This is a genomic window from Marinobacterium ramblicola (genome assembly GCF_019084545.1).
GTDB classification, from domain to species: domain Bacteria; phylum Pseudomonadota; class Gammaproteobacteria; order Pseudomonadales; family Balneatricaceae; genus Marinobacterium_D; species Marinobacterium_D ramblicola.
This window is the reverse complement of record NZ_JAHREP010000008.1, coordinates 1-57,671: the sequence shown is the minus strand read 5'-3', so window position 1 is coordinate 57,671 and position 57,671 is coordinate 1. Positions and strand designations below refer to the sequence as shown.

Genomic DNA, 57,671 nt, shown 5'->3' with positions numbered 1-57,671 from the left:
GATGACACCTGTGGACGTTATCCCGGCCTTCGACGAACCCGCGTTGCGCACCAAACTCGAGCCGCTAAGGAGCGAGCGCATAAACCACCTGAGGTTCACCACCCAATACCGCCACCGGGACGGCCATACACTGTCCGTCGACGTCAGCATTCAATATTTGCTGATGCGGTCCGGACGAACCCGCTTTATTACCCTTGCCCGCGATGTGACGGAACGGGAGCAAGCCCTTCATCAGCTGCAACAGACCTCCGACAAGCTGACTCAGGCCAACCTTGCGGTCGAGCGGGAGCGCGAACGGCTGGCCGAGCGGGTGGCCGAACGTACCACTGAATTACGCGAGGCCAATCAGGCCCTGGCCTTGGCCAAGGTTGAAGCCGAACAGGCAAATCGCGCCAAATCGGCATTTCTCGCGACCATGAGTCACGAAATTCGCACGCCGATGAACGGCGTTATCGGCATGGTGGAAGTGTTGTCCCGCAGCGATCTGAAAGGACAGCAACGGGACGCGGTCAATACAATAAGGGACTCGGCGTTTTCACTGCTGGGCATCATTGATGACATCCTGGATTTTTCGAAGATCGAAGCCGGGCAGCTGCATATCGAGCACATCGAGGTATCGATCGCGGACCTGCTCGAAGGTGTCATAGGCTCGCTCGCCGCCATGGCCGCCGGCAAGGACGTCGATCTGTCCCTGTATATCGATCCGGCGATGCCGGTGCTTCTAAAAACGGATCCGACCCGATTGCGTCAAATACTCGTGAACCTGGTAGGCAATGCCATCAAATTCAGCAGTGGGCGGGAAGCCATCCGCGGTCGGGTACAGTTGAGAGTCGAATTCTGCGAGGGAGACCCTCGGCGGCTGCGCTTTCAGGTCGTCGATAATGGCATCGGCATGAACGCTGCGACGCTGGGCAACCTGTTCAGATTCTTCAGCCAAGGGGAGGTTTCCACAACCCGCCGATTCGGGGGCTCGGGTCTGGGGCTGGCAATCTGCAAGCGCTTGCTTGACATGATGCAAGGTACGATCGATGTCGACAGCTCGCCCGGGACCGGGGCGTGTTTCACTGTGACGTTGCCGATCGAAGTGGTGGACGTAATTGAACCGGATCGGGAGGCCCCGTTCGAGGATCTCTCGGGTATGAATATTGTGCTGGTGGCCGATGACGGCCAGGATAGCGACATCGTTCGCTCCTATCTCGAGCAGGCCGGAGCCCAACTGACGATGGTGCAGGATCAATCGCAGGCTGCACGATTGTTACAGCAAGGGCAAAAGGCTGACGTGGTTGTACATTGTATCGGACGTGAACGGGTTGAGGCCGATCAGCTGCAACAGGTCTTTATCGCCACGCCGAATCTGCCGCAGTTGCTGATCACCCGTAATCCACATCGACCGGAAGCAACGGCGCCGCAGGCTATTATCTATCTGGATGCTGTTCCCTTGTCGCGTCGCAGGATGTTACGTGCGCTGGCGACGCTGGTCGGCAAGGCGTCTCCGGAAATCGAATACGCTGATGAAGAGCTGAACCGGATGAGTGCCCGGATTGAACCTTTATCGATTACCGAAGCTCGGGCAAAGGGGCAGCTAATCCTGATCGCCGAGGATGATCACATCAATCAGAAGGTCATACTGAAGCAGTTGGAACTCCTGGGGTATACCGGTGAGCTCGCCCATAACGGACGGGAGGCCCTTACGATGTGGCAGAAAGGGGCGTATGGCTTGGTGTTGACGGATCTGCATATGCCGGAGATGGATGGCTATCAATTGGCCGAGGCGATTCGTAGAGAAGAGGGAGAGTCGGCGCATATCCCCATATTGGCACTCACTGCCAATGCGTTGCGTGGGGAGGAGGTGCGATCCTTGAACGCCGGGATGGACGCCTATCTGACCAAGCCGATTCGATTGTCGGCGCTTCATGCCGCCTTGCGTGAATGGCTCCCGTCTGCTGTTGATACGAATGTAGCGCAGCCAAGTGACGACGCCTCTCCCGAGGCCGTCGATATCAGTGTCGTGACCGATTTGGTGGGGGGCGACATGCCTATGGTGCGAGAGCTGATGGTGGAATATCGAATGTCGGCACAGCATCTGTCCAGTGAGCTTAAAAAAGCATTGGAGCAGCCGAATATTGCGCAGGTGGCGGCGATATCGCATAAGCTGAAGTCATCGTCGCGATCGGTTGGTGCCATCACCTTGGGGGATATCTGTGCTGAACTTGAAAACGCTTGCCGGTCTCAGGACCACCAGGCGATTGGAGAGTGTGCAACTCGGTTCGACACGGCAATGGCAGCTGTCGAGTCCTGCATCGATACCTGGCTTTCAGGAAAATAGTTTAAAGGGAGCGTTCATGAACATTCTGGTTATCGACGATGATGCTTTTGTGCTCAAGCTGTTGAAGCTGCAACTGGCGAATCTCGGTCAGCCGGAGGTAATGACCTGCGAAAGCGCCAACGATGCACTGGAGGCGCTGGCAGACCGACAGCAGATGGAGATCGTCTTCTGCGATATTCAGATGCCCGGAATGGATGGCGTCGAGCTGGTACGGCATCTGGCACATATGGAGTTTCAGGGCGGTCTGGTGCTGATGAGTGGCGAGGACGAGCGTATTTTGTCGACCGTCCAGTATCTGGCACAGGCTCATAGACTGAAGGTGCTTGGCGCCCTGCAAAAACCCATTACGCCGGTTCAGTTGCGCGGGATTCTGCAGGGCCAGGCTTCGCCCGCTGCGAAACCCCGAAGGGCGGACAGAAAGATATATTCCGTCGAGGCGGTAGCGAGCGCGATCGAGAATGGCGAGCTGATCAATTATTATCAGCCCAAGGTGTCGATGTGCAGCCGCGAGGTGGTGGGGGTCGAGGCGCTGGTGCGCTGGCAGCATCCATATGATGGGCTGGTGTTTCCCGACCAGTTCATCTCTACGGCTGAGCAGAATGGTCTAATCGACGACCTGACCCGGCTGGTGCTGCTCAATGCGTTGCGACACTGCCGAGACTGGCAGGCCAGCCAGCTACGACTGAGTGTCGCGGTCAATATTTCGATGAGTAATCTGGTATCGCTGGATTTCCCGGATTTTATTGTCAAGGCGGCACAGGATCTGGATTTCGATCTGTCACTGCTGATCCTGGAAGTGACCGAATCGCAGTTGATGCAAAATCCGTTGACGGCGCTGGACATTCTGACCCGGCTTCGACTCAAGAACATTACGCTGTCGATCGACGACTTCGGCACCGGCCATTCAACCCTGACCCAGTTACGGGACATTCCCTTCAATGAACTGAAAGTCGACTCAGGCTTTGTGCACGATGCCGGCGATAACGCATCGTGTCGGGCGATCCTGGAGGCCAGTCTCGATTTGGCTCGCCGGTTGGGGATGAAATCGGTCGCCGAAGGCGTGGAGAACCTTGCCGACTGGCATTTCCTCTCCCGCCTGGCTTGTTGTGATGTGGCGCAAGGCTACTTTATCGCCAAGCCTATGCCGGCGCAGACGCTCCCGTCCTGGATACAGGAGTGGCAGGTCCGCCGGACCGGATTGACGGAGTGACGGGACGATGAGCAATAGAAGCATCCTGATTGCCGCCGAGGACGTGGATGATGCCGAGGTCATTTTCGAAATGCTGCGTCGGGAGTTCGACAATCTGGCGGTCTCCACCGACCCGGACAAGGCGGTCGAGGACTTCGAGGCGCATTGCCCCGCCGTTCTGGTACTGGCTTTTACCAGTTTGGCGAAGGCACAGGCGTACTACCTCGGGCTTTATCGATTAAGCACCCAGGTCCATACCATGGCTCACAGGACCGTCATCCTCTGCAGCAAAGGGGAATTGGAGCAGGTCTATGCGCTGTGTAAAAAGGGTTATTACTCAAATTATGTTCTGTTCTGGCCCTTGGGCTACGATTCGACACGGCTGGCCATGGAAGTTCATCATGCCCTGGAGCAGATGAGTACCGGTGAAGAGGGTAGCCCCACTCCTGCTGAATTTGCCGCCCAGGCCCGGCGAATTGCCGGCCTGGAAGCCCTGCTAAAGGAAAACATGGCCAAGGGCAGTGAGCATATCGACCTTGCCGGCCGGTCATTTGACCAGGCCGGCGAAAAAATCACCGTCGCACTGAATGGTTTTACCCAGCGCTTGGCTGAAGATCGAAGTGCCGGGGCGACCGGCAGTTGGGACCGCGCTACCTATGAAGCCGTGATCGACCGTCTGGCAAAGGATCTCGAGCAACTTAAACGGGAAAAAATTGGCCAGAGCCTCGACTCGGCCAAGGCCTCCATCCAGCCGATGCGACAGTGGGCTGAACAATTCAAGCAGGAGCTGGAGCCCCAGCTCGAGTCTGTCAGGGCGATACAGAAAATGTGCGAAGCCGTGCGGCCTCTGGTATTGGTGGTCGATGACGATGACTATCAGCAAAAGTTGCTGGGTCAGATACTGTCCGGGGCCGGTGTGGAACTGCTGTTCGCATCTTCCAGCAATGAGGCGCTCTCGCTGTTACATCGTCGCCGTCCCGACCTGGTGCTAATGGACGTCGGGCTGCCGGACGTCAACGGTATCGAGACGACGCGTCGGCTGAAATCCGTCAAACGTTTCGCAGCCATTCCCGTTGTGATGATTACCGGGCACCATGGCCAGAAAGAAGTTGTGATCCAAAGCCGTAGGGTGGGCGCCGCCGATTTTGTAGTCAAACCAATCGATAAAGCTGTGCTGCTTCGCAAAATCGACACTTATCTGAAAGCAAGCGACTCCGGTTGAATCATTGACCATCCGGCCCATGCCGTTTTTTGTGCGTTTGCTTCCGTTCACCAGGGACGATGGAGATGACACCCTTGCCAGGTCATCAAATTGTACACTCCCGGCAACCCAACGCGTTGCCCCGCACCCGCGGCTGGCAAATCCTGCTTCTGGCCGGCGTTTATCTGCTGTTGGCGCAATTGAGCCTCTGGCTGGCCCGCCCGCCGTCGCTGGCGGCGCCGTTCTGGCCGGCCGCCGGAGTGGCCGTGGCCGCGATCATGTTCTGGGGGCGGGGCTGCTGGCCCGGCATCTGGCTCGGAGCCTTCCTGTCATCGATGCTGAGCCGGGGCTCGCCTGAGTTGGGCGATCCAAGTACGTCAGTGCTGTTGTCTGCGACCTTTGCCGTTGGCGCCAGTTCACAGGCTCTCGTTGGCAGTCAGCTGCTGCGACCCGCGGGACAAGTCCTTACCACGACGGCCGGCAAAACACCGCTGGTGACGCTGTTGACGATAGGTGGCCCCGTTGTCTGTATCCTGTCCGCGACCGTCGGAACGGCGGGACTGTACTGGATTCAGGGCCTGCCAGCCGAAGCGCTGCTGGCCATTTGGATAACCTGGTGGGCGGGGGACAGTCTCGGGGTGCTGCTGGTGGTGCCGGTTCTGGCAAGCTGGCGTCTGCTCCGGCTGCGCGAATCGCGAAAGATGCTGCAGTTCATGCTGCTTCCGGTGCTGACCGCGGCGCTGGTGATGACCGGTTACTACTGGCTGGCACGAGCTGAACAGATCGGCTATCAACAAGAAATAGCGGCAGGTAGTGAATATCTGCGTGATCAGATCAACAGCCGAGTCAGGCAACAAAATCAAGCCGTCGAAGCCATTGCCGATCTGTTCGCCACCGACACCGTCGTGACGGCGGAGGCATTCAGGCGCTTCACGCACCGGGCGCTCAATCAAGACAGTATCGCTTGGCTGGCCTGGGCTGCTCTGGAAGCGCCTGGTACCGGGCTGAATTCAGAACCGACCGTATCGGCGGCATCCGGGCAGCTGCCCGCTGTCAGCCTCCGTCTCCTGGCCAAGAAACCCGACCGACAGGTGACACCCGGGCTGGATATTGCAGCGGATCCGGTTTATCACGACGCAGTCAGGCGTGCACTGGTTACCGGTGGACCGGTACAGTCGCTCGTCAGACAATCCACGACGGGGGCGCTCGAGCGATTGCTGCTGGTACCGCTGTTCCGGGCTGAGTTCGATCCGTCTCAGGCCAACATGACAGCGCGGCAAGCTGCGCTGCGTGGATTTGCCGTCGGCAGTCTGTCCATTGACGGGCTAACCTCATCGATTCCCGGCCATTTACGACAGCACCAGCTGGCCGCCCGCCTGATTCAGCAGGCGACATCGGGCCGCGCACCGGTTTCATTGTTCCAGCAGGCGGTTCCGGTGCGAGAGCCGGACTGGGTGGGGCAACTGGATGACCCTTTGGGGCCGGTTATGCAACTGCAGACCTGGTCGCTGATGCCCTGGGAACCGGGTCAGTCCGTGCCCATGCGGGTTTACCTGGTGGCCGCTGTGCTGGTGTTGCTGTTTGCGACCCTGCTGGTGCTGATTGCAGCCAGTCAGCATGTCAGAGTCCGTCGCGATGTCGAACGCCGAACGGCCGAGCTGACGGCGGCGCAGACCCGTTTGCGATCCATTCTGGACAATATGGCGGTTATGGTTGCGGAGCTCAGTCCTGCTGGCAACATCGTTGAAATCAATCGTACGGCGCTGAATGCCATCGGCCTGCCCCGTGACGCCGTGATCGGACAACCGTTCGATCAGCTTGATGGGTTCGCTTGCACGCCGGACGTACAGGCGCGGATTCGAGAGGACCTATGCCGTGCCGGCAACGGCGAGAACATTCGGCATGATCTTGATTTTCGTCTCGCTGATGGTACCAGTATCACGCTGGATTTCCGCCTCGTACCGGTTACCGATGAGCAGGGCGAGGTCGTCAAGCTCATTCCATCTGCGGCCGATATCAGAGAACGACAGCGCAGCGAGCGGGCACTGGCCGAGAGTCGGGCGCAGTTGCAGCGGGTGATCGAGGGTAGCAGACTGGGCTTCTGGGACTGGGATCTGGTCCGCAATGTCGTAACGTTCAGCGGGACCTGGGCTACCATGTTGGGTTATCACCCGGACGAGTTGTCACCGGCCTACGAAACCTGGCGCGAGTTGATCCATCCGGACGACAAATCGCGGACATTGCGCGCATTCGATGACATGCTGTACGGCCGTAGCGATCATTACGAGGCCGAGCATCGCCTGCGCACCAAATCCGGAGACTGGCGATGGGTACTCTCGAGAGGCAACATCATCAGTCGAGACCGTGACGGCTCGCCTCTGTTCGTTTCGGGTATCCATACCGATATCCACGGCAAGAAAGAGCTTGAGCTTGCGCTGAAGGATCGCGAGACGCAACTGCAGGATATCAATGCCAATCTCGAGCAACTTGTCGCCGAGCGCACAGCACAGCTTTATGAAAGCGATCGCTTCATGCGTGCCTTGCTTGATGCCCTCAGCGCCCATATTGCCGTCCTGGATGAGTGGGGAGTAATTGTTGCGACCAACGAGTCATGGCGTAAGTTCGCTGCCGCCAATGCGGAGTCGCCGGAGCGGGTTAGTGAGGGAATCAACTATCTCGAGGTTTGCGATCGCTCCGGTTGCGAGGGCGCCGAGGTCGCAGATCTGGTGCGGCAGGTTATCCACGGAGAATGCAGCGAAGGCAGTTTCGAATATCCTTGTCATGCCCCCGATGAGCCGCGTTGGTTCATGTGCCGGGTCACCCGGTTCCAGGGAGATGGGCCTGTCCGCGTGGTGCTCGCACATCAGAATATCACTAAGCGTAAATTGGCCGAGCAGACGACCCGCCAACTGGCGGACGAGTTGCAGGCGACACTTCAGGCGGTTCCCGATCTGTTGTTCGATCTGGACGAGCAGGGCAGGTATCACCAGGTCTGGAGCAGTGATGATTCGCTGCTGGCAACACAGAAACCGACATTGCTGGGACGGCAGGTAAACGATGTCTTGCCGCCCGAGGCTGCACAAACCGTGATGCAGGCGATACAAGCCGCGATCGAGACCGGACACGCCCAAGGCCATCAGATCCGTCTCGACCTGCCACAGGGACCCTGCTGGTTCGAATTGTCGGCGGCTGCCAAACGCAGTCAGACCGAAGGGCCAAAAAGGGTGATGATGTTGTCACGGGATATCACCAGCCGCCGCCAGGCCGAAGACTCTTTGCGCCAGTTGAATGATGAACTGGAGCAGCGAGTACAGAGTCGGACCGAGCAGTTGCGCCAGGCGCAGACGGAGGCCGAACAGGCCAACCAAGCCAAGTCGGCCTTCCTGGCTACCATGAGTCACGAAATACGCACGCCCTTGAACGGCGTGATAGGCATGGTTGATGTTCTGGAGCAGACCAATCTCGAGCGGCACCAATTGGATATGGTCGAGTTGATTCGGGTTTCGGCCCTGTCCTTGCTCGACATCATCGACGACATTCTCGACCTTTCCAAGATCGAGGCGGGTAGCCTCGAAATGGAGCGGGCACCCTTCCCGGTGGCGGCTGTGGTCGAGAAGACCTGTGCCATGCTGGATACACTGGCGGCCAAAAAGGGAGTGGAACTGACCCTGTTCACCGATCCAAATCTCCCTGACGAGGTGCTGGGCGATGAGTTGCGTGTCCGCCAGATACTGCTCAACCTGACCAGCAACGCCATCAAGTTTTCCAGTGAACGCGACCCCGGCCGCGTTTCGGTGCGGGCACAGGCAATCGCAGACAACGCCATCCGGGTCAAGGTGGCCTTTCAGGTGGCGGACAACGGCATCGGTATGGATACGGAAACCCGGTCCGGGCTGTTCACGGCCTTCAGGCAGGCGGACGCCTCCACCACTCGACGATTCGGTGGATCCGGACTTGGACTGGCCATCACTCACCACCTGGTCACGATGATGGATGGAGAGATTCAAGTCGAAAGCGAATCTGGGGAGGGCTCCGTCTTTACCGTGACGCTGCCGTTCGACCTTGCCTCCGAAGCAGATGAAAACGCATCGTCTCCCTCCTTGGTCGGCGGGCTGGAATGCCTGGTTGTCGGTTCGGACAGCAGCATGGCGGACGACTTGATCGTCTATCTGACGTACGCCGGTGCAAGTGCAACGAGGATAGCGGATATACAGACGGCGCTCGACAGCCTGGGCGAATCAGTAGCGTCGCGACCACCGGTACTGGTGATCGATGCCGAAGGCCCATCGGCACGGATCTTGGCTCGTTTGCACCAGTTATCGGGTGCCGATGAGGTCCACTGCGTGGTCATCGAGCGCGGACAACGACGTCGCCCTCGCTTGAATGATTCCAGTTGGATCATGGTGGATGGCAACGTCCTGACCCGGCAGACGTTACTGTCGGCCGTCTCCTTGGCCAGTGGCCGCTTGCCGATCGAGCAACAGTGGCAACAGCCGGGCCATCTCCGGGTCAAGGTCCGCCCCCCGACCCGTGAAGAAGCCTTGCAGCAGGGCCGGCTCTTGCTGGTCGCCGAAGACAACGAGGCCAACCAGAAAGTGCTTGCACATCAACTCGCCCTGCTGGGGTATGCGGCCGATATCGCCGAAAATGGACATCGGGCTTTGGCGTTGTGGCGCAACGGTGACTATGCGCTGTTGCTGACCGACCTGCATATGCCGGAAATGGACGGCTATCAATTGTCGACCGCCATCCGTTCAGAGGAACGAAACGATGACCATAAGCCGATCATTGCCTTGACCGCCAATGCGCTGAAAGGGGAGGCCAAGCGCTGCTTCGATGTTGGTATGGATGATTACCTGACAAAGCCGGCACGGCTGGAGGAGCTTCATTCGGTGCTGGAACGCTGGATGCCGGGAGGCGCCCCGGAGCCGATTGATACCTCAATGGAGCGCGATAGGGCGTTGAGTTCGTCATTGCATGCCGCAGTCGATACGTCCGTGCTCGAAGGGTTGGTGGGGGATGATCCTGAGGTGGTGCACGAATTCCTGCAGGAGTTCTACCGATACGGGATAAAGGCCGCCTATGAACTGAATCGAGCCTTTGAAAGTGGCCAGGTGCAGGAAGTTGGTGCGCTGGCACACAAATTGAAATCATCTGCCCATTCCATCGGTGCCCTCCGGTTGGCCGAGTGCTGCGATGAGCTGGAGAAGATAGCGAACGCAAAGGGCACAACCCGGCTTGTCGAGCTCATGGATAGATTCAACACCGAGATGGCGGACGTCAAAGCATTTCTGGAGAGGCGATGATCCAGCTAAACTTTTGCTAGTTTCTGTCTCTTGGGCAGGGCTTTGCTACCGCAGGACACACTTTTGCCCCTGAAACGGACATGCAATTACCGAGAATGACATCTGGCACCTCTGGCCTTGTGCAGCTTCTGATAGCTCTCGATCAGCTTCTGGTGCCGATCCAGCCCCTCCAGTTTCATGCTGGTTTTGGTCAGGCCGTAAAACCTGACATCACCGGTAAGTGATCCGACCACGTTGTCCATCCGTTCCTCGCCGAACATCCTGACCAGATTCGGCAGATAGTCTTCGAGCTCCAGTTCGTCATCCAGTGCGATATCGAGTACCACGTTGACCGCCTGATAGAACAAGCCGCGGTCGACGGTGTTGTCGTTGAACTGCAGGTAGTCAGAGACCAGATCCTTGGCCTCTTCATACATCTGCAGCGCCAGATAGATCAGGATCTTCAACTCGCCGACGCAGAGCTTGCCCCAGACGGTGTTCTCGTCGAACTCGATGCCGATCAGGGTTGCGATAACCGTGTAGTTATCCTCTTCGCTCTCCTCTAAACGTACGACCAGGTCTTCGAGTTCATCGTCGTCGAGGGAGTGGATGTTCAGGATATCCGCTCTGAAGGCGAGGGCCTTGTTGGTGTTGTCCCAGATCAGATCCTCTACCGGATAGATCTCGGAGTAGCCGGGGACCAGTATGCGACAGGCAACCGCACCGAGCTCCTCGAAAGTGGCCACGTAGACCTCTTTACCCAGCTCGCGCAGAATGCCGAGCAGCGTTTCGCTCTCCTGCTCGTTAGTGCCGGAGAAATCCCATTCGCAGAAGTCGTAATCCTGCCTGGCGCTGAAGAACTTCCACGAGATCACCCCGGTCGAGTCGATGAAGTGCTCGACGAAGTTGTTCGGCTCCGTGACGGCCAGGCTGTTGAAGGTCGGCGGCGGTACGTCGTTCAGCCCCTCGAAGCTGCGCCCCTGCAGCAGCTCGGTCAGGCTGCGCTCCAGCGCGACCTCGAAGCTTGGATGGGCGCCGAAGGAGGCAAACACGCCGCCGGTTCGCGGGTTCATCAGCGTCACGCACATCACCGGGTATTGCCCACCCAGGGAGGCATCCTTGACCACCACCGGGAAGCCCTGCTCCTCCAGACCCTGTATCCCCTCGAGGATGCGGGGATACTTCTCCAGCACATGCTGAGGCACGTCGGGCAGCACGATCTCCTGCTCGATGATCTGCTTCTTGACCGCGCGCTCGAAGATCTCCGACAGGCACTGCACCCGGGCTTCGTAGATATTGTTGCCGGCGCTCATGCCGTTACTGACGAACAGGTTCTCGATCAGGTTGGAGGGGAAATAGACCACCTCGTTATCGGACTGGCGGACGTAGGGCAGGGCGCAGATGCCGCGCTCGATGTTACCCGAGTTGGTGTCGATCAGGTTGGAGGCGCGCAACTCATTATCCGGGTCGTAGATCTCCAGGCACCACTCGTCCAGCAGCCCCTCGGGCAGTGCGTCGTCGGGTCCCGGTTTGAACCACTTCTCATTGGGGTAGTGAACGAACTCGCTATTGGCGATCTCCTCGCCCCAGTAGTGGTCGTTATAGAAGAAGTTGCAGTTGGCTCGCTCGATAAACTCGCCCAGCGCCGAACACAGGGCGCTCTCCTTGGTTGCGCCCTTACCGTTGGTAAAGCACATGGGGGATGCCGCGTCGCGGATATGCAATGACCAGACGTTCGGGACAATATTGCGCCAGGAGGCCACCTCGATCTTCATCCCCAGCTCGGCGAGCACGCCGGTCATATTGGCGATCGTTTTCTCCAGCGGCAGATCCTTGCCGAGGATATAGGTGCTGGAGTCCTCGTGTGCCTCATCCAGGTAGATCAGCGCGGACTCTTCATCCAGGTTGTCGACCGCCTCGATCTTGAACTCGGGTCCCTGCTGCACCACCTTCTTCACAGTACAGCGATCGATCGACCGCAGAATCCCCTGGCGATCCTTCTCGGAGATATACTCCGGCAGCTCGACCTGGATCTGGAAGATCTGGTTGTAGCGATTCTCCGGGTCGACGATGTTGTTCTGCGACAGGCGGATATCCTTGGTCGGAATATCGCGCGCCAGGCAGTAAACGCGCACGAAGTAGGCCGCGCACAGCGCCGACGAGGCCAGAAAGTAGTCGAATGGACTCGGCGCGGAGCCATCGCCCTTGTAGCGAATCGGCTGATCGGCGGTAACCGTGAAGTCGTCAAACTTCGCTTCGAGCCGAAGGTTGTCTAAAAAATTTACTTTGATTTCCATCGGAATGATCGTTTTAGGTCAGTCGGTCTGCGTGGTATGCAGGGCGCGGGAAAAAGGCTGCCATGGTAACACGGCCGGTAGCGTTAAGCAGAAGAAAAACCGTAACTTCCTGATGAACTGTAACCCTGCCCCGAATTCTATGCTGTGGCTGTCGACCGGAGTGATTTCGCAACATGTGTGTCGTCCGCTACGGTGAACCTCGTCTCTGCTCGGTGTAATGCCTTGTCGTTCGCTGTTGGTGTCTAGCTGTAATCTTCTGTTTACAGGTGCGACCAGATAGCTCGAATGCTGTGGTCAGATATCTTGATACCCTCTAATGATTTGAATTATAAGGGGTAATTAAGTGTGGTGTCGGGATGGTTAGGTGGACGATGAAACGGAAGCAGATACCGGAGTGTAACGTTTGCTGACGTGCTTGGACCATCTGCAAGAGATGCACGATATCGACAAAATAAAAATTCATTTAAATCAATCGATTGGGTTAATTCCTCGTTGGTATGGAATGACCTCTGCATAAGACCGGCCAGATATCCGAATTTGGACAGAATTTTTAAAGAAAATCAGAGGCCGGTTCGATGAGCGTTTATATGAAATCGACGCATTTTAAATGCCTGGTTAAAAGTGTTTTAAATACCGTGCCATGCAGTGTCAGCTTGCTATTGACCCTATCGGCCTCGGTCTCAGTTATCGCAAACCCTATTATCCAAACCTACGATAGGGTAGGTGAGGGATTGTATTCAGACTATACAGAAGACGGCACCTTTTTTACCGGGTACGATCTGGATATTCGTGAGATACCTCAACTGACGGGGAATAATGCGGTCAGACCGTTGGATACGTTTGCACCGCTGGTCATAGTGGCTCCAGGCTGTCCATCCAGTAATGTTTTTCCAGATCAACAACTATTCACGCTAATCGAAACATCTTTGGTAAAAAATGACGAGGCCGATGGTGAACTGGTTTTTGTCGGAATTAAATCGGATGGAGAGCAGGTTTTCTTTACTATACCGTCTGATGGATTTCCCGTCGGAGATAGGCAACCCATCGGCGTTCCTCCTGAGTTTCAAGGTGTTCAATCGATCGAGATTTACGGCTTCGAACAGACACCGGCAGTATTCATAGATGATCTGGTGCTGGAATGCGCAGGTGATGTTGTGCCCGACTCTGATGGAGATGGTATCGAGGATGCCGTCGATAACTGTGTAACAACTTATAATCCGAGGCAAACAGATCTGGATGGCGACGGTCTCGGAGATCTGTGTGATTCGGATGATGATAACGATGGTCTCGATGATATCGGGGACAACTGTCGCTACCTCTTTAATCCAGATCAAGCCGATATCAACGGCGATGGATTTGGGGATGCCTGTGTTGATCCTGACATGCAGAAACTTTATGCAATTACCTCGTTTTCCGATCTGTATGTAATTAACCAATCGAATGGTCTGGCAACTTACATCGGTAGCACCGGTTTTGCTCAGAACAATATCATAACCCTCTCTACCGATCCGACGGATGGAAAACTGGTTACCTTTCAGCGGCTCACTCACGATATTCTAAGGATCGATGTATCGAATAGTGAAACCAGTGTGATAACGATTACCTCCTCTGACGTTAATTTGCACCGAATCGCATTCGATATATATGGCGCCCTTTATGGTATCGATGGCCATTTGGATGATATCGCCATATATGATCTTGGATCAGGTGATAAGACCTTTTTAAATGTAGTACCTTTCCCATTTACCAGTGGAGCAGCAGTCAATAACGCGGACGTACTGTTCGTAATCGATGGAGAGAGTTCCGATTTGGCGATAGTTGATAAAGTGAACGGGTCTTCATTAACTTTATTCAACTTGGGCAGGGCAGTATGGCAGGGACTCGCATTTGATCAGCAGGATATACTCTATACGACTCAACGGCCAAACGGTGTCTCTTACCTCTACCAGATCGACCTTGATACTGAACAGACGACACCCGTTGGGCAGATTAAGGGTTTCGTGAAAGCGATGGATAGCATAACGGCGCTTGCCTTCGAGCTGCCTTCGGTTACTGAAAACAGATCTCCGGTTGCAGATGCCGGAGCGGACCAGTCTCTGGAGTGTACCGGCGAATCGACTCCGGTACTGCTCGATGGCTCCAACTCCTACGACCCGGATGGCGATGCATTAACCTATCTGTGGAGCAATGGCGCTACCACCGCCGTCGCCGGCGCCAGTTACACAGTTGGTATTCGGGATGTCGAGCTGACCGTTAGTGATGGCCTGGAAAGCGATACCGACAGTCTGCTGGTGACAATCTCCGATACGACTGCACCCGACGTGAACGCCGGTGCTGATGTTAGCCTGGAGGCCACATCTGCAGCCGGGGCTGATCATAACCTTCAGCCTATCGTTAATGATCTCTGTGACACGACTCCAGTGATCGTCATTGCACCGTTGCTTGCCACCTACCCGCTTGGAACTACGCTGGTGTCCGTCACGGCAAGCGATAACCTATCCAACAGCGCGAGCGATGAGGTGGTGGTGACAGTGGAGGATACGACGCCACCGCTACTCTCAGTACCTCCGGATATGACAGTAGAGGGCAATGCCAATGGTGCGTTTGTCGATATAGGGGTGGCGGTGGCCGACGATCTGGTTGACGGAACGCCATGTTGTAGCCCGGTGAACGACGCACCGGCCGATGGTATATTTCCCCTGGGGGTCACCGAGGTGGCCTGGGAGGTAAAGGACAATGCCGCCAACAGGGCTTCAGGCGTTCAGGTCATTACCGTCGTGAAGAAGCTCGCCGATCCGTCCGAACCCGGAAGATTGGAAGTCGACCCACAAACGGATATACGTTCGAGCGGGGCAATTGGTGGCCCGTTTACGCCCGACTCACAGGATTTTAACCTGGTGAATCCGGGCGGTGGCGCGGTTGACTTTACCGCAACGAGCGATGTCGACTGGCTTGTGGTCGGTACCCAATCCGGCTCGATACCAGCGCAGAGTGGCACCTTGGTCAATGTAAGGCTCAAAAGCAAGGCTTCTACACTCAGTCAGGGCCGGTATACGGGCACGATTCGCTTCACCGATGTTACGGATCCGGCCAATCCTGTTGAGACTGCGGTTAAATGGGTTTTGACGATCAGGCGGAAATAGTCGACCAAGTTTCCCACTGTCAGACCGCCTGCCCAGCCGCCACACCCGACGCCCAGGCCCACTGAAAGTTGTGGCCGCCCAGATGTCCGGTCACGTCCAGGCACTCCCCGATAAAGTAGAGTCCCGGCACCTTTTTCGCTTCCAGCGTTTTTGACGACAACTCGTCGGTCAGGATGCCGCCGAGGGTCACCTCGGCGGTACGATACCCCTCGGTTCCGCTGGGCTTTATGCGCCAGTGGTGAAGCTGTTCGGCAATCTGCTCAAGCACCTTGTTGCTCAGGTCGGCCATATGGCCGGAGAACCCCCAGTGTTCGCACAGCGCCTCCACCACGCGCTTGCTCATCAGCGTTGCCAGTACCGTCTGCAGGTCGGCGCGAGGACGGGTGTCTCGCTGTTGCTTGAGCCACGCCGGCATCTCCTGCTCCGGGAACAGATCGATCTCGATCTCATCGCCGGGCTGCCAGTAGGAGGAGATCTGCAGGATGGCGGGGCCGCTCAGGCCGCGATGGGTGAACAGCAGCGCCTCCTTGAAGCGTTGGCCGTTGCAACTGACCGTGACGACAGGCTGAGCGATCCCCGACAGCGGTTTGATGTATTCAAGATCCGCCGGTTGCAGGGTGAAGGGCACCAGCGCGGCTCGGGTTTCGCCGACCTGTAGCCCGAACTGACGGGCAACGTCATAGGCGAAGCCGGTGGCGCCGCCGTTGGGAATCGACAGGCCGCCGGTGGCGATCACCAGTGACTGGCACGCCAGTTCACCGGAGCTTGTCACCAGGCGGAAGCCATCACCCTGACGCTCGATCTTTTCGACCTGGGTACTTTGGCGCAACTCGACACCGGCCCATTCGCACTCGGTCAGCAACAGCTGCAGAATCTCCCGGCTCGACTCGTTGCAGAACAGCTGGCCCAGGGTCTTTTCGTGGAACTCGATGCCGTGACGCTCCACCAGTTCGATGAACTGGGCCGCGGGGTAGCGACTCAGTGCCGATTTGCAGAAATGGGGATTGGCGGACAGGAAGTTGGCCGCACCGTTGTGGATGTTGGTGAAGTTACAGCGGCCACCGCCGGACATCAGGATCTTGCGGCCGAGCTTGTTGGTGTGCTCGATCACCAGCACCGAGCGGTTGCGGTAACCGGCCGTCGCGGCACACATCAGGCCCGAGGCGCCACCACCAATTATCACTACATCGTATCGGGCCAAAGCCGGTTCTCTTTCATTACTGGGTTGGGTCGGCGATTCTACCATGTCGGACCGAGACTCTCTGCACAGAACGCGCACCTGTACAGCCGTTTGGCCACTGCCGTTCCATATGTTGTTAGAATGAGGGGCTGTTTGAGAGTCGCAGCGTGCCAGGCTGCGGAAACCAATGTGTGATCAGCCGTGCGTCTATCGACGATGCAGAGCTTTGTGAAACAGAACCCTGAGCCGGGATCCGATCGCCTGTTACGTGAAGCAGAGGGGCTATTCCTGCTTGAACGTGCACTGAGCAGTGCCGGCATCACCGTGCCGCAGATCCCCACGCGGATCCGTGTCGACAGGGATCGACTTGAGCTGGAGCGTATCGAGATGCATCCAGCGAGCAGAGAGCAGATGCGCAGTCTTGGTGAAGGATTGGCGCGGCTGCATAGCCAACCGGGTCAGGCCTACGGTCTGGAGCGGGACAACTACATCGGCCTTTCGCCTCAGCGCAACGGCTGGAGCGATAACTGGGGCGAGTTCTTCGCCGACCGGCGGCTCGCGTTTCAGATCGCGCGGATCGAATCCAGCGAGGTGCGGCACCGTTACGATACCCACTTCAAGCGCTGCCGTGACAGTCTGATCGCCTTCCTTAACCGCGGCGTGCAAATACCATCGCTGCTCCATGGCGATCTCTGGTCCGGCAATGTGCTGTTCGACCGGCAGGATGTCTGGTTGATCGATCCGGCGGTCTATTTCGGCGATGCCGAGATCGATCTGGCGATGACGGAGATGTTCGGCGGCTTCTCGCCCGCTTTTTACGCCGCGTACGAAGCGCTGCGCCCGCGATCGCCGGAGTATCCGCTCAAACGCCGTATCTACAACCTGTACCACTATCTGAACCACTACAACCTCTTCGACGGCAGTTACCTGTCCGGTTGCGAAGAGGGGGTATCCGCTCTTGATGAAACGCTATATCGCTGAAAAAACAGCCTGGCTCGCTTCGACCTGATCGGTTGCGCATACTGCCGAAATTGAGCTTTGTCGGCGCGGTTTCGAGGTGGTATATATTTCTCTTAAATTAATTAGGGTTTCTATCGGTCAGGTCGACCCCAAGGCAGGCTCGGATGATTAAATCGGTAGGGAGTGCCGACCCGTGGCGTGAACGGGGCTCGGTCCGGATGACCATGGTTGTCCTGCTGATGTTGTGTGTGCTCGGCTTGCTGATCTTCTGGCCGCCGACCGGCTCGATGGACAGAGTGGATGTCGACTCGGCATCGCTCAATCAGGTTCAGAGGTTCAGCTTGCGGCTGGGGCACAACATGCCGGTGGGTAGCGCGATGGACGACGCGGCCCGGCGATTCGCCCGGTTGTTGGCGCAGCGCAGCCAGGGACGCATTGAGGTCGAGGTCTACCCGGATCAACAGCTGGGGAACGACCACCAGATGGTCGAGATGGCACGCCGCGGCGAACTGGACCTGATACTGACGCCCTCGGCCAAACTCAGCGTCGCCATTCCCGAGATGCAGTACGCCGATCTTCCGTTCTACTTTCCCACCCCCAATGACCTGTATACCCTGCTCGACGGCGAGCCGGGACGGATGCTGCTGGACAAGATGAGTCGTGTCGGTCTGGTCGGCATCACTTTTTGGGGCAACGGTTTCAAGCATTTTACGGCGAACAGGCCACTGCTCGAACCGGATGATTTCCGGGCGCTGCATATCAGGATCATGAAAAGTCGGTTGTTGCAGCAGCAATTTTCGCTGCTGGGTGCGGAACCGGTTGCGATCGATTTCCATCAGGTGCGACAGGCGCTTATGGATGGAGTCGTGGATGGTCAGGAGAACCCCCTGGCGGCGATCCACTCGATGGGGATCTACCAGGTTCAGTCCGACCTGATGCTCTCCTCCCATGCCTACCTGGCCTATGTGTTATCGGCCAGCGAGACCAGTTTTTCCCGCTTGCCCGCGACATTGAAACATCTGGTGATCGATTCCGCCCGAGAGTTGAATGGTTGGGAGCGTGACGAGATCAAGCGCCGGGAGGCACAGCTGCTGTCCGAAATTGAAGCGGCCGGGGTAACCGTACACTCTCTGGGCGCGCAGCAGCGCGAGCTGTTCCGCCGGCGACTGCGGCCGCTGGTGGATCGATTCGAGACGACGCTAGGGGCGGACCTCATCGCCCTGAGCGACCAGTATCTTCAACAGCGTTACCGCGAGAATGCACGTTATCTGATCGGTGTTGATGTCGATCTGACGCCGACCAACAGCGAGGTGGGACTGGAGGTGAAGCGGGGCGCACAGTTGGCATTGGAGAAACTCGCCGACAACGGGCTAGGGCTGCACCTTGGCCTGACCGTGCTGAACAACAACGGACAGCCCAGCCGCGCCGAGCGCAATATCGAGGCACTGGCGGATGATCCCAGGGTGATGGGCGTTATCGGCGGAGTGGGGGCTGCAATATTGAACGCGCAGATCGACACACTCAACCGGCGCACTCTGGTCATGATCTCGCCCTGGTTGATGGAGAGCGGGCAGCTCGATGCGGTTACAAAGCCCTACCTGTTCGGCGTTACGCTGCAGAATGACGAATTGGCCCGCTATATCGCCAGACTAGACTCTGAAGTTGGCGGGAGACCACCGTTGCTGGTGGTGGAAAACAGTGCCTGGGGTGATGATCTCGCCGAGTGGTTGACACAGGAGTTGTTGGCTGCCGGGCGTTCTCCGAGCGCAGTGCTCAGAGTCAATCCGGGAATGCACACGCTCGACATGACCGAGTTTAAGCTTATTGGAACCGAGCCGGGCACCCTCGTTCTGGCGCTACGCGACCGAGAGCAGGAAGCTGTGGTCGATGCGTTGGCCGCCGCATGTCCTGAGTGCACCCTGGTGTCGGTGCTGGGGGGTGTTCTGCAAACCACTCATTCCGTGATCTGTGTGGGGTCGGCCGTGCGGGAATCCTCCTATACTGAGCTGTCTCGGCGTTACGAGGCTCGATATGGGAGTTCGCCGAAGATACCGTCTGCGCTCAGACAGGGCTACGACAGCACTGGATTGCTGGCGACCGCTATCCTGGCGGCGGATCGGAGTTCGGTTTCGGACCTGCCGGTAAGGGTTGAGGTAAAACGGCAGCTTGAGCGGCCGGGGCGGTTTGAGGGGGTGATTCGCAGGTACGATCCCGCTTTTACCGAGCGGAACCATAGCGCTCTGGATGTGGCGGACTATCGTCATGCGGACAGGGTGTGTGAGGGCGCAAGGCCCCACTCAGTGAAGGAGCAGCGGTGAACAGGGTGAATCTCGGCAAGTTTTTCGAAACCAGAAACCTCAGACGCCGCCTGGTGTTCAAGGTGGCCGGCTTCGTTGCGTTGGCGATGGCCGTTATCACCCTTGCGGTAGTGTATGTGATGAGCCACGAACTGACACGTCAGGCCCAGTTGATGCTGGCGGAATCGGCGCGCTCATCGCAGATTCAGTTGGAGAATCGTATCGCCTACCTGGTCGAGGCCACTCGCCGGCTTGCCGATAATCCCTTTATGATCAACGGGCTCGTCGATGCGCGTGCGCGTGAGGAGGATCTCCCCAAGCTGGTGGAGAATTTCGCCGAAGGCACCTCGATGAGTACTTTCGACCTGCTCGACTACGACGGTGCACCTGTGTATCAGGCGCAGGAGTGGCGCCCGGAGTTCAACCACTCGCCGGAGCTGCGGGCTGCGCTGGCGATGGGCAACACCGCGCTCTATACCGATGCGACATCGCGGCAGCTGCTGATCATCGCACCGATCAGTTACTACAACACAACCCAGGGCGCCCTGGTGGTTGGTTTCGATCTCGCCAAGCTGGTCGGGCGCCATGCCGTGCGTGACGAGACCTCATCGCTGTCGATCCTTGCCGCTGGCGCACAGCTGCTCAGCATCAACCATAACGACGATGTCGAGTACGTCAGCCTGAGTGCGAGGCCAGACGAACGTACGCCGCTGTTAAGACAGCTCGAATTCGAGATCGAAACCGGGGTACCCAAAAGCCAGGTCGATACCATCGTGATGGAAACCCTGTCGCGCTTCGTCGGTATAAGCCTGGTGTTGACGCTGGCATCGGCGATGTTGGCGGCGGGAATAGGCCAGGGGATCGCCCGGCCGGTCCTCGAGCTGTGCGAGCGGGTAAGAGATGTTGCCGAACCCACGTGCAGCCCTTTGGGAACTGGGGACGAGCTGGAACTGCTCGCCGCTGCTTTCGACCAGCGTACGGCGGCACTCAGGAATGCCCAATTCGAACTAGAGAAGCAGCGTGATAGTTTCCGTTACGAGGCCAATCACGATGCACTTACCGGGTTGCCTAACCGCTCGAACTTCGAACATCGATTGCGAGAAAAAATTGTCTGCAACACCCCATCATCGCTCGGCTTCTGTGTCGTGTTTATCGATCTGGATCGCTTCAAGCTGATCAATGACAGCCTTGGTCATCCGACCGGCGATCTTGTCCTTCGTACCGTGGCGCAGCGTCTGCTGTTGGAGATCGGAGAGGAGGATGATCTGTTCCGTCACGGTGGCGATGAGTTCATTCTGATTACCGCAGCCGGCAAGGATGCCGACGACGCCCTGAGTCTGGTGAAACGCTTCGTTGTCACCCTGTCCCAGCCGGTACGCATGGGCGAGCATGATCTCGATGTCAGTGCGAGCATCGGCGTTACCGTCTTTCCCCGGGATGGGCAGGATGCCGAAACACTGGTACGCAATGCCGACATCGCCATGTATCGTGCCAAGAATGCAGGCGGTGGACAGTATCGCTATTATGACGCGCAGATGGGCGAAATGGCGTTTGCCCGCATGGAAACCGAGGCGGGATTGCGCAAGGCGCTGGAGCGAGGGGAGCTGGTGGTCCATTACCAACCCCAGATCGACATGCGCAGCAACAGTCTGATCGGCAGCGAGGCGCTGGTGCGCTGGCAACATCCTGAGCGCGGGCTGGTAATGCCCGGCGCATTTATCCCCGTTGCCGAGGAGTCGCGCCTGATCGTCGATATCGGCCAGTATGTTATGCGCGAAGCCTGTTCCCGACAGGCGTATTGGTATCGTCTGGGCTATAAGCCGGGACGGGTATCGGTCAACCTCGCGGGGCCATAGATTCTCGATCCGGAGCTGGTCGGCAACGTTGAGGAGATTCTGGCGCAGACCGGCTGCCTGCCGCAATGGCTCGAGCTTGAGGTGACCGAGAATTTCATCATGCGCGACCCGACCGGCACTATTCCGACATTGAAACGGCTGCGCGCCATGGGAATTAGCCTGGCGATCGATGACTTCGGTACCGGCTATTCATCGCTGGCCTATCTCAAGCGGTTGCCGATTACCCGGCTCAAGATCGATCAGTCCTTCGTGCGCAACGCGGTCATGGATCCGGATGACGTGGCGATCATCGAAGCGATAGCGGCACTCGCCGCCAAACTGAAGCTGGATCTGATTGCAGAGGGGGTAGAGACCGACAGCCAGAAGGCATTGCTGCTTCAGTACGGCTGCGACAAGGCGCAGGGGTACCTATTCAGCCGACCGGTAGCCGCCGTTGAGTTCGATAAGCTGTTAAAATCGATGCTCAACTCCAGCCAACAGGCTTGAATGAGCGAAACATGTCACTGCTGAACCATTACGACCTCTTAGCTAGCGGCTACCTGTCCGGTTGCGAATAGAGGATGGCCGCACTCTATGAAACTCTACATCGCTGAAAAACCCAGTCTGGCACGAGCCATCGCGGCGGTGCTGCCGGGCCCGCAAAAGCGGGAGGAGGGCTATATCCGCTGCGGCAACGGCGATCTGGTCAGTTGGTGCGTCGGCCACCTGCTTGAGCAGGCCGAGCCGGAGGTCTATGACCCGGCCTACAAGCAGTGGCGCTTCGAACATCTGCCGATCGTGCCGGACAAGTGGCAGCTCAAGCCCCGGCCGAAGGTGCGCAGCCAACTGACGGCGCTGCGTAAACTGACCCGCGAGGCGGATCAGCTGGTCCACGCCGGCGACCCTGACCGCGAAGGGCAGCTGCTGGTGGATGAGGTGATCGAATACCTGGGCGTGCCCGATGGTAAGCGGCGGGCGATGCAACGCCTGTTGATCTCCGACCTGAACCCTTCGGCGGTGAAACGTGCGCTGGAACGGCTTAAGCCCAACAGCGAGTTTATCCCCCTGTCGGTATCGGCGCTGGCCCGCTCGCGGGCGGATTGGCTTTACGGTATCAACCTGACCCGTGCGCTGACCCTGCAGGGGCGGCGAGTCGGCTTCGACGGCCTGCTTTCGGTGGGCCGGGTACAAACCCCGGTACTGGGCCTGGTGGTCGAGCGGGATCGGGCGATCGAGGCGTTCGTCAGCAAGCCCTTCTACGAGGTGCTGGCCCATCTGCTGACGGAGCAGGGGCAGCGCTTTAGTGCAGGTTGGCAACCCAGCGAAGCCTGCACCCGCTGGCAGGATGAGGAGGGGCGGGTGCTCAGCCGCGAGCTGGCGCAGAACGTGGCCAACCGGATCAGCGGCAAGGACGCTCTGGTCGAAGAGGCCAGTCGCAAACCAGCGCAGCAGCCGGCTCCCTTGCCCTATAACCTGTCGTCGCTGCAGATCGATGCGTCGAAGGCGTTTGGGTTGAGCGCCCAGGCGGTGCTCGATGCCTGCCAGTCGCTGTATGAGAAGCACCGGCTGATCACCTATCCGCGCTCCGATTGTCGCTATCTGCCGAAAGAGCACCACGGCGAGGCAAGCGCGGTGATCGGTGCGATCAAACAGGCGGCGCCTGCTCTGGCGCAGGCTGCATCCGGCGCTGATATTGGCATCAAAGGCCGTGCCTGGAACGACGCCAAGGTCGAGGCGCACCATGCCATTATCCCCACCGCCAAGAGTGCGCGGGAGGGCTCACTGAGCGCTCATGAAGCGAAGGTATATGAGCTGATCGCCCGGCAGTACCTGATGCAGTTCTATCCCGCGTGGCGCTATAACGATACCGAGCTGAAGCTGCGTATCGAGGGTGGGCTGTTTATCGCCCGCGCACGACAAACGGAGGATCCGGGCTGGCGGGCACTGCTGGGGAAAACCGCGGATGAAGCACCTGAGCTTCCGCTATTGGCAGTAGGCGACAGGTTGAGCTGCAAACGCGGCGAGGTGCAGGAGAAGCAGACCCAGCCACCCAAGGCGTTCACCGATGCCACTCTGCTGGCGGCGATGACCGGCATCGCCCGTTTTGTCAGCGATCCGGCGCTGCGCAAAGTGCTCCGGGATACCGATGGCCTGGGTACGGAGGCGACCCGGGCCGGCATCATCGAACTGCTGGTGACCCGTGGTTACCTGCAGCGACAGGGTAAGAGTATCCACTCATCGCCGGCGGGGCGGGGACTGATCGATGCGCTGCCGGAGCAGGTGCAGAAACCGGACCTGACCGCGCACTGGGAATCCTCGCTCGATGCGATGGCGCGTCGAGAGGGGCGTTATGAGCAGTTCATGGAGGCGCTTCAGGGCTCGCTCACCGAGCTGATCGGGCAGCTCGGCGCTACGGCGCCGGAGAGTCTGCGCGGTGTCGATGCGCCAAAGCGTCGGCGCGGCGGTGGTGCGCGCCGACGAACCTCGGGACGCGGCGGCAAGGGCGCCGCTGCGGCAAAGCCGGGTGTCAGCGCGGGAAAAAGTAAGTCGGCTACGCCGCGGCGCCGGCGTAAACCGAGCACCGCGGCAAGCGGCTAAACCCGCGAACTCAGCTCAGGCTGGCGCAGTCGGAGATCCAGGGGTGCGCCTGGAGTCGCTCCATCATATGGTCGAGAAACGCACGCACTCGGGGTGTCAGGTTGCGGCGGCTGGTGTAGATGGCATTGATCTCCGTCGGCGCCATCGGGAACTCCTTCAGTATCTCCACCAGTTCCCCCTGCTCGACCAGCTCATCCACTATCACATGGGCCATACGGATGATACCGACTCCCTGTAGCCCCATCTCCCGAGCAAAACTGATGCTGTTGGTGCGCAGCTGGCCGCCGAAACTGACCGGCTCGCCGTCATTCCAGTTGATGAATCGCCAGGCATCGAAGGGTTTGACCAGCGTAATGCACTGATGCCGGGCGAGATCATCCGGGCTTTCGGGGGTACCGTGCTTGCGCAGATACTCGGGGCTGGCATAGACCGCCCGGTTCAGCGTTGCCACCTTACGCGCGATCATCGATGAATCGGGCAGGGGGCCGAGCCGCAGGGCCAGATCCATCCCCTCCTCGACCAGATCCACGGCGCGGGTGCTCAGTTCCACGTCGACCTCGACGCCGGGGTAGCGCTCCATGAAACTGGCGATGACACCGCTCATCAGGTACATGCCGAGCTCGGTTGGCATGGTCATCCGCAGTCGACCGCGCAGTTCATTGGAGTCGGCGGCGATCTCGTCGCGGACCCGTTCCAACTCGTCGATCAGATCGCGACTGCGCTCAAACAGTTCACGCCCCTCCGGCGTCAGTTTGAGTTTGCGTGTGGTGCGCTGGATCAGCCGGGTGCCGAGGCTGTCCTCAAGCTGGGCGATACGGCGACTGATCGTCGATTTCTGTACGTTGAGGGTTTCGGCCGCAGAGGTGAAACTGCCTGTTTCAACCACGCGGATAAACAGGCTGAGGTCATTCAGATTCATCGTTACCGATTTTCCCATAGAGATGGCTAAGTCTTGGGGTTAGCCAGGCGTTTTATGCGACAGAGGGTATCTGTTAGCCGGTAGTTCGGTTATCGTGCGCGAACTGCAGCAGGGCGTCGATCATGGCGTTGAGTCCGTTGCCCCGCGTCGGGCTCAGGTGGCGCTGCAGATCCAGTCGGGCGATCTTGTCTGGCAGATCCAGCGCCAGCACCTCGTCGGGGGTAAGACCGTTGACCGACTCCAGCAGCAGTGCGAGCAGGGCTCTGAGTATACGCCCGTCGGCATCGGCCCGGCACGCCAGGCGACCGCTGTCATCCAGCGTATTGATAAGCCAGACGCGTGACTCGCAGCCATGCAGCCGGTAGTCGTCACGCCGCCACTCCTGCGGCAGTTCGGGCAGGCTCGCCCCCAACGCCATCAGCGCCTGGTAACGCTCGTTCCATCCCTTTGCCTGATGTATTTGGTCCAGCTGCGCCTGGTCGGCACTGATCGCCTGCGGAAGGCTGATCTGGCCGCGTTGGCTGCTGATCAGCTGGTCCAGTGCCTGTGCCAGCTTCTCCACCTCGTCCAGCGTGTTGTAGAAAGCGAACGAGGCGCGCACGCTGCCCGGTATGCCCAGCGCGCTCATCAGCGGCATGGCGCAGTGGTGTCCTGCACGTACTGCGATCCCCTGCTGGTCGAGCCAGAGCGCCACATCCTGCGGATGCAGACCGTCGATCAGGAAGGAGATCAGACTAACCCGTTCAGCGCCGGCCTTCAGCGCTCGAAAGCCGGGCAGGGTGGCGCAACACTCCAGAGCGTGCTGCAGTAACTGTTGTTCATGCCGTTCAAGTGCCTGCCTGTCTTGGCTGCGCAGATACTCGATAGCGGCGCCCAGGCCGATGACGCCGCTGATGTCCGGTGTGCCGGCTTCGAAACGAAACGGCAGGCCGGCATAACGGGTACCGGCGAAACTGACCTGCTCGATCATCTCGCCGCCGCCCTGCCAGGGGGGCATCGCTTCAAGAATCTCTATTCGTGCCCAGAGTGCACCGATGCCGGTGGGGCCGAACAGCTTGTGGCCGGAAAAGGCGTAGAAGTCGCAGCCCAGCCCGCTCAGGTCGATATCGAAGTGGGGCAAAGCCTGGGCGCCGTCGACCAGCGTCGGTACACCGGCCGCGCGTGCCAGTGCGCACATCTGTTCGATCGGAAACACCGACCCAAGCGCGTTGGACGCGTGGGTCAGCGCGGCGAGGCGGGGCTGGCGATCAAGCAGGCGGGCGAATAGCTTGAGATCGACTTCGCCCTCGGTACAGGGAAGCACATCGATCTGCGCACCGCACGCCTCGGCCACCATCTGCCAGGGCACGATGTTGGCGTGGTGGGAACACTCCATCAACAGTAGGCGATCACCGGCCTTCAATCGGGGGCGCAGGTAGCTCTGCGCAATCAGATTGATCGCTTCGGTCGTACCTCGGGTCCAGATAAGCTCATCCGGCGAGGCTGCTCCTGTCCATTCTGCCAAGTCGCGCCGCACCTGCTCGAAGGCTGTGGTGGCCTGAGCCGACAGGGCATGCGCCGCCCGGTGCACGTTGGCGTTGTAGCGCTTGTAGTACTGGCTGATCGCATCGATCACCGCACGCGGCTTCTGCGTGGTTGCGGCATTATCGAGGTAGACCAGTGGCTGCCCGTGGACGCGAGACGACAGGATCGGAAAGTCTCGCCTCAGGCGTGACGGATCAAACCTGCTGGGCATTGTGCTCGACCTTGGCCAGCTGGCTTCTCCAACGGGCATAGAGCATGGCACTGGTAAACAGGGTGGCCAGCAGCAGAGATTCGATCAGGCCCAGCCAACGTGTAGTGGGCACCAGCGCTGCGATTACCGCCTCCAGAAAATAGAGTAGCAGCACGAAACAGAGCCAGGCGTGTCCGCGCGGGCTGCCTTTGATGACGACAGGCAGAAAAGCCAGCAGCGGTAGCAGGTGTACCAACCAGATCACCCAGGGATGATCGGATTGGGCGGGTGACAGCAGCAGATACCAGAGGCTGAACAGCAACAGCAGTCCGACATAGCTGCTCAGGGTCAGCCAGCGTGTGAGCCGGGTTTTGCAGGCGAGAGACATGGGGTCAGGCATTCCTTAAACGGTGGGTCTCAGGGTGCGGGCGATCCGGCCCAGGCGGCGGCCCTGTGCCTGGCACAGTTCAGCCTCGGTGGCGCTGATATCCTGCCGCCCTTCGGATCCGGAAACATGGGTAGGGCCGTAGGGTGTGCCGCCGGCATCGGTACTGTTCAATCCATCCTCGCTGAACGGCAGGCCGACCAGAACGCAGCCGTGGTGTAACAGCGGCAGCATCATGCTCAACAGTGTGCTCTCCTGGCCGCCGTGCATCGACGCGCTGGAGGAGAAGACGCAGGCGGGCTTGTCGATCAGCGCACCGGACAGCCAGAGGCTGCTGGTGGAGTCGATGAAGTATTTCAGCGGCGCCGCCATGTTGCCAAAGCGGGTCGGGCTGCCCAGGGCAATACCGGAACAGTTGGCCAGCTCCTGTTCGGTGCAGTAGGGCGCTCCCTGATCCGGTACCGCCGGCGCGACAGCTTCGCAGGTAGCGGATACCGGAGGCACCGTGCGCAGCATGGCGCGCATTCCGCTCTCCTCGACGCCCCGCGCGATGTGGCGGGCCAGAGAGCGGGTGGCGCCGTGGCGGCTGTAATAGAGGACGAGGACGTAGGGGTCACTCACTCCAGGATCTCCAGCACCGACTTGGGCGGACGGCCGATACGCGCGCGCTCGCCGTTGATGACGATAGGGCGCTCGATCAGTTTCGGGTATTGGGTCATCGCCTCGATCACGGCGGCATCGTCCAGCGACGCATCATCAAGCCCCGCTTCCTTGTATTCCGCCTCTTTTGTGCGCAGCAGCTCGCGGGCGCCGATGCCAAGCTTGCCCAGCAGTTCGCCGATCTCCTCGGCAGAGGGGACATCCTTCAAATATTCGCGGATTTCGGGTTCGATACCCCGCTCCTGCAGCAGCTGGAGGGTTTCGCGCGATTTCGAGCAGCGGGGGTTATGGTAGATGGTAATCGCCATGGGAACTCCGTCGAGGCACTTTCATTGCTTGATTTGGCGCCCTATTGTATAGGCTTGTCAGATGGTTACAAAGCCGCGAGAAAGCCACGAGCACCCGCGCGCCGTTATGACATACCGCTATGACATACCGCTATGACATACCGCTATGAAGAGCGAAGAGGATTAGGAATGATCAAACGCCCGTTGCCAGTTGCGCTGCTGTTTCTGCGTGACCTGGTGCGTCAGTACAAAGCCAACCAGGGCGTGCTCAACGCTGCAGCGCTGACCTATACCACCCTGTTCGCGGTGGTGCCGCTGATGACCGTCTCCTACGCGATGCTTGCGGCCATCCCCTCGTTTCAGGGGGTAGGTGAGGTGGTTCAGGGCTGGGTGTTCGAGAATTTTGTGCCGGCCACCGGTGCCGTGGTGCAGGAGCACCTTGCCGGGTTTACCGCTCAGGCACGCAAGCTGACGGCGGTGGGTATCGTGTTCCTGCTGATCACCTCGATCATGATGATGAAAAATATCGAGGCCGCGTTGAACCGGATCTGGCGGGTGAGCGAGCCGCGCAAGGGGATGTCCAGCTTCCTGCTCTACTGGGCGGTGCTGAGTCTGGGGCCGCTGCTGATCGGTTTCGGTTTGCTGTTGACCTCCTATGTGGCATCGCTGCCGCTATTCACCGATGCCACGGCGATGGTTAGCCGCGCGCGGCTGTTGGCACTGTTTCCACCGCTGCTGTCGACACTGGCCTTCACGCTGCTCTATGCCGCTGTGCCGAACTGCCGGGTACCGTTGAAGAATGCGTTGATCGGGGGGCTAGCGGCGGCGTTGATGTTCGAGTTGGCCAAGCGTGGCTTTGCGCTGTTCGTGACCCAGTTCCCCTCCTATGAACTGATCTACGGCGCCTTTGCCGCGGTGCCGCTGTTCCTGGTCTGGGTCTTTATCTGTTGGACTATCGCTCTGCTCGGTGCTGAGCTGTCCCGAGCATTGACCATCTATCATGCCGGCAACCGCAGGCGCCGCGAACCCCATTTCTACACCCTGCTGTCGGTACTCGAGCGGCTCTGGCAGGCGCAGCAGCGCGGCGAGCCGTTGGAGGACAGTCGATTGCTGCAGGACGTGCCAGCACTGGATCAGGGGCGCTGGGATGAGTACGCGCAACTGTTGATGGTTGCCGGGCTGGTGCGTCGTACCGAGCAGGGGCATTACCTGCTGAGTCGGGACCTGTCGACCTTTACCCTGGCTCAGCTCCAGGCGTTGTTGCCCTGGCCATTGCCGTCCGGGTTGAGCCAGCCCGACAGTGAATGGAAACGGCAGGTCAGCGAACGTCTGGATGAACTCAGTCAACGACGCCTTGACACCTTGCGCCTGTCGTTGAGCGCACTGTTTAGCGGTTCGGTAACACAAAAGCAGGAGGATTGAATGGCCGAGATCTGTACTCGTCTGGTGGTGAGCGGTCGCGTCCAGGGTGTCTGGTTCCGCCGTTTTACCCAGGAGCATGCCCAGTCCAACGGCGTAACGGGTTGGGTGCGCAATCTTGCCGATGGGCGGGTAGAGGCGATGCTGTGCGGCGATGAGCGAGCCGTTCGTCACGTAGAAGCCTGGTTGAACCGAGGGCCTGATTCATCCCGAGTGACCGCGGTGGAGGTAACGGACGTGCCGTTCGAGCGCTTCGACAGCTTCGAGATCAGGGCGGATGCCTGATCGGCCAGTCGTTCTGGTCCGGGTGCTGTTGGTGGCCGGGACTTGTGGCGGCCAGGAAAATCCTGACTACACTGAAGGGACGGACTCCTGCCGTCGTATACGCCACCGGAGGTACGTGGATCCGGAACAGCAATGGAGCATAGGGATTTATGCAGCTGAAAACCAGAACCGCAGCTTGGGCTGCGCTGTCGGTCATTGCGCTATTTCTGATCGGAACGTCCGCTTTTTGGGCGCTTGATTATACCCAGAGACGGGATATCCAGATCAGCCAAACCGCCGAGCGGGCAGTCGCCGCCGGTTATGCCATCTCGCGCCAGATCAACTCCATCTACTCCGACCTTATATTTCTGGGTCAGGGCTCCAGTTTCCGCGAGTTACAGGAAAACCCCGAGGTTAGCGGCGCCGAATTGGAGCAGACCTGGCATCGCTATCTAACCGATCGGCCCTATATCCAACAGTTGCGCTATCTTGATGAGCAAGGACAGGAGCGGGTGCGCGTTCATCGCATTCAGGGCCAGCAGGTGCTGACAGTGCCTGCCTCCGAGTTGCAGGATAAGTCTGACCGATACTATTACCGCCAAGCACGGTATCTGGAGCCTGGGCAGGTCTATCTCTCGCCGTTGGATCTCAATGTTGAGCAGGGGGTGATCGAAAAGCCTTACCGGCCGATGGTGCGCTTTGTTCTCCGTCTTGCCAGCGCCAGGGCTCTTGACGGTGATGGTATGCTGGTGCTGAACGTCGATGCTAATTATCTGCTTCAGCCTCTGCTGGAGATGGGGTTGGCGCCGGGCGAGCTGCTGTTGGCCGACAACGCCGGGCGGCTGTTGATCGACAGTAGTGGCCGACCCTTTTGGCAGAACGGGCACGAAATACCCAATGGCCAGCTGTCGAGCTCGCTGTTCGAGGCAGCACCAAATCAGGATCCTTATATCCAGGTGGCCGAAGGTGAGGTGTCGGCAAGGGTCAGGTTATCCGCTCAGCCCGCCGCCGGTACTAGCGACACTAGGCTTGGTGTAACGTCGCCTTCGATGCCCTGGTTTGTGATCGTACGTGGGAGCATACCGCTGTTTCCACAGCAGCAGTCGTTACTGCAGCTGCTTTGGTCACTGGTGTTGCTGGTGTCCCTGCTGTTGTTCTGTATCCAGTTGCTGCGCAGGTCGTTTCAGGTCGAGCGCGCACTGATGAGCAGTCGCCGGTTCGAGCAGGAGGCGAAAGCGCGGGCCAATGAGAACGAGTCGCTGGTCGCACAGCTGGGTGAGGGGGTACTGCTGTTCGATCAGGAGCAGAGGCTGGTCAGAGGCAACAGCGCGGCTCGCCGTCTGTTGGATAGCCGTATCGACGACATGGAGGAGGCGTTTTCCGTGCACAAGGTTTTGCCTGAGCTGTGTCGATATGGTCACTTGCGGGCCGGGCCTGCGGAACTGATTGTCGACTCGGAGCCGCCGAAATTGCTGCAAGCCTGTGTCTCCCACCTATTGGTCGGCGGGCAACCGCATCACCTGATCGTACTCTCGGAGCATGGGCGTCTGGATCTGAACGGGCGGCAAGAGTTTGAGCTGGGCATGATCCTGGACGCATCGGAAGAGATGATCTTGCTGCTGCAGGCGGATTTTACGATCAAGTTCATCAATCGACGGGCAAGAGAGCTGCTGGGCATCACAGGTCAGACGGAACTTGATGTTGGGTTTAAAGAGCTGGGTTTCCATCTGGACGATGATCTGCATGTGCTGATGGCGGGGCTCGGTCAGGATGGTGCCAGGGTTGAGGGGAGTGGTGAGCTGGTCAGGAGAGGCGCGGCGCGGTCGATCAACTATGTACTGCACCGCATCGCGCATTATCAGGGGGCGGTTCATTATGCGATGACGGTTCGCGACATAACCCAGTACCTGGAAACGGAGGAACAGCTGAACCGGCTCGGTGAGAACGATCTGTTGCGGGTTATGGCCAGCCGCGTGCAACTGGCAAGGGAGTTCGAGGCGATGATGGCGCCGGATAAGCGGCTGGCGCTGATGGTGTTCGATATCGATCGACTGCGCATGATCAACAACAGCCTCGGCTATCGCGCCGGTGACACAGCGATCCGGCAGTTCAGCCGGCGCCTGGTTGAAGCGGCACCCGATGCGCTGGTTGCACGACTCAGTGCGGATAGTTTCGTTCTGGTCTGCGAGGGGAATGAAGCCTTGGTGTTTGAGCAGATCGAGGCGATCAGGGCGCATATGGTGGAACCGATGGAGTTGGCCGGGCAGCTGATCAAGATCAGTTTCTCGACCGGTATCGCCTACTGGCCCGAGCATTCGCGCCAGTTTGAGCCGCTGTTGCAGGCGGCCCTGGTGGCTTTGAACAGTATCAAGGGGATGCGCGGACAGATATCGGTGTTTGAGCCGCATTTTGCCGACAGCAATCGTGAGCAGCTGAATCTCGAGGAGTTTCTGAAACGGGCGATAGAGGAGAAACGGTTCGAACTCTGGTATCAGCCGGTCGTCAATGCGGTTAGCGGACGGATCGAGCAGTTTGAAGCGCTCATGCGGTTACGCGATGAACAGGGTGAGATGATCAGCCCGGATCGATTTATCCCGCTGTTGGAGGAGAGCGGCTGGATTATGCTACTGGAGCCCTGGCTGTTGCGGTCGGCGATCTCCGCGGCTTCGCTGTTGGCACGGCGCGTCCCCGGAGGTTGCTGTGTTGCGATCAATATCTGCGGTCAGCAACTGCTCGATAAGGGGTTTATAGAACGCTTACTGCGGATACTGGACGAAACCGCCTGTGAACCGAGCTGGATATCCCTCGAGGTTACGGAGCGGCAGTTCCTCGAGCATCCCGAGCGCGTTATTCAGGTGCTGCAGGCGTTGCGTGAACTGGGGATCCGGGTAGCGGTTGATGATTTCGGTACCGGCTACTCATCGCTGGCGTACGTCAAGCGCCTCCCGGTTGAACACCTGAAGATCGATCGGGAATTTATTCGAGAGCTGCCCTTTTCAGAGCCGGACAAGGCGATCGTCAACTCCGTCGGTCGGATGTCGGAGGGCCTGGGGATGCATGTGATTGCCGAGGGGGTGGAGACCCGGGAGCAGATGGAGTGGCTCAAAGCGCACAAGGTATTTCTGTATCAGGGCTACCTTTTTGCGCGCCCGGCACCGCTGGAATCCTGGCTATCGGATGAGGCGCTGGCGTTGGTGCTCAATCCCTTGAGGGAGGAGCGCGACGTTGAGGTCGCGCCCCTGTCATCGATCAGCTGAGCTGGTTGAGCAGGAAGGAGACTGCGTCGTCCACGGCGATATCGCGTGACTCCGCATCACGACGTGCCTTGTATTCGAGCGTCTGCTGGCCGAGGCCGCGATCGGAGATCACCAGCCGGTGTGGAATGCCGATCAACTCCATATCGGCAAACTTGACGCCCGGACGCTCCTTGCGATCATCCAGCAGCACGTCGATGCCGGCAGCGGTCAGCGCCGCGTACAGCTCGTCCGCCTTGGCGCGCACCGCTTCCGACTTGTCGTAGTTCAGCGGTACCAGTGCCACGGTGAACGGGGCCAGACTCTCGGGCCAGAGGATGCCCTTGTCGTCGTAGTTCTGCTCAATGGCGGCAGCGACGACGCGGGTGATACCGATGCCATAGCAACCCATCTCCATGGTGACCGCCTTGCCGTTCTCGTCGAGGACGGTAGCACCCATTGCCGTCGAGTACTTGTTGCCGAGCTGGAACACGTGGCCCACTTCGATGCCGCGCTTGATCACCAGAGTGCCGTTGCCGCAGGGGCTGGCGTCACCTTCGACGACGTTGCGCAGGTCAGCCACTTCAGGCATCGGCAGGTCACGATCCCAGTTGATACCGAAATAGTGCTTGTCTTCGATGTTGGCACCGGCGCCGAAGTCACTCAGGGTAGCCACGCTGCGATCGATGATGCAGGGGATCGGCAGATTGACGGGACCCAGAGAGCCAGGGCCAGCGCCGATCACGGCACGGATCTCCTCTTCGGTAGCCATGCGCAGGGGCGAGGCGACCTGAGGCAGTTTCTCCGCCTTGATCTCGTTCAGTTCATGATCGCCGCGGACCATCAGAGCAACGAAATCGGCCTCGATCTCATCGCTGGCGGCGACGATCAATGTCTTGGTGGTTTTTTCGATCGCGATACCGTGCTGTTCCACCAGCTGTGCAATGGTCTTGGTATTGGGAGTATCGGCCAGCCACATCTCCTGGCTGGGCGCACTGCGTTCGCCTAGCGCCAGCGCTTCTGCCAACTCGACGTTGGCGGCGTAGTCGCTGCTGTCGGAGAAGGCGATATCGTCCTCTCCGGACGCTGCCAGCACGTGGAACTCGTGGGACGAGCTGCCACCGATCGAGCCGGTATCGGCGAGAACGGGACGGAAATCCAGACCTATGCGCTCAAATATCTTGATGTACGCGTTGTACATCTTGTCGTAGGTTTCCTGCAGCGAGTCGCGGCTGGTATGAAAGGAGTAGGCGTCCTTCATGATGAACTCGCGTGAGCGCATCACGCCGAAACGGGGGCGGATCTCGTCGCGGAACTTGGTCTGTATCTGGTAGAAGTTGGCCGGCAGTTGCTTGTAGCTCTGGATCTCGTTGCGGATCAGGTCGGTAATCACCTCTTCGTGGGTGGGGCCCACGCAGAACTCACGCTGATGACGGTCGTTCACGCGCAACAGCTCTGGGCCGTACTGTTCCCAGCGACCGGATTCCTGCCAGAGTTCGGCAGGCTGAATCGCCGGCATCAACACTTCCTGGGCACCGGCGGCGTCCATCTCTTCGCGAACGATACGCTCGACCTTGCGCAGTGAGCGCAGGCCCATGGGCAACCAGGTATAGAGCCCGGCGGCTACCTTGCGGATCATGCCTGCGCGCAGCATGAGCTGGTGACTGATGACCTCGGCGTCGGCCGGGGTCTCTTTAAGGGTGGCGATCAGATATTGACTTGCTCGCATGGCTCCGCTTGTCCCAAGTGAAAAATGGCACTCATTTTATGAGTCGCGCAGCTCAGCCACAAGTCGAACCGTAACGATAGTCGTTAATCTGCTCCTCCGCGGTTCGAGCCAAGGCCTCAGATGCGCGCGAGTCAATAAACTCAATCAACTCCTCGATCTCGTGCTCATTGAATACCGGTATGCCGTTTCTGATCAGTTCGTTGGCGGTAATGCCGGGCGCGTTGGTTTCGGTGCCGGCAAAGGTGCCGTCGTAGGTGCTCCGGTTGCCGCACGAGGGGCTGCGGGCTTTCATCAAGGCACAGCAGGCGTTGTGCTCCAGAGCAATGTCCATCGCCATCTCCGCGCCTGCCAGGAACTGGGGGGTAAAGTCCCGGCCTTCGCGTGTGGTAACCAGAATGGGGAAGCGGTTTTGGATTTCGGCCGGTGGGCGCGGCGTCGGCAGCCCACCCAGCACTTCGGGACAGACCGCTATCAAGCGGCCTTCACTTTTCCAGCGGGCAATTCGGGGGTGGTCGATCAAACTGTGTCCGCCATCGTAGCGGACTTGGGCGCCCAACAGGCAGGCGCTGACCAGTATCTTGTCCATGAGTCGTTTCTTCCGGTTTGTTTTATTGTTGTTATTTTACGGGCCGAATTTTAAGCCCTGATTGCAGGCGGATACAAATCGACTTTGGTCCCGGGGTGACTCAGCGCAATTGGAACGCAACTGTTTGCGCCTGTCGGCCGTGATACCGTTTTCATAGGCGCAGTTCAGTCGATCAGGCTTGGGTGATACAGGCGATCATCTGGCGTTGGCCGCGGGCGACCTTGACCGCCGAATCATTCAACTCAAGGGTCGTCGAGGCATCATTTACGGTTTGTTCGGCCAATGAGTTCAGTTGTTGCATCAGGCGGCTTACTTCGCTGGTGACCTGTTGCTGCTCCCGGCTCGTTTCGGCGGTAAGTGCCGCAAGTGAGGTGATCTCGGCAATTCCGATGCTGATCTGCGCAAGGCTTTGACCGGCGCGCTTGACCTGTTCCACGCTCTGCTCTGACAACTGACGTTTGGCGTTCATCGCCTCCACGATCTGGGAGGTTTCAGTCTGCAGCGTACTGATCATCGTGTGGATCTCGTCGGTGGCGCCGCGTGTGCGCAGTGCCAGTTGGCGCACCTCATCGGCTACCACCGCGAAGCCACGCCCATCCTCGCCAGCACGGGCAGCCTCTATCGCAGCATTTAGCGCCAGCAGATTGGTTTGTTCGGACACCGCCTGGATTACGCCAACGATATTGCCGATGTTGTTGCTCTGCTGCTCAAGCCGCTCGACGATCGCCGTGGTGGTGGAGATCGAGTCGGCAAGCCGGTTGATGGCGAGTACCGACTCCGCAATGATCGCCCGCCCCTGTTCTGCACTGAGGCTGGCGCTGTCGGCAGCCTCCGCCGTCTGGCCGCTGTTGCGGCTGACCGAAAGCAGGGTTTGGGACATCTGCTCCATCGCTGAGCTTATCTCGCCTGCGGCTTGCTGCTGCTCCTCTATTTCGGAACAGGTGCGCTGCATGAGTTGCACCGCATAAGACACCTTGTTCAACATCTCGTCGGCGGCATTCTGTACCCGCTGCATGATCGCCTCGATCTGGGTCTGCTGCATCTGCATGCACAGCTGCAACTGGCCAACATCATCCCGGGTGCCGGTGTAGATCAGCTGCTTGATCGGGTGGTTGACAATCTTTTGGCTGGCATCGACCAGCTTCCGGTGCGAGGCGGTCAGCAGTGAGGAGCCTGTAATCGAAAACAGCGCGGCGAGGGGCAGGGCCGCCCATCCCTGCTCGGGAGTGAGCCAGTAGACACCCAGACCGAGCGCGGTGCTGACCAGGGTGCTGATGGCTAACCTTGTCGTGAGGTTGGGGTTGGGCAGTCGCAGTGCAACGGGCATCTTTCCGCTGGCGCGCAGTTTGTAGATGTTGGCTGCACGCTCACAGATCTGCTGTGATGGGGGACGCAGTATGCAGTGGTATTCGAGCACTTCGCCCCTGTCGTTCAGGGGTACCACATAGGTGTCGCACCACAGCGAGTTGCCTTCGGCATCGCTCAACTCCAGTATGCCCATCCAGGGCTTGCTGTTGCAGACGGTTTTCCAAAGGTCGCGGAAGGGCCCCTCCGGCATGTCGGGGTGGCGTAAGCTTTCAAAGCTGAGGGTTTTCAGCAGGTTTTCATCGTAGCCGGTCAGCTTGAGTGCGTCGTCACTGGCGTAGATGATGGCACCGTTCGGGTTCAGTACCAGAATAGCCTGCATTGGGCTGGTGGTGTTATCGGTCATGGCTGGACTCTTATTGTTATGACAGCTGTCGTCGTGCCTGATTGGCAGTTCGGACAAGCAATTCGCGTTCCAGCCAGGAGAGTGGCGCCGGATAGGCGGTGATGCGCCAGGCGGTGCCGGTGTTGCGGTCGAACCCTTTTATCAAAAGATAAATCGACCCCATCTATCGAGATCGGGATCGATCATTTGATAAAACTATCAAGCCGGCCGGGCGTCCACCATAAATGTCGCTTCGCCGGTAGCAACCAGCTTGTCACCAACATGTACATCGGTACGGCAGATAACCCGTTTACGCCGTGCATTGATATCGGTGACCGTCACCGTGGCACGTGCGGTGTCGCCAATGCGTACCGGCGCTTTAAACTTGATCTGTTGATCCAGATAGATGCAACCGGGGCCGGGCAGGCGAGTGCCCGCAACGGCTGAGATCAGCGCGGCGCTGAACATTCCGTGTGCGATACGGCCGCCGAAGGGGGTTTGCTTCGCGTACTCTTCATTCATATGGACGGGGTTGTTGTCGCCGGAGATCTCCGCAAACATGTTGACGTCGGATTCCGAAACGACTTTGGCGAAGGATTCGCTCATACCGATCTCGAGGTCTTCTAGGTAGTAGCCATGCAGGTCATGCATTATCTGTATCCTGTAGGGTATAGGTGGAACTCGTTGCCGCTATCCTTAACTGGAACGCGCAATAGGTGGCGAAGGATAGTAGCAAAATGTTGCAATGCAATAATCGTTGAATTTTACCGCAACGGGCTTTGTCGGCGAAGGGGGGCGGGTGACGGAAAGAGCGGTTGTTGAGCTGCGTGGCTTTTCGATGCGTCGCAAGGACAGGCTATTGCTCGAACCGACGGACTTGGTGTTGGCGGCTGGAGAGCGGCTGCTGATCACCGGGCCGTCCGGCTGTGGCAAGTCGACTTTTTTGAAAAGACTTTGTGCACTGGAGCCCGGTAACGAAACGCAGGTCTGGTTGAAGGGCGAGCAGGCCTCGAACTGGGGGATGCCTGAATTTAGAAGAAGGATGGCTTATCTGCCACAAACACCGCTGATGCTGGAGGGAAGTGTCCGTGACAACCTCTGTCTGGGTCTGAGGTTAGGGGTATACAGGGGGATGCAGTTGAGCGACAGCTCGCTGCGTGACGCCCTGGCCAGCCTTAATCTCGATGTCGATCTAGAAGATGACGCGGTGCAGTTGTCGCCGGGACAGAAGGCCCGCGTGGCGCTACTGCAGAGGCTGATGCTGAAGCCAGACGTGCTGCTATGCGATGAGCCGATCGCGTCGCTGGATCGGGAAAACGCCGAACGGGTTATCCAGGCATTGGGCAGGGCGGGTGCAGGGGGGATGACACAGATCATTGTCAGCCACCAGGGGTTGCCGAACCTGTCCGGGCGGCACTACCGCTTCGACCGGGCGCGGCTGGAGCGGGTGCAATGAGCGTGGTCGAGATCGGCTGGGGGCAGTTGCTGCTCTCCCTGTTGTTCATCCTGCTCGCCGCGGCAGCTTCACTCTACTATCGACTCAGAATGGAGCGCGACCTGCTGATCGGCACGCTACGTACCTTTCTGCAGTTGGCGCTGGTCGGCTATGTGCTGCAGTTTATTTTCGATCTCGATCACCCCCTGTTGGTCCTGCTGCTCTATCTCTGGATGCTGTTTTGGGCCGCACAGGCGATTCACAGCAGGGTCGACGAGTCGGAGGTGGCGATACTGGGGCCCACCTTCGTGTCGATGGCGGTCACTTTTACGCTGATCACCTCAATGGTGACCAGCCTGGTGGTCCAGGTCGACCCCTGGTATCGGCCGCAATACTTCATACCCTTGGGCGGGATGATCGCCGGTAATGCGATGAACGCCATCTCACTGTCTCTGGAGCGCCTGTTGAGCAGTCTCAGGCAGCAGCGTGGCGAGGTGGAGCTCATTCTCAGTTTGGGCGGCAACTGGCGGGAGGCCTCTCAGCGCTTGCGCCGAGAGGCGATCAAGGCGGGTATGATCCCGTCGGTGAACGCGATGATGACGGTGGGGCTGGTCTCCTTGCCGGGCATGATGAGCGGGCAGATTCTCGCCGGTGTCGACCCGGAGCAGGCGATTCGCTATCAGATTCTGGTGATGCTGATGCTGGTAGGCGCTACAGCGCTGGGCACGCTGATCGTCGTGAACCTGATTCTGCGGCGCTGTTTTACCCGTTACGATCAACTCAGGCTCTAACCCGTTGCCCGACATGATGTTATCACGCCCGGAAATGGGGTATCTTAGCCGCCTCTAAACTCACTGGACACCGATACGACTGACGATGATTATCAAACCGAAAATCCGAGGCTTTATCTGTACCACTACTCATCCGGCCGGCTGCGAAGCGAACGTACGCGAGCAGATCGAGTACACCAAGGCTCAGGGCCCGATTGAAAACGGTCCCAAAAAAGTACTGGTGATCGGGGCCTCCAGTGGCTACGGCTTGTCATCACGTATTGCGGCTGCTTTCGGCAGCGGTGCAGCGACCATCGGCGTGTTTTTCGAAAAGCCGGCCAGCGAGAAGAAGCCGGGCACAGCGGGTTGGTACAATGCGGCTGCATTTCAGCGTCTGGCACATGAAGCCGGGCTCTATGCCAAAAGCCTGAACGGCGATGCGTTCTCCCATGAGGCCAAGCAGAAGGTCGTGGATCTGATCAAGGCGGATCTGGGGCAGGTCGATCTCGTTGTTTACTCACTGGCCTCGCCGGTGCGCAAAATGCCGGACAGCGGCGAAGTGGTACGCTCTTCGCTGAAGCCGATCGGCGAACCCTACCGCTCTACGGCGATCGACACCAACAAGGACTGCATCATCGAGGCGGAAGTGGAGCCTGCGACTGAGCAGGAGGTGGCCGATACCGTGACTGTAATGGGCGGTGAAGATTGGGAGCTCTGGATACAGGCGCTGAAAGAGGCGGATGTGCTGGCACCGGGCTGCAAAACCGTGGCGTACAGCTATATCGGAACCGAAATCACCTGGCCGATCTACTGGCACGGTGCTCTGGGTAAAGCGAAACAGGATCTGGACCGCGCAGCTGGAGAGCTGAATACCGCTCTGTCGGCAGAGGGTGGCCAGGCCAATGTGGCGGTGCTGAAGTCTGTTGTCACTCAAGCCAGCTCCGCGATTCCGGTGATGCCGTTGTACCTGTCGATGGTGTTCAAGGTGATGCGTGAAAAGGGCTTGCATGAAGGCTGTATGGAGCAGGTCCACCGTCTGTTTGCCACCGGGCTGTATGGCGAAAGTGCGGTGCTTGACGAGGGCAACCGTTACCGTATGGATGACTGGGAATTGCGCGATGATGTGCAGCAGCCCTGTCGGGAGCTTTGGCCCCAGGTAACCACCGAAAACCTGTTCGATGTCACCGACTATCAGTTGTACAAGGACGAGTTCCTGAAGCTGTTTGGTTTCGGTATTGAAAGCATCGATTACGATGCCGACGTCGATCCGGTAGTCGAGTTCGACGTGATCGATATCTAAGGTTGATGCTGGTTTGACAAGGCGCCTCGAGGGCGCCTTTTCTATTTGGACGATGCGCGAATCACGTGGCGCAATCGTCATCGCTGTGCAATAATTGAACTCACGTTTGAGTAGAGCCGAAAGGAGTTGGCCATGAATATCAGGACGATGCTCGCCTTTGTTTATCTCCCTTTAGCCGGCATTCTCACCGGTTGCGCAGGAACAACCCCATCAACCACCCAAATTCCCGTCACCTCGGGGCAGGCTATTGCCAGCGCTGAGCAGCTGGAGGGAGACTGGATCGTATCTTCAATCGGAGCGCGCGAGGTTCAGGGGCAGTATTCACCGCGAATTGCGTTCGGAAAGCCGCAGCGAGTTGGCGGCATGGCCGGCTGTAATCGTTTTCTTGGTGATTATGAACTGGGTCAGGGTGGTGAGTTGGTGTTTGGTGAGATGCGGCTTACGCGACGCATCTGCGCAGAGCCGATCATGTTCCAGGAGGCGCTGCTGCTTAATCGCTTGCGCAGTGTAAAAAGCGGCAGGCTCACGGCAGATGGCGAGCTGTTGCTTTACTTCGAAGCCGATGCGTTACCGATCCGTATGCACCCTGATAACAGGCAGGCGATTGGCGACTCGACCCAGAGTGGACCTTATCGAGGCTGATCAGAGCCAAGAAGGCGCGCAGCTCTGAGGTCGTCAGCTTCCGGTGATGGACCAGTTATCGGCTTGGCAGGTTAGCCTGGAGGGCTCGGTAGCTGGCGGTAATAGGTGTAGTTTAAGTACACTACGCCCGCACGCCCACTTCGTCATCCGGAGAGACGCCGTTGTTATGAAATATCGCAGTGTTCAAGGTGCAGACAAGAGATACAGCCATCAGCGAGAGGATTGTGTCGGAGTACTGTTGACCAACCTTGGTACCCCTGACGAGCCGACGCCGAAGGCGCTGCGACGCTACCTGAAGGAGTTTCTCTGGGATCCCAGGGTTGTAGAGCTCCCACGCCCTCTTTGGTGGCTCATTCTCAATGGCATCATTCTCAATACCAGGCCCCGACGTTCGGCTGAGGCGTACCGTCAGGTCTGGACGGACGCTGGCTCCCCCTTGTTGCTACATACTCGGGCGCAGGCTGATGCCTTGTCCAACCGTTTCTCGGGGGAGAAGGGGTTGTCGGTGATCGTCGATTTCGCGATGCGTTACGGCAACCCTTCGATCGAGTCGGTCATTCAGCGGATGCAGGAGCGAGGCGTCAGGCGGCTGCTGGTACTGCCGTTGTATCCGCAGTACAGCGCGGCGACGACGGCATCGACCTTTGATGCGCTGGCGGCAGATTTTACCCGGCGGCGCTGGTTGCCTGATCTGCGCTTCGTTTCGCATTACCACGATTTTCCCGCCTATATCGAAGCCATGGCGCTATCGATCGAGCAGTACTGGCAGCATCACGGCCGACCCGAGCGCTTGTTGCTCTCCTACCACGGCGTGCCTGAGCGTTATCTGCATTCGGGAGATCCGTACTATTGCGAGTGCAGGACGACATCTCGACTGTTGGCCCGGCGGTTGGGGGTGGACGAGGAGTTCTGCATGACCACCTTTCAGTCCCGTTTTGGTCGCGAGGAGTGGCTTAAACCCTACACCGATGAGACTCTCAAGGCCCTGCCGGGCGAAGGTGTTAAGTCGGTACAGGTATATTGCCCCGGGTTTTCCGCCGATTGCCTGGAGACGATCGAGGAGATAGGTGTTGAAAATCGAGACTATTTCCTGAGTGCAGGGGGTGAGCGCTATGGCTATATTCCGGCGCTCAACGATCGGGTAGAGCATATCGACGCCCTGGAGCTGTTGATCAGATCGCATATTGCGGACTGGCTGAGTGTGCAGGCGGGAGACTCGGCTCTGCGTCAGGAGCGCGCTCAGTCAGCAGGCGCTATATCCTGATCGGTCTATCGGGGCCGAAATCATTGCTATCGCAATAAAATGATCAGTTCGGCATTGCCCAGATCGGCCGCATGTGCACAATAAAGGGGTAGGCATCGGTGATTTTGCCGACGGCTCGCTGCCCTTAACTCTGTAAAGGAGGCCGCATCATGAGCAACACCACTCCCCATCCAAAATTTATGGAAGCCATGCGTAAACTCTCAGCCATGACTGAGGAGGAGCGGCTATCGGAAGAGAACAAGGAGCTTTTCGAGCAGGCGATGAAATACGCCCCCCTGGATATTCAGCCGGCATTGATCGCGATTCAGAAGAAGTACGAGGTGTCGGTACACTGATCAGTATCGAAAACTTTTGGCCTATATTGCTCGTTGTATTAATGAACACGCCCCGCATTTGCGGGGCGTGTTCATTTTGCACTCATCCTCCCTTTCCGGTCAGGCGACGTTGGAGCGGCCATGTTCCGGATGGGTGGCGATGAAGTGCTGGAGTACTGCTCTCAGTACTCTTTCTCTTTCGGCGTTACCTGCATGGCGTGCGTCGGCGATATCGTCGAGGATAATCTCCCTGATCTTTTGTTCGCCGTCATGGGTGACCAGATAGTGACCGAGTGCCATCGCAATCATGGTATCCATATGCTCATGCTCAGCGATGGCCGCAATCTCCTCTTCGGTCAGGTCAGACATCGCCAGACACTCTTCATAGGTCAGCATCTTCGGGCCTCCTTTGCGCGCTGAGCGCTTAAACTTATTGGGGTTGTAGGTTGCTCTGCGACTTTTAGTCTAGGCGAACTCGAAAACGATGCCATGGCTTGGGCTGGATCATTTTTCAACGAATTCGAGTTCCTGCAACTGGTGCTCATGCTGCAGTTGCGCTGGGATTGCATGAGGCGTTCAAAAAGCTTTGATTAATAAGCTTTTAAATATTGTGCGTATGCAGGATGCAGTAACGGTTGCCGGTAAATGCAGCAGCACGTTCTGTTGATCTCGATCACGGCTGCTGATCGGGATCGCAGCGAAAGGGCAGGCCTTTCGATAGCGTCTCCATCTCTTTGCGCATCATCGCTTTCTCTTCGTCGAGAAAGGTGTGCAGGGCGGGGTGAAAGCCTTTCTCGCGCAGCCAGTGCACGGACCAGGTTTCGATCGGTTCGAACCCCCGTTGGATCTTGTGCTCCCCCTGGGCACCGGGATCGAAACGCTTCAGCCCTTTCTCGATGCAGTACTCGATTCCCCGGTAGTAGCAGGTCTCGAAATGGAGGCTGTCGAACTCGTCGAGGCACCCCCAGTAGCGGCCGTAAAGGCAGTCGCTGCTCTTAAGCGACAGCGCGCAGGCGACCTCTCGGCCGTCGATCCGTGCCAGCACCAAAACCAGATGCTCGGGCATATTTTTCAGGAGCTGGTCGAAGAAGGCTCGGGTCAGATAGCCCCGCATGCCCCGTTTGCGGTAGGTGCGCTGGTAAAAGCGGTAAAACATGTCCAGATGCGGCTGGGTGATCTCGCGCCCCTCAAGGGTGATCAGCTCGATCCCCTGGCTTTGTACCTTCTCCCTCTCCTTGCGCACGTTCTTGCGCTTGCGGGAGGTGAAGTGGCTGAGGTAGTGCTCGAAGGAGCTGTAGTCGCGGTTGAACCAGTGGTACTGGGTGCCCAGACGTGTCATCAATCCGGTTTCGGCAAAGGCGGATTTGACCCCGGGCTCGACAAACAGGGCATGCCATCCTGATGCATCGAAACGTGAGGCGATCTGCATTATGGCCTGGCTGAACAGTTCGGTTGTCTCGTGTAGAGGCAGAGTAGAGCCGAACCGCGGTCCCGATGAGGGGGTAAAGGGGATTGCGGTCAGCAGTTTGGGGTAATAGTCGAGTCCATGACGTGCCCAGGCGTCGGCCCAGGACCAGTCGAATACATATTCGCCCCAGGAGTGGCTCTTGAGATAGAGCGGCATCACGGCGACCAGTTGTGAGCGTTGCCATACGCCAAGGTGCAGTGGTTGCCAGCCGGACTCCGGGCTTACACTGCCGGAGCTCTCCAGTGCCTGAAGGAACTCGTGACGCAGAAAGGGGTAATCCGTTCCGCACAGATTGTTCCACTGCTGGCGCGGGATCTCTGCAAGCTTGCTGTGAAGTTTTATCTCCGGCATCTCGTATCAGGTACCTTGGCCTATACTCTTTAGGCAGTTAGTCTTTAGCCCGGCTGATCGGTTTTCAGCGCATCTCGTATTTTTGATTTGCGATCAGGAGCATTATGGACGAATTGGAACTGGAATTTGAGCTCGACCCGCGCTTGGCGGCGGATACCTATGACTTGGGTGCATTCCCGCTCTGTCAGCTGTTACTGATGAACGATGCAAACTACCCTTGGTTCATTCTTGTGCCGCGCCGTGCGGGGGTTTCCGAAATCTATCACCTCTCGCAGGAGGAGCGCGAACAGCTGATGCGTGAGTCCAGCTTTCTGGCCGAGAATCTGGCCGATCTGTTCCAGGCGCGCAAAATGAACATTGCGGCGCTGGGGAATATGGTTCCGCAACTGCACCTTCATCATGTGGTGCGACAGGAAAATGATCCGGCCTGGCCTCAGCCGATATGGGGCAAAGTGCCTGCCAAACCCTATGGCGACGAGGAGCTTGCGAAGATTCGCGAACGCCTGTGCCGCCTGCTCAGTAATGAGCTGACTTTCTGCCCAACAGCCTGATTTGCGAATCAGGCCCTGTCAGGGCAGGTCAAATCGAGTATAATTTTCGCCTTTAAATGCAGGGGGTGCCCTGTCCTGTTCCGGTGCTGGAGGTGGTTTCGTCGCTTCCGGTCAGCGGAATGAGGCAGTCATGGCCGCTTCAGACCCCGCTGCGCCCACGATTATGCGCCTGTGCCACGGGCGCGCAGATGTTTAGGAACAGGATAGAGATACTATGCGCAGCCATTATTGCGGCGATCTTCGAAAAGAGCATATCGGTGAAGATATTGTCCTGGCGGGGTGGGTTCATCGCCGCCGTGACCACGGTGGTGTGATCTTTCTTGACGTTCGCGACCGTGAAGGGATCGCTCAGGTGGTGTTCGACCCGGATCGCGAGGAGAGCTTCAAGCTGGCTGACAGCGTCCGCAACGAGTACGTTATCGAAATTCACGGCACCGTACGTGCCCGCCCGGCAGGCACCGAAAATCCGGAGATGCTGACCGGCGCGATCGAGGTGCTGGGCAAGGAGTTGCGTATCCTGAACCGTGCCGAAACCCCACCGTTCCAGCTCGACGAGCACCAGCAGGTGGGCGAGGACGTGCGCCTGCGCCACCGTTACATCGACTTGCGCCGCCCGGAGATTCAGCACAAGCTGCGTTTCCGCTCCAAGGTCACCCATGCCGTACGCAACTACCTGGAGGAGAACGGTTTCCTCGATATCGAGACGCCGATCCTGACCCGCGCCACACCTGAAGGCGCGCGCGATTATCTGGTGCCGAGCCGTACGCACGAAGGTTGTTTCTTCGCTCTGCCGCAGTCGCCGCAGCTGTTCAAGCAGCTGCTGATGGTGTCCGGTTTCGACCGTTACTACCAGATCGCCAAGTGTTTCCGCGACGAAGACCTGCGTGCCGATCGTCAGCCTGAATTTACCCAGATCGACATCGAGACCTCCTTCCTCGGTGAGCAGGAGATCATGGGTCTGGCTGAAGGTATGGTGCGCAAGCTGTTCAAAGAGCTGCTGGATATTGAGCTGGGCGAGTTTCCGACCATGCCGTACTCCGAGGCGATGCAGCGCTACGGTTCAGACAAGCCTGATCTGCGTATCCCGCTGGAGCTGATCGATGTCAACGATCTGGTGGCCGAGGTGGACTTCAAGGTGTTCGCAGGTCCCGCGAAAGACCCGAAAGGCCGTGTCGCGGCGCTTAAGGTGCCGGGCGGTGCCGAACTGACCCGCAAGATCATCGATGACTACACCAAGTTCGTCGGTATCTACGGTGCCAAGGGGCTGGCCTGGATCAAGGTCAATGCGCTGGAAAACGGTGCCGAAGGTCTGCAGTCTCCGATCGTCAAGTTCCTCGGTGAAGAGGTGGCGCTGAAGATCATGGAACGCCTCGGTGCACAGAACGGCGATATCGTGTTCTTCGGTGCCGACAAGACCAAGATCGTCAACGAAGCGCTGGGTGCGCTGCGCATCAAGGTTGGCGAAGATATGAATCTGCATCAGAAGAACTGGGCGCCGCTGTGGGTGGTCGACTTCCCGATGTTCGAAGAGCTGGACGATGGCAGCCTGACGGCGTTGCACCATCCGTTCACTGCGCCTAACTGCTCACCGGAACAGCTGATCGAGCAGCCGGAGGGCAAACTGTCCCGCGCTTACGATATGGTGCTCAACGGTACCGAGCTGGGTGGCGGTTCCGTCCGTATCCACGACCAGGCGATGCAGCGCGCGGTATTCAAGGTGCTGGGCATCAGCGATGAGGAGGCGGAAGAGAAGTTTGGCTTCCTGCTCAATGCGCTGAAATACGGTGCGCCGCCGCACGGTGGTCTGGCCTTCGGTCTCGATCGTCTGATCATGCTGATGACCGGCTCAAGCTCCATTCGTGAGGTTATCGCCTTCCCGAAAACGCAGAGCGCCGCCTGTCTGCTGACCGACGCGCCGGGAGAGGTGGGTGCCACCCAGCTGCGTGAGCTGAACATCAAGCTGCGCAAGACTCCCTGATCTCGTGCGCTATAAGCAACACATGTAATACCAGAGGCCGCTTGCGGCCTCTTCAGATTTTAGACTGAGGACGTGTTATGGCAGGTCATTCCAAGTGGGCCAACATCAAACACCGCAAGGCTGCGCAGGATGCCAAGCGCGGTAAGATCTTCACCAAACTGATTCGAGAGTTGACCGTCGCGGCCAAAGAGGGGGGCGGTAGTCCTGAGGACAACCCGCGCCTGCGCGCGGCGGTCGACAAGGCGCTCGGCGCCAACATGAAGCGCGACACCATCGATAAAGCGATTCAGCGCGGTGCCGGTGGCGCCGACGGTGAAAACTACGACGAGCTGACCTACGAGGGTTACGGCAGCAACGGCGTGGCGATCCTGCTCGAGTGCTTGACCGATAACGTCAATCGCACCGTCTCTCAGGTGCGTGCTGCTTTCAACAAGTATGGCGGCAACCTGGGCACCAATGGCTCGGTCTCCTACCTGTTCGACAAGAAGGGGCAGCTCAGCTACGAAGCGGGCGTCGACGAAGACGCGCTGATGGAAGCCGCCCTTGAGGCGGGTGCGGACGATGTGGTAACCAACGACGATGGTTCCATCGATGTATTCTGCGCCTGGCAGGAGTTCATGGATGTGAAGCAGGCGTTGGTGGATGCAGGCTTTGAACCCGCGCTGGCCGAAGTCGGCATGATTCCGCAGACCTCGGTGGATCTCGATGTGGATGCCGGGCGCAAGGTGATGAAGCTGATCGACGCACTTGAGGATCTCGACGATTCCCAAAACGTTTATCACAACGCCGATATCCCCGAAGAGGCGATGGAAGACTGACTGGATAGTGCGCGGTAATCCATACATCGCCGCTTCAGCGCATTCAGGCGCTCGTGGCGTACGGTACATCTTTGTACATAAGCCGGGGCCTGTGCTCCGGCTTTTTGTTATGATCGCGCTAACGGCGGAAAAGAGCGCATTATGTTGATATTGGGAATAGATCCAGGCTCCCGGATAACCGGTTACGGCGTGATCAACGTGAATGGCTCGCGCAATGAATATGTCGCCAGCGGCTGTATCCGCATATCCGGTGATGTGCTCGCCGAACGCCTGCAGCAGGTTTACGCCGGTGTGTCGGAGATCATCCAGCGCTACACTCCGCAGGAGATGGCGATTGAGCAGGTGTTCATGGCGCGCAATGCTGATTCGGCACTCAAGCTGGGTCAGGCGCGGGGTGTGGCTGTGGTGGCCGGTGCCAATGCCGGTTTGCCAGTAGCTGAGTATGCCGCGCGTAAGGTCAAACAGTCGGTGGTCGGCAACGGCGGCGCAGACAAGACTCAGGTACAGATCATGGTGGCGCATCTGCTCAAGCTGCCGGGGCTGCCGCAGGCGGATGCCGCCGATGCCCTGGCGATTGCGCTCTGTCATGCCCACAGTCGCCAGCAGCAGATCTCGATGGCAGGAAGTCGCAAGGTGATCCGGGGGCGTTGGCAGTGAGTTATCCGGAGTTTATCTATATCGCCGATCTGCTCGGGGTTGCTGTTTTTGCGGTGACCGGTGCTATCGCCGCACCGGGCAAACGTATCGATATCCTGGGGGTTATTGTGTTGGGTATCGTCACCTCATTGGGTGGCGGCACGATTCGCGATATCTCCCTTGACCTGCACCCCCTGGTTTGGGTGGCGGATACGACCTATCTATGGGTCGCGGTCTGTAGCGCAGTTATCGCATTTTTCGCTTCCCGTCGTATGCCGTCGCCGCGCAGAACTCTGTTGTTCCTCGATGCCTTGGGTCTGGCACTGTTCAGTATCTTGGGGCTGCAAAAGGCCTTGGCGGCAGGCGCACCGGCCGAAGTGGCGGTGATGATGGCGGTCATTACCGGCGTTGCCGGCGGCATGATTCGTGACCTGTTGACCGGACAGATTCCGCTGGTGCTGCAGCGTAACGGTGAACTCTATGCTACCTGTGCTCTGATGGGGGCGTTGGCGTACATATTTGTATATGGCCGCCTTGGTGAGTCAAGCCCATGGCTGGATATCAGCGCCATGGCAATTATCTTTATTTCGCGCATGGCCTCGCTCGTGGCCGGGCTTCAGCTGCCCGAGTTCATTGTGCGCGGACATCAACTCGAGTCGCCGGCTGAGGCGCGTAACTTGGAGAAGGAAGAGCTGTGATAGGGCGTTTGACAGGCGAAGTGCTGGAAAAACAGCCGCCTCAGTTGCTGCTGGATGTAAATGGTGTTGGCTATGAGCTGGAAGCGTCGATGAACACCTTCTACAAGCTGCCGGCCCAGGGCGAACGGGTTACGCTGCACACCCATATGGTGGTGCGAGAAGATGCGCAGCTGCTTTACGCGTTCATCGACGCGCAGGAGCGGGTGCTGTTTCGTGCACTGATCAAGACCAACGGTGTGGGTCCGAAGCTGGCGCTGGCGATCCTGTCCGGGATCAGCAGCGAAGAGTTTATTCGCTGTGTGCATAACGAGGACAGCGCTACCCTGGTGCGCATCCCCGGCGTGGGTAAGAAGACCGCGGAGCGTCTGATCGTGGAGATGAAGGACAAGCTCGACCGGCTCGAGATACCCACCATGACCGAGTTTCGTCTGGGTGCGCCCGGTGCAGCACCTTTGGCCGCGTTACCGGATAACCGTGCAGAGGCCGAAAGTGCATTGGTGGCGTTAGGGTATAAGCCGGTGCAGGCAACGCGAGCGGTTGAGCAGGCGGCATCTTCGCTTGGTGAGGATGCGGCGGTGGAGGAGCTGATCCGGCAGTCGCTGAAGTCGATGGTCGGTGGCTGAGGGGAGTACCGGTTACATGAAGATTGAAGCGGATCGATTTATCAGCCCCGTGGCGGCGCCGGCTGAAGAGGTTCAGGATCGGGCGGTGCGGCCGAAACTGCTGGCCGACTATCATGGGCAGCCCCGGGTGCGGGAGCAGATGGAGATTTTTATCCATGCCGCCCGCAATCGTGGCGAAGCGCTCGATCATACCCTGATCTTTGGGCCGCCGGGGTTGGGTAAGACCACGTTGGCCAATATTATTGCCAACGAGATGGGCTCGCAGATCAAGACCACCTCTGGGCCGGTACTGGAGAAGGCGGGTGATGTCGCTGCGCTGCTGACCAATCTTGAACCCAACGATGTGCTGTTTATCGACGAGATTCACCGCCTGAGTCCCAATGTGGAGGAGGTGCTGTATCCGGCGATGGAGGATTATCAGCTCGATATCATGATCGGCGAGGGACCTGCGGCCCGTTCGATCAAGATCGACCTGCCCCCCTTCACGCTGGTGGGGGCTACGACCCGTGCCGGCCTTTTAACCTCGCCATTGCGTGACCGCTTCGGCATCGTACAGCGCCTCGAGTTCTACAGTGTCGAAGACCTGACGCGGATCGTGATGCGCACGGCCGAGCTGTCGGAGACGCCGATCGAGGAGGCGGGTGCTCTGGAGGTCGCCTGCCGTTCCCGCGGTACGCCGCGAATCGCCAACCGCTTACTGCGCCGTGCGCGCGATTATGCGGAGGTCAGGGGTGAGGGGCGCATTACCCGGGATATCGCGGATCTGGCGCTGAACATGCTCAATGTCGATCAGCGCGGTTTCGATCATATGGACAGGCGTCTGTTGCTGGCGATGATCGAAAAGTTCGGTGGCGGTCCTGTCGGCGTGGATAACCTGGCCGCGGCAATCAGCGAGGAGCGCGATACCATCGAGGATGTATTGGAACCCTTCCTGATCCAGCAGGGTTTTATCATGCGTACCCCGCGTGGCCGGGTCGTGACCGATCACGCCTACCTGCACTTCGGTATTGAAAAGCCTGAGCGTGATCAATAAAAGTCGTTATGTTTGGGGCTCTGGGCTCAAACTCTGATCAATATCAAAGCGCGATCCTGGGTGCCTGCTAGTATCTGCTTTAAAAGCAGTGTTGGCAGGCACAACCGTGAACCGATCCGATCTTAACAACTTGCGTCGTTCGCTGGATCAGCTGCGCTCAGAGCTGGAAGCTGACCTCAGCGCTATCCATCCGGCCGCGGACTGCGGCAATCTGGCGCGGGATGCCGCCGATGAGCTGTGCTGCCAGATCGAACATGACCTCCAACGCGTTGATTCCGCGATCGAACGCATCGAAACCGGCTTGTATGGCTACTGTGTCGGTTGTGGCGAGGAGATTGAATTGAATCAGCTGCGTGCCGACCCCACCACCAGTTTTTGTCTCTCCTGTAATAGCCGTCTCCAGCGTAGGGCTTCCCATAAATAAAGGGCTCTAGCCCTGTTGTATAAAATTTACGGCCTGCTATTGTGTGCCTTCACTCACCATTCTGGGTCTGTTGATGGCGTTTGATTGGCCGTTGCGCGTCTATATCGAAGACACCGACTTCGGTGGCATCGTCTATTACGTGAACTACCTGAAATTCATGGAGCGAGCCCGGACCGAGATGTTGCGCCAATTCGGCTACTCTCAGCATCGGTTGGCGGCAGAGCACTGTCTGTTCGTTGTACACAGCGTTGACTGCCGGTATCTGAAGCCGGCTCGCCTTGATGATGAACTTATTGTACGTAGCGCTATCGAAGAGGCTGGTGCTGCGAGTCTCATCTTTAACCAGAAGATCATTGACCGTCACACAGAGCAGACACTTTGTGAGGGGCGGGTGCGGGTTGCCTGTGTTAACGGTCAGACTTTCAGGCCCATACGCTGGCCGCGCGAGCTGGTGATGGCGCTGGCTACACCGGATTGATCGATCGTATTTAGGAGTTGTAAGTGGAAGACAAGTTGTCTATCTGGGGTCTGGTGCTCAACGCGAGCTTTGTGGTGCAGCTGGTGATGCTGATGCTGCTGCTGGCCTCATTTCTTTCCTGGGTGATGATTTTTCAGCGCCGACAGGTTCTGCGTCGGGCGCAGAGCACCCTGCGCGATTTTGAAGATCGCTTCTGGTCCGGTATCGACCTCAGCCACCTCTACCGTGAAGTGACAACCGCACCTGATCAGGCCTGTGGTGCGGAAAACATCTTCCGTTCGGGGCTCAAGGAGTTTACCCGCCTGACCAAGCAGCCGGGTGTGGATCCCGATGTGGTGATGAATGGCGTACAGCGCAGCATGCGGGTTTCGCTGATGCGTGAGGAGGAGCGGCTCGAGCGTCACCTGCCATTCCTGGCGACGGTTGGATCGACCAGTCCTTATATCGGTCTGTTCGGTACAGTGTGGGGGATCATGAACGCCTTCCGTGGTCTGGCCAACGTGCATCAGGCAACCCTGGCGTCGGTTGCGCCCGGTATCTCGGAGGCGCTGGTGGCTACCGCCATGGGGCTGTTTGCTGCGATTCCGGCGGTTATCGCCTACAACCGTTTCTCGGCCAAGTCCGAGTGGTTGCTCAACAGTTATGAAACCTTCGCCGATGAGTTTGCCAGCATTCTTTATCGGCGTGTGCACGCGGCTTGAGGTTGTGACGGATGACCGGGATCGGGCGCACACGAAAGAAGCGTAAACTCAACGCCGAAATCAACGTAGTTCCTTATATCGATGTCACCATGGTGCTGCTGATCATCTTTATGGTGACGGCGCCGATGTTGACGCAGGGGATCGACGTGGAGCTGCCACAGACCTCTGCCGAGCAGATCAATAATGACGACGAAGAGCCGTTGATCGTGTCGGTAGACAGAAACGGCGCGTATTACATCAACGTCGGTGGCGACGAGAGTCAGGCGATCTCGGCGGATGAAGTTGCGCAGCGGGTTGGGAAAGTACTCAGCGTCAAGCCGGACAAGCTGTTGCTGGTAAAGGGTGACAAGCAGGTCAACTACGATGCCGTGATCCAGTTGATGGTATTGCTTAAGGAAGTTGGAGCCTCCAGCGTCGGGCTGGTGACGGAGTAACGCCGTGGATATTCGCAGTTATGGGCTGCCGACGCTGTTCGCCACGTTGCTCCATGTTGTAGTGCTTGGCGCGCTGCTTAACCACTGGATCGGTGATTCCGAGCCGGAGCGACGTTCGGTACCGCACATCCAGGCGCGCATGATCGATCTTGAGGCCTTTAGCCATCAGGTGGCACCGCCGGCGCCGGATCAACAGGCTGCTGAGCAAAAGGCCGCTGAGCAGAAAGCGGCTGAACGAAAGGCTGCGGAGCAAAAGGCGGCTCAGCAGAAGGAAGCCAGAGAGAAAGCTCAGCGAGAGGCTGAGGCCAAGAAACAGCAGGAGATCCAGAAGAAAAAGGCCGCTGAAGAGGCGCAAAAGCAGAAGCAGATCGCAGAGCAGAAAAGCAAGGCGGAAGCTGAGGCCAAGCGCAAACAGGCCGAGCTTGAGGCGAAGAAGAAGGCTGAGGCGCTGGCCAAACGCAAGGCCGAAGAGGAGGCCAAGCGTTTGGCGCAAGCAAAACGTGAGGCTCAGGAAAAAGCCAAGGCCCAGGCGGCGGCAGAAGCGAAGGCGCGAGCCGAGGCCGAGGCTGCAGCCGCTGCAAAGGCGAAGGCTGAGCAGGCTCGCCAGGCGGCGCAACAGGCCGCTCAGCAACGGGCCGAATCGGTGGTCGGAGACATCCAGGGTTATATCCAGGCATTGATACAGCGTAACTGGCTGGTGCCTAAAACAGCCCGTAACGGTATGGAAGCGGTGGTTGCCATTCGTCTGCTGGGGAATGGTGAAGTGGACCAGGCGAGCATTTACAAAAGTAGCGGTGACGCGGCTTTCGATCAGTCTGCGTTGCAGGCGGTTTACAGGACTGAGCGTTTTGAACGGGTGGCGGAAGTGGACCCGATCCTGTTCGAAAGACGCTTGAGGGCAATACACATAGTGTTCAGGCCGGAGGGACTGAGGTGGTAAGCATGAGACGGTTACTGGCAACGATCTGCCTGCTGATGATGACGGTGGGTGCGCGGGCCGAGTTGGTGGTTGAGGTTACTCAGGGTGTCGAAGCGCCGACGCCGGTGGCAGTGGTACCCTTTGGTTGGAGTGGCGGTCAGGCGCTGCCCGAGGATGTGGCCGAGATCATCGGTCAGGATCTGTCCCGCAGCGGCTTTTTCAAGGCGCTGCCGCGTACCAGCATGCTCAGCTTCCCGACCCGTCAATCCGAGGTATTCTTTCGTGACTGGCGCGTGACCGGGGCGGATTATCTGTTGGTTGGTCGCATGATACCCGGCGAGGGTGGCAGGATATCGATCGAGTTCGAACTGCATAACGTGCTCAAGGAGCAGCGTGTGATCGGTCAGCGCGTCGAGAGTGACCTTTCGCATCTGCGCGATGCCGCGCACTATATCGCAGACCAGGTGTTCGAGGCGTTGACGGGGCTGAAGGGGGCGTTCTCAACCCGTATCGTCTATGTCACCGCGGAGCAACTGGGTAACCAGAATGCGCGGTATCGACTGCAGCTGTCGGACTGGGATGGCGCGCGCCCGCGCACGATCCTCGAATCCAGGGAGCCGATCATGTCGCCAACCTGGTCCCGTGATGGACGTAAGCTGGCCTACGTTTCGTTCGAGTCGGGCCGTCCCGCAATCTATGTACAGTATCTTTCAACCGGCAAGCGGGAGCGCATACAGTCCTTCCAGGGGCTGAATGGGGCGCCGGCCTGGTCGCCGGACGGTAACAGTATGGCGCTGGTGCTGTCGAAGGATGGTAATCCCGAGATTTACGTCCTCGATCTGGTCTCGCGTCAACTGCAGCGTATTACACGCCATTACAGTATCGATACCGAGCCAACGTGGTCGCCGGACGGTAAGTCGATCCTCTTTACCTCCGACCGGGGTGGTCAGCCACAGATCTACAAGCTCGATCTGGCGACGCGTAACCTTGAGCGGTTGACCTACGAGGGCAATTACAATGCGCGAGGGCGCTTGACCCAGGATGGACGTTTCCTGGCGATGGTGCACCGTCCCCAGGGGGCGGATTTCACGATCGCGGTGCAGGATCTGAAAACCGGTCGCCTCGATATCCTGACTCAGGCGGGCCTGGAGGAGTCGCCCAGCATTGCACCGAACGGTAGCATTATCATCTACGCCTCTCAGGAGGGTGGGCATGGCGTGCTGGCGGCGGTATCCCTGGATGGGCAGGTACGCTTCAGAATGCCCAATCGCGGCGGAGATGTGCGCGAGCCGGCCTGGAGTCCTTATCTGAATTAAATTTGTTGCCGCATGAATACGAATTTGTGCGGCAGGTGAGGGGGGCGATCTTTATTATTCGGCCCCTCTTGCAAAGCGTTGAGTCGAAGATTAGCGTAATCACCAATTTGTGTGGTCGTAAACCTTAGCCTTAAATTAGGAGAGTTAGATGCGAGCGTTGAACGTAATGAAAGCAGCCGCCCTCGGTGCAGCCGTGATCTGGGCGGCCGGTTGTAGCACCACTAGTACGACCACTGATGCAGATGGTGCCGGTATGTCCGGTCAGGGTGGTACCGGGGCTGATGCCTATGGTGCTCAGGGTTCCGGTGTCAGCGGTGCCGATATGGCTGATCTGAATCAGCTGCGCACCGTGTTCTACTTCGACTTCGATCAGTCTGTCGTCAAGCAGGACGGATTTGCCGATCTCGAAGCGCATGCCCGCTACCTGGCCGCTCACCCGTCTGCGTCCATTCGTCTGGAAGGTCATGCCGACGAGCGCGGTACCCGTGAGTACAACATCGCCCTGGGCGAGCGTCGTGCTCAGTCTGTAGAGCGTCTGCTGGTTGTTAACGGTGCCACCGCTTCTCAGATCGAAACCATCAGCTACGGTGAGGAGAAACCGGCTGTGATGGGTCAGGGTGACGCGTCATGGGCGCAGAACCGTCGTGTTGAGTTGAAATACGTGTCACGCTAATGGTTGTAAAAAGTTTTTCAGCGGCATCGCTGCTGTGCCTGGCGCTTGCGTCAGGCACAGTGGCAGCCGCCACCGTCACCCAGATTCCGGTTACGGAGGTCGGGACGGGAGCGGGGCAGAGCGGCGGTTACTCGCAGTCTGCGTCGGCCCAGAGCGAACTCCTGATGTTGGTTAGCCAGCTCCAGGAGGAGGTGCGCCAGCTGCGGGGTGTGGTGGAAACTCAGCAGCACAAGCTGGATCGGATGGAGCGCGAGCAGCGCGATCGCTACCGGGACCTCGATCGGCGGATCAGTGCGCTGATTCAGGCCGCGGCTGAAAGCGATCCCTTGCTGGGTACCTCATCCGAAGCGCCCGTGGCGCAAGCCAGTGAGCCGGTTACCCCCGCTGCGTCTGGGCAGGCGGAACCATCATCAACCGTACCGGCTGAATCGACTGCGTCGGCGTCGGTTGCCCAGCAGAGCGATCAGGATGCTTATCAGAGTGCTTTTCAGCTTGTGCGAGAGCGGAAGTTCGTTGAGTCCCGCGCTGCATTCGAGTCATTCATTCAGCAGTACCCCACCAGCCGCAACGCGGCCAACGCCCATTACTGGATAGGTGAGATCGATCTGGCTCAACAGTCGCTCGAGTCGGCCAGGACCGCCTTTAAACGGGTCATCGATCAGTTCCCCCAGCACGCCAAGGTGCCCGATGCACTGTATAAGCTGGGTGTGGTCGAGGATCGCTTGGGCAACAGGGACGCCGCTCAGCAGGCATTCCAGCGCTTGATTCAGCTCTATCCGCAGAGTTCGGCCGCCGGTTTGGCGCGCAACTACTCTTCACGTTAAAACAGGTTTTTAAATGACAGATCCGCAGAAACGCGCCGTCGTGCTTTTGTCCGGAGGTCTCGATTCGGCAACCGCGTTGGCGATTGCACTCTCCCGCGGTTACAGCTGCCATGTGCTGAGTTTCGACTACGGTCAACGCTCGCAGACAGAGCTTAATGCCGCGCGCAGTATCGCCCAATCCATGGGCGTCACCGAGCATCGTATATTGCGTCTTAATCTTGAGGACTTTGGTGGCTCGGCGTTGACCGACAAGTCGCTCGAGGTACCCGAGGGGGAGACGGAGGGGATACCGATCACCTACGTCCCGGCGCGCAATACGGTTTTTCTCTCCCTGGCGTTGGGTTGGGCGGAGGTGCTTCATGCCGAGGCGATCTTTATCGGCGTGAACGCGGTCGACTATTCGGGGTACCCCGATTGCCGGCCTGAGTTTATCGCGGCATTCGAGACAATGGCCAATCTCGCCACTCGTAACGGCGTCAGCGGTGAGCCATTTCGTATCGAGACCCCGCTGATCGATCTGACCAAGGCTGAGATCATAAGAGCGGGTCTTGAACTGGGTGTGGACTACAGTAAAACCCTGTCCTGCTACCAGGCCGATGATCAGGGCCGGGCCTGTGGCCACTGCGACAGTTGCCGGCTGAGGGCCAAAGGGTTTGCAGATGCCGGAGTCGCGGATCCGACGGTCTACATCTCGGAGTGAATTAAGGGTTGCCTTTCGCAGCGGTCTGCGTAAAATGCGCAGCCCTACGGCGGGTCGTTAGCTCAGTTGGTAGAGCAGTTGGCTTTTAACCAATTGGTCATAGGTTCAAGTCCTATACGACCCA

At 58.6% G+C, this 57,671-nt stretch carries 46 protein-coding genes, 1 tRNA gene and 1 pseudogene (1 of these 48 running past the window's edge); 35 read left to right on the top strand and 13 right to left on the bottom strand.

Annotation, left to right across the window (positions count from 1 at the left end):
• The 4 genes from KQ940_RS07840 to KQ940_RS07825 all read left to right on the top strand — a co-directional run.
• Positions 1–2,326, top strand: the 3' end of a protein-coding gene (locus KQ940_RS07840; protein WP_217412882.1) for a PAS domain S-box protein. Its footprint begins 2,573 nt before the window's first position; the window shows 2,326 of its 4,899 coding nt (coding positions 2,574–4,899); its start codon lies off the left edge, out of view; its stop codon occupies positions 2,324–2,326.
• Between the two features lie 16 nt (positions 2,327–2,342).
• Positions 2,343–3,536 (top strand): EAL domain-containing response regulator, encoded by a 1,194-nt coding sequence (locus KQ940_RS07835; protein WP_217412881.1) that lies wholly within the window; start codon positions 2,343–2,345, stop codon positions 3,534–3,536.
• A gap of 7 nt (positions 3,537–3,543) precedes the next feature.
• Positions 3,544–4,737, top strand: a complete 1,194-nt coding sequence (locus KQ940_RS07830) for a response regulator (RefSeq protein WP_217412880.1) — start codon at positions 3,544–3,546, stop codon at positions 4,735–4,737.
• 65 nt (positions 4,738–4,802) lie between these two features.
• Positions 4,803–10,022, top strand: a complete 5,220-nt coding sequence (locus tag KQ940_RS07825) for a PAS domain S-box protein (RefSeq protein ID WP_217412879.1) — start codon at positions 4,803–4,805, stop codon at positions 10,020–10,022.
• A gap of 86 nt (positions 10,023–10,108) precedes the next feature.
• On the opposite strand, the gene KQ940_RS07820 is transcribed toward KQ940_RS07825, so the two are convergent.
• Positions 10,109–12,298 carry an OsmC domain/YcaO domain-containing protein gene (locus KQ940_RS07820; RefSeq protein WP_217412878.1) on the bottom strand — a complete coding sequence of 730 codons (2,190 nt, stop codon included), beginning with the start codon at positions 12,296–12,298 and terminating at the stop codon, positions 10,109–10,111.
• 587 nt (positions 12,299–12,885) lie between these two features.
• On the opposite strand from KQ940_RS07820, the gene KQ940_RS07815 reads away from it, so the two are divergent.
• Positions 12,886–15,441: a thrombospondin type 3 repeat-containing protein gene (locus KQ940_RS07815; protein WP_217412877.1), complete on the top strand. Its 2,556-nt coding sequence runs from the start codon at positions 12,886–12,888 to the stop codon at positions 15,439–15,441.
• A gap of 19 nt (positions 15,442–15,460) precedes the next feature.
• Here KQ940_RS07815 and KQ940_RS07810 read toward each other — a convergent pair whose 3' ends face one another.
• Positions 15,461–16,642, bottom strand: a complete 1,182-nt coding sequence (locus KQ940_RS07810; protein WP_246589862.1) for a BaiN/RdsA family NAD(P)/FAD-dependent oxidoreductase — start codon at positions 16,640–16,642, stop codon at positions 15,461–15,463.
• A 195-nt stretch (positions 16,643–16,837) separates the two neighbouring features.
• Here KQ940_RS07810 and KQ940_RS07805 point away from each other — a divergent pair, with 195 nt between their 5' ends.
• The 4 genes and pseudogenes from KQ940_RS07805 to KQ940_RS07785 all read left to right on the top strand — a co-directional run bounded on the left by KQ940_RS07805 (position 16,838) and on the right by KQ940_RS07785 (position 24,311).
• Positions 16,838–17,602: a fructosamine kinase family protein gene (locus KQ940_RS07805; protein ID WP_217412875.1), complete on the top strand. Its 765-nt coding sequence runs from the start codon at positions 16,838–16,840 to the stop codon at positions 17,600–17,602.
• Positions 17,603–17,745: 143 nt separating this feature from the next.
• Positions 17,746–19,899 (top strand): DctP family TRAP transporter solute-binding subunit, encoded by a 2,154-nt coding sequence (locus KQ940_RS07800; protein ID WP_217412874.1) that lies wholly within the window; start codon positions 17,746–17,748, stop codon positions 19,897–19,899.
• An 86-nt stretch (positions 19,900–19,985) separates the two neighbouring features.
• A pseudogene (locus KQ940_RS22690) lies at positions 19,986–22,220 on the top strand (putative bifunctional diguanylate cyclase/phosphodiesterase).
• A gap of 87 nt (positions 22,221–22,307) precedes the next feature.
• On the top strand, positions 22,308–24,311 hold the full coding sequence (locus tag KQ940_RS07785) for a DNA topoisomerase III (protein ID WP_217412872.1): 2,004 nt from the start codon (positions 22,308–22,310) through the stop codon (positions 24,309–24,311).
• A 10-nt stretch (positions 24,312–24,321) separates the two neighbouring features.
• Here the strand turns inward: KQ940_RS07785 and KQ940_RS07780 are convergent, their stop codons facing one another.
• The 5 genes from KQ940_RS07780 to arsC all read right to left on the bottom strand — a co-directional run bounded on the left by KQ940_RS07780 (position 24,322) and on the right by arsC (position 28,297).
• On the bottom strand, positions 24,322–25,230 hold the full coding sequence (locus KQ940_RS07780) for a LysR family transcriptional regulator (protein ID WP_217412871.1): 909 nt from the start codon (positions 25,228–25,230) through the stop codon (positions 24,322–24,324).
• A 73-nt stretch (positions 25,231–25,303) separates the two neighbouring features.
• Entirely contained in the window at positions 25,304–26,965 is a 1,662-nt protein-coding gene (locus KQ940_RS07775) for a SufS family cysteine desulfurase (protein WP_217412870.1), read from the bottom strand.
• Positions 26,949–27,332, bottom strand: a complete 384-nt coding sequence (locus tag KQ940_RS07770) for a DUF2069 domain-containing protein (RefSeq protein WP_217412869.1) — start codon at positions 27,330–27,332, stop codon at positions 26,949–26,951. The genes KQ940_RS07775 and KQ940_RS07770 overlap by 17 nt, the downstream gene beginning before the upstream one ends.
• A 15-nt stretch (positions 27,333–27,347) precedes the next feature.
• Positions 27,348–27,950, bottom strand: coding sequence for an NAD(P)H:quinone oxidoreductase (gene wrbA / locus KQ940_RS07765; RefSeq protein WP_217412868.1), 603 nt, complete (start codon positions 27,948–27,950; stop codon positions 27,348–27,350).
• Entirely contained in the window at positions 27,947–28,297 is a 351-nt protein-coding gene (gene arsC / locus KQ940_RS07760) for an arsenate reductase (glutaredoxin) (protein ID WP_217412867.1), read from the bottom strand. Before arsC ends, wrbA begins: the two co-directional genes overlap by 4 nt.
• A 168-nt stretch (positions 28,298–28,465) precedes the next feature.
• Between arsC and KQ940_RS07755 the strand changes: the two genes are divergently transcribed.
• The 3 genes from KQ940_RS07755 to KQ940_RS07745 all read left to right on the top strand — a co-directional run bounded on the left by KQ940_RS07755 (position 28,466) and on the right by KQ940_RS07745 (position 33,216).
• Positions 28,466–29,698, top strand: coding sequence for a YihY family inner membrane protein (locus KQ940_RS07755; RefSeq protein WP_217412866.1), 1,233 nt, complete (start codon positions 28,466–28,468; stop codon positions 29,696–29,698).
• Positions 29,699–29,980, top strand: a complete 282-nt coding sequence (locus KQ940_RS07750; RefSeq protein WP_217412865.1) for an acylphosphatase — start codon at positions 29,699–29,701, stop codon at positions 29,978–29,980.
• Between the two features lie 149 nt (positions 29,981–30,129).
• Entirely contained in the window at positions 30,130–33,216 is a 3,087-nt protein-coding gene (locus KQ940_RS07745; protein WP_217412864.1) for a bifunctional diguanylate cyclase/phosphodiesterase, read from the top strand.
• Here the strand turns inward: KQ940_RS07745 and KQ940_RS07740 are convergent.
• From KQ940_RS07740 to KQ940_RS07725, 4 genes are all read right to left on the bottom strand, one after another.
• Positions 33,209–34,921: a proline--tRNA ligase gene (locus KQ940_RS07740; RefSeq protein WP_217412863.1), complete on the bottom strand. Its 1,713-nt coding sequence runs from the start codon at positions 34,919–34,921 to the stop codon at positions 33,209–33,211. The genes KQ940_RS07745 and KQ940_RS07740 overlap by 8 nt on opposite strands.
• A 52-nt stretch (positions 34,922–34,973) precedes the next feature.
• Entirely contained in the window at positions 34,974–35,507 is a 534-nt protein-coding gene (locus tag KQ940_RS07735; protein WP_217412862.1) for a 2-thiouracil desulfurase family protein, read from the bottom strand.
• A 172-nt stretch (positions 35,508–35,679) separates the two neighbouring features.
• Positions 35,680–37,218 carry a methyl-accepting chemotaxis protein gene (locus KQ940_RS07730; RefSeq protein WP_217412861.1) on the bottom strand — a complete coding sequence of 513 codons (1,539 nt, stop codon included), beginning with the start codon at positions 37,216–37,218 and terminating at the stop codon, positions 35,680–35,682.
• A gap of 198 nt (positions 37,219–37,416) precedes the next feature.
• On the bottom strand, positions 37,417–37,848 hold the full coding sequence (locus KQ940_RS07725) for a MaoC family dehydratase (RefSeq protein ID WP_217412860.1): 432 nt from the start codon (positions 37,846–37,848) through the stop codon (positions 37,417–37,419).
• Positions 37,849–37,996: 148 nt separating this feature from the next.
• Between KQ940_RS07725 and KQ940_RS07720 the strand changes: the two genes are divergently transcribed.
• From KQ940_RS07720 to KQ940_RS07695, 6 genes are all read left to right on the top strand, one after another.
• Positions 37,997–38,653 carry an ABC transporter ATP-binding protein gene (locus tag KQ940_RS07720; RefSeq protein ID WP_217412859.1) on the top strand — a complete coding sequence of 219 codons (657 nt, stop codon included), beginning with the start codon at positions 37,997–37,999 and terminating at the stop codon, positions 38,651–38,653.
• A complete protein-coding gene (locus KQ940_RS07715; RefSeq protein ID WP_217412858.1) occupies positions 38,650–39,423 on the top strand; it encodes an ABC transporter permease in 774 nt (257 codons plus the stop codon). The genes KQ940_RS07720 and KQ940_RS07715 overlap by 4 nt, the downstream gene beginning before the upstream one ends.
• Before the next feature lie 85 nt (positions 39,424–39,508).
• Positions 39,509–40,702 carry an enoyl-ACP reductase FabV gene (gene fabV, locus KQ940_RS07710; RefSeq protein WP_217412857.1) on the top strand — a complete coding sequence of 398 codons (1,194 nt, stop codon included), beginning with the start codon at positions 39,509–39,511 and terminating at the stop codon, positions 40,700–40,702.
• Between the two features lie 132 nt (positions 40,703–40,834).
• Positions 40,835–41,344, top strand: a complete 510-nt coding sequence (locus KQ940_RS07705) for an META domain-containing protein (RefSeq protein WP_217412856.1) — start codon at positions 40,835–40,837, stop codon at positions 41,342–41,344.
• Between the two features lie 166 nt (positions 41,345–41,510).
• The gene (gene hemH / locus KQ940_RS07700; RefSeq protein WP_217412855.1) at positions 41,511–42,608 is read left to right on the top strand and encodes a ferrochelatase; all 1,098 of its coding nucleotides are present in this window, start codon (positions 41,511–41,513) and stop codon (positions 42,606–42,608) included.
• Positions 42,609–42,757: 149 nt separating this feature from the next.
• The gene (locus KQ940_RS07695) at positions 42,758–42,943 is read left to right on the top strand and encodes a hypothetical protein (protein WP_188749901.1); all 186 of its coding nucleotides are present in this window, start codon (positions 42,758–42,760) and stop codon (positions 42,941–42,943) included.
• A 99-nt stretch (positions 42,944–43,042) separates the two neighbouring features.
• Here the strand turns inward: KQ940_RS07695 and KQ940_RS07690 are convergent, their stop codons facing one another.
• On the bottom strand, positions 43,043–43,318 hold the full coding sequence (locus tag KQ940_RS07690) for a hypothetical protein (RefSeq protein WP_217412854.1): 276 nt from the start codon (positions 43,316–43,318) through the stop codon (positions 43,043–43,045).
• A 277-nt stretch (positions 43,319–43,595) separates the two neighbouring features.
• Positions 43,596–44,741: a GNAT family N-acetyltransferase gene (locus KQ940_RS07685; protein WP_217412853.1), complete on the bottom strand. Its 1,146-nt coding sequence runs from the start codon at positions 44,739–44,741 to the stop codon at positions 43,596–43,598.
• A 104-nt stretch (positions 44,742–44,845) separates the two neighbouring features.
• Between KQ940_RS07685 and KQ940_RS07680 the strand changes: the two genes are divergently transcribed.
• From KQ940_RS07680 to KQ940_RS07600, 17 genes are all read left to right on the top strand, one after another.
• On the top strand, positions 44,846–45,292 hold the full coding sequence (locus KQ940_RS07680; protein WP_217412852.1) for an HIT domain-containing protein: 447 nt from the start codon (positions 44,846–44,848) through the stop codon (positions 45,290–45,292).
• 214 nt (positions 45,293–45,506) lie between these two features.
• Positions 45,507–47,270 carry an aspartate--tRNA ligase gene (gene aspS, locus KQ940_RS07675; protein ID WP_217412851.1) on the top strand — a complete coding sequence of 588 codons (1,764 nt, stop codon included), beginning with the start codon at positions 45,507–45,509 and terminating at the stop codon, positions 47,268–47,270.
• A 77-nt stretch (positions 47,271–47,347) separates the two neighbouring features.
• Positions 47,348–48,088, top strand: coding sequence for a YebC/PmpR family DNA-binding transcriptional regulator (locus KQ940_RS07670; RefSeq protein WP_217412850.1), 741 nt, complete (start codon positions 47,348–47,350; stop codon positions 48,086–48,088).
• A 141-nt stretch (positions 48,089–48,229) separates the two neighbouring features.
• Positions 48,230–48,745 (top strand): crossover junction endodeoxyribonuclease RuvC, encoded by a 516-nt coding sequence (gene ruvC / locus KQ940_RS07665; RefSeq protein ID WP_217412849.1) that lies wholly within the window; start codon positions 48,230–48,232, stop codon positions 48,743–48,745.
• Complete coding sequence (locus KQ940_RS07660) at positions 48,742–49,422, top strand: trimeric intracellular cation channel family protein (protein WP_217412848.1); 681 nt, start codon at positions 48,742–48,744, stop codon at positions 49,420–49,422. Before ruvC ends, KQ940_RS07660 begins: the two co-directional genes overlap by 4 nt.
• A complete protein-coding gene (gene ruvA, locus KQ940_RS07655; RefSeq protein ID WP_217412847.1) occupies positions 49,419–50,045 on the top strand; it encodes a Holliday junction branch migration protein RuvA in 627 nt (208 codons plus the stop codon). The genes KQ940_RS07660 and ruvA overlap by 4 nt, the downstream gene beginning before the upstream one ends.
• Before the next feature lie 16 nt (positions 50,046–50,061).
• Positions 50,062–51,078, top strand: a complete 1,017-nt coding sequence (gene ruvB, locus KQ940_RS07650; RefSeq protein ID WP_217412846.1) for a Holliday junction branch migration DNA helicase RuvB — start codon at positions 50,062–50,064, stop codon at positions 51,076–51,078.
• A 106-nt stretch (positions 51,079–51,184) separates the two neighbouring features.
• The gene (locus tag KQ940_RS23065) at positions 51,185–51,502 is read left to right on the top strand and encodes a TraR/DksA family transcriptional regulator (protein WP_217412845.1); all 318 of its coding nucleotides are present in this window, start codon (positions 51,185–51,187) and stop codon (positions 51,500–51,502) included.
• A gap of 43 nt (positions 51,503–51,545) precedes the next feature.
• Entirely contained in the window at positions 51,546–51,980 is a 435-nt protein-coding gene (gene ybgC / locus KQ940_RS07640) for a tol-pal system-associated acyl-CoA thioesterase (RefSeq protein WP_425515630.1), read from the top strand.
• A gap of 23 nt (positions 51,981–52,003) precedes the next feature.
• The gene (gene tolQ, locus KQ940_RS07635) at positions 52,004–52,681 is read left to right on the top strand and encodes a protein TolQ (RefSeq protein WP_217412844.1); all 678 of its coding nucleotides are present in this window, start codon (positions 52,004–52,006) and stop codon (positions 52,679–52,681) included.
• An 11-nt stretch (positions 52,682–52,692) separates the two neighbouring features.
• Positions 52,693–53,115: a protein TolR gene (gene tolR, locus KQ940_RS07630; RefSeq protein ID WP_217412843.1), complete on the top strand. Its 423-nt coding sequence runs from the start codon at positions 52,693–52,695 to the stop codon at positions 53,113–53,115.
• Positions 53,116–53,119: 4 nt separating this feature from the next.
• Entirely contained in the window at positions 53,120–54,055 is a 936-nt protein-coding gene (gene tolA, locus KQ940_RS07625) for a cell envelope integrity protein TolA (RefSeq protein WP_217412842.1), read from the top strand.
• Positions 54,056–54,057: 2 nt separating this feature from the next.
• On the top strand, positions 54,058–55,350 hold the full coding sequence (gene tolB, locus KQ940_RS07620; RefSeq protein ID WP_217412841.1) for a Tol-Pal system beta propeller repeat protein TolB: 1,293 nt from the start codon (positions 54,058–54,060) through the stop codon (positions 55,348–55,350).
• A 148-nt stretch (positions 55,351–55,498) separates the two neighbouring features.
• Positions 55,499–56,023, top strand: coding sequence for a peptidoglycan-associated lipoprotein Pal (gene pal, locus KQ940_RS07615; RefSeq protein ID WP_217412840.1), 525 nt, complete (start codon positions 55,499–55,501; stop codon positions 56,021–56,023).
• Positions 56,023–56,847: a tol-pal system protein YbgF gene (gene ybgF / locus KQ940_RS07610; protein WP_217412839.1), complete on the top strand. Its 825-nt coding sequence runs from the start codon at positions 56,023–56,025 to the stop codon at positions 56,845–56,847. The genes pal and ybgF overlap by 1 nt, the downstream gene beginning before the upstream one ends.
• A gap of 13 nt (positions 56,848–56,860) precedes the next feature.
• Complete coding sequence (gene queC, locus KQ940_RS07605) at positions 56,861–57,547, top strand: 7-cyano-7-deazaguanine synthase QueC (protein WP_217412838.1); 687 nt, start codon at positions 56,861–56,863, stop codon at positions 57,545–57,547.
• 51 nt (positions 57,548–57,598) lie between these two features.
• Positions 57,599–57,671 (top strand) — tRNA-Lys (locus KQ940_RS07600).

Bases quoted from the DNA above. Each gene is read 5' to 3' on its own strand.
- KQ940_RS07835 (WP_217412881.1), top strand. From the start codon at position 2,343: ATGAACATTCTGGTTATCGACGATGATGCTTTTGTGCTCAAGCTGTTG.
- KQ940_RS07830 (WP_217412880.1), top strand. From the start codon at position 3,544: ATGAGCAATAGAAGCATCCTGATTGCCGCCGAGGACGTGGATGATGCC.
- KQ940_RS07825 (WP_217412879.1), top strand. From the start codon at position 4,803: ATGACACCCTTGCCAGGTCATCAAATTGTACACTCCCGGCAACCCAAC.
- KQ940_RS07820 (WP_217412878.1), bottom strand. From the start codon at position 12,298: ATGGAAATCAAAGTAAATTTTTTAGACAACCTTCGGCTCGAAGCGAAG.
- KQ940_RS07815 (WP_217412877.1), top strand. From the start codon at position 12,886: ATGAAATCGACGCATTTTAAATGCCTGGTTAAAAGTGTTTTAAATACC.
- KQ940_RS07805 (WP_217412875.1), top strand. From the start codon at position 16,838: ATGCAGAGCTTTGTGAAACAGAACCCTGAGCCGGGATCCGATCGCCTG.
- KQ940_RS07800 (WP_217412874.1), top strand. From the start codon at position 17,746: ATGATTAAATCGGTAGGGAGTGCCGACCCGTGGCGTGAACGGGGCTCG.
- KQ940_RS07785 (WP_217412872.1), top strand. From the start codon at position 22,308: ATGAAACTCTACATCGCTGAAAAACCCAGTCTGGCACGAGCCATCGCG.
- KQ940_RS07780 (WP_217412871.1), bottom strand. From the start codon at position 25,230: ATGAATCTGAATGACCTCAGCCTGTTTATCCGCGTGGTTGAAACAGGC.
- KQ940_RS07775 (WP_217412870.1), bottom strand. From the start codon at position 26,965: ATGCCCAGCAGGTTTGATCCGTCACGCCTGAGGCGAGACTTTCCGATC.
- KQ940_RS07770 (WP_217412869.1), bottom strand. From the start codon at position 27,332: ATGTCTCTCGCCTGCAAAACCCGGCTCACACGCTGGCTGACCCTGAGC.
- arsC (WP_217412867.1), bottom strand. From the start codon at position 28,297: ATGGCGATTACCATCTACCATAACCCCCGCTGCTCGAAATCGCGCGAA.
- KQ940_RS07755 (WP_217412866.1), top strand. From the start codon at position 28,466: ATGATCAAACGCCCGTTGCCAGTTGCGCTGCTGTTTCTGCGTGACCTG.
- KQ940_RS07750 (WP_217412865.1), top strand. From the start codon at position 29,699: ATGGCCGAGATCTGTACTCGTCTGGTGGTGAGCGGTCGCGTCCAGGGT.
- KQ940_RS07745 (WP_217412864.1), top strand. From the start codon at position 30,130: ATGCAGCTGAAAACCAGAACCGCAGCTTGGGCTGCGCTGTCGGTCATT.
- KQ940_RS07740 (WP_217412863.1), bottom strand. From the start codon at position 34,921: ATGCGAGCAAGTCAATATCTGATCGCCACCCTTAAAGAGACCCCGGCC.
- KQ940_RS07735 (WP_217412862.1), bottom strand. From the start codon at position 35,507: ATGGACAAGATACTGGTCAGCGCCTGCCTGTTGGGCGCCCAAGTCCGC.
- KQ940_RS07730 (WP_217412861.1), bottom strand. From the start codon at position 37,218: ATGACCGATAACACCACCAGCCCAATGCAGGCTATTCTGGTACTGAAC.
- KQ940_RS07725 (WP_217412860.1), bottom strand. From the start codon at position 37,848: ATGCATGACCTGCATGGCTACTACCTAGAAGACCTCGAGATCGGTATG.
- KQ940_RS07715 (WP_217412858.1), top strand. From the start codon at position 38,650: ATGAGCGTGGTCGAGATCGGCTGGGGGCAGTTGCTGCTCTCCCTGTTG.
- fabV (WP_217412857.1), top strand. From the start codon at position 39,509: ATGATTATCAAACCGAAAATCCGAGGCTTTATCTGTACCACTACTCAT.
- KQ940_RS07705 (WP_217412856.1), top strand. From the start codon at position 40,835: ATGAATATCAGGACGATGCTCGCCTTTGTTTATCTCCCTTTAGCCGGC.
- hemH (WP_217412855.1), top strand. From the start codon at position 41,511: ATGAAATATCGCAGTGTTCAAGGTGCAGACAAGAGATACAGCCATCAG.
- KQ940_RS07695 (WP_188749901.1), top strand. From the start codon at position 42,758: ATGAGCAACACCACTCCCCATCCAAAATTTATGGAAGCCATGCGTAAA.
- KQ940_RS07690 (WP_217412854.1), bottom strand. From the start codon at position 43,318: ATGCTGACCTATGAAGAGTGTCTGGCGATGTCTGACCTGACCGAAGAG.
- KQ940_RS07685 (WP_217412853.1), bottom strand. From the start codon at position 44,741: ATGCCGGAGATAAAACTTCACAGCAAGCTTGCAGAGATCCCGCGCCAG.
- KQ940_RS07680 (WP_217412852.1), top strand. From the start codon at position 44,846: ATGGACGAATTGGAACTGGAATTTGAGCTCGACCCGCGCTTGGCGGCG.
- aspS (WP_217412851.1), top strand. From the start codon at position 45,507: ATGCGCAGCCATTATTGCGGCGATCTTCGAAAAGAGCATATCGGTGAA.
- KQ940_RS07670 (WP_217412850.1), top strand. From the start codon at position 47,348: ATGGCAGGTCATTCCAAGTGGGCCAACATCAAACACCGCAAGGCTGCG.
- ruvC (WP_217412849.1), top strand. From the start codon at position 48,230: ATGTTGATATTGGGAATAGATCCAGGCTCCCGGATAACCGGTTACGGC.
- ruvB (WP_217412846.1), top strand. From the start codon at position 50,062: ATGAAGATTGAAGCGGATCGATTTATCAGCCCCGTGGCGGCGCCGGCT.
- tolR (WP_217412843.1), top strand. From the start codon at position 52,693: ATGACCGGGATCGGGCGCACACGAAAGAAGCGTAAACTCAACGCCGAA.
- tolB (WP_217412841.1), top strand. From the start codon at position 54,058: ATGAGACGGTTACTGGCAACGATCTGCCTGCTGATGATGACGGTGGGT.
- pal (WP_217412840.1), top strand. From the start codon at position 55,499: ATGCGAGCGTTGAACGTAATGAAAGCAGCCGCCCTCGGTGCAGCCGTG.
- ybgF (WP_217412839.1), top strand. From the start codon at position 56,023: ATGGTTGTAAAAAGTTTTTCAGCGGCATCGCTGCTGTGCCTGGCGCTT.
- queC (WP_217412838.1), top strand. From the start codon at position 56,861: ATGACAGATCCGCAGAAACGCGCCGTCGTGCTTTTGTCCGGAGGTCTC.